48 protein-coding genes and 6 tRNA genes (2 of these 54 cut by a window edge) are annotated in these 55,413 nt (G+C 75.0%); 19 read left to right on the top strand and 35 right to left on the bottom strand.

Going from position 1 to position 55,413, the window contains the following annotated elements; all coding sequences use genetic code 11:
* Positions 1–1,842, bottom strand: partial view of a bifunctional copper resistance protein CopD/cytochrome c oxidase assembly protein gene (locus CSPHI_RS03090; RefSeq protein ID WP_075691452.1) — the 5' portion only. It extends 318 nt beyond the left edge of the window; the window shows 1,842 of its 2,160 coding nt (coding positions 1–1,842); the start codon lies at positions 1,840–1,842; its stop codon lies beyond the left edge, outside the window.
* Positions 1,843–1,940: 98 nt separating this feature from the next.
* Here CSPHI_RS03090 and CSPHI_RS03085 point away from each other — a divergent pair.
* Positions 1,941–2,013: transfer RNA gene (locus tag CSPHI_RS03085), tRNA-Arg, on the top strand.
* Positions 2,014–2,047: 34 nt separating this feature from the next.
* Here the strand turns inward: CSPHI_RS03085 and CSPHI_RS03080 are convergent.
* Positions 2,048–2,362, bottom strand: a complete 315-nt coding sequence (locus CSPHI_RS03080) for a DMT family transporter (RefSeq protein ID WP_075691451.1) — start codon at positions 2,360–2,362, stop codon at positions 2,048–2,050.
* A gap of 338 nt (positions 2,363–2,700) precedes the next feature.
* On the opposite strand from CSPHI_RS03080, the gene CSPHI_RS03075 reads away from it, so the two are divergent.
* From CSPHI_RS03075 to CSPHI_RS03060, 4 genes are all read left to right on the top strand, one after another.
* Positions 2,701–3,774 (top strand): poly(ethylene terephthalate) hydrolase family protein, encoded by a 1,074-nt coding sequence (locus CSPHI_RS03075; protein ID WP_075691450.1) that lies wholly within the window; start codon positions 2,701–2,703, stop codon positions 3,772–3,774.
* A 126-nt stretch (positions 3,775–3,900) separates the two neighbouring features.
* Positions 3,901–4,698: a mycolate reductase gene (gene cmrA / locus CSPHI_RS03070; protein ID WP_075691449.1), complete on the top strand. Its 798-nt coding sequence runs from the start codon at positions 3,901–3,903 to the stop codon at positions 4,696–4,698.
* Positions 4,695–5,321, top strand: a complete 627-nt coding sequence (orn, locus tag CSPHI_RS03065; RefSeq protein ID WP_075691448.1) for an oligoribonuclease — start codon at positions 4,695–4,697, stop codon at positions 5,319–5,321. The genes cmrA and orn overlap by 4 nt, the downstream gene beginning before the upstream one ends.
* A gap of 110 nt (positions 5,322–5,431) precedes the next feature.
* Positions 5,432–5,504, top strand: a tRNA-His gene (locus CSPHI_RS03060).
* Between the two features lie 330 nt (positions 5,505–5,834).
* Here CSPHI_RS03060 and CSPHI_RS03055 read toward each other — a convergent pair.
* Together CSPHI_RS03055 and CSPHI_RS03050 are read right to left on the bottom strand one after the other, a co-directional pair.
* Positions 5,835–6,605, bottom strand: coding sequence for an ABC transporter ATP-binding protein (locus CSPHI_RS03055; protein ID WP_075691447.1), 771 nt, complete (start codon positions 6,603–6,605; stop codon positions 5,835–5,837).
* Positions 6,606–6,657: 52 nt separating this feature from the next.
* Positions 6,658–7,635 carry an FtsX-like permease family protein gene (locus CSPHI_RS03050; RefSeq protein ID WP_075691446.1) on the bottom strand — a complete coding sequence of 326 codons (978 nt, stop codon included), beginning with the start codon at positions 7,633–7,635 and terminating at the stop codon, positions 6,658–6,660.
* Positions 7,636–7,745: 110 nt separating this feature from the next.
* Between CSPHI_RS03050 and CSPHI_RS03045 the strand changes: the two genes are divergently transcribed.
* Together CSPHI_RS03045 and CSPHI_RS03040 are read left to right on the top strand one after the other, a co-directional pair.
* Entirely contained in the window at positions 7,746–9,059 is a 1,314-nt protein-coding gene (locus tag CSPHI_RS03045; protein WP_084210205.1) for a sensor histidine kinase, read from the top strand.
* On the top strand, positions 9,056–9,700 hold the full coding sequence (locus tag CSPHI_RS03040) for a response regulator (RefSeq protein WP_075691445.1): 645 nt from the start codon (positions 9,056–9,058) through the stop codon (positions 9,698–9,700). Before CSPHI_RS03045 ends, CSPHI_RS03040 begins: the two co-directional genes overlap by 4 nt.
* Before the next feature lie 69 nt (positions 9,701–9,769).
* On the opposite strand, the gene CSPHI_RS03035 is transcribed toward CSPHI_RS03040, so the two are convergent.
* Positions 9,770–10,966 (bottom strand): L,D-transpeptidase, encoded by a 1,197-nt coding sequence (locus CSPHI_RS03035; RefSeq protein WP_084210204.1) that lies wholly within the window; start codon positions 10,964–10,966, stop codon positions 9,770–9,772.
* Positions 10,967–11,412: 446 nt separating this feature from the next.
* Between CSPHI_RS03035 and CSPHI_RS03030 the strand changes: the two genes are divergently transcribed.
* The 3 genes from CSPHI_RS03030 to CSPHI_RS03020 all read left to right on the top strand — a co-directional run bounded on the left by CSPHI_RS03030 (position 11,413) and on the right by CSPHI_RS03020 (position 13,490).
* A tRNA-Lys gene (locus tag CSPHI_RS03030) sits at positions 11,413–11,485 on the top strand.
* A 158-nt stretch (positions 11,486–11,643) separates the two neighbouring features.
* Positions 11,644–12,135, top strand: coding sequence for a PH domain-containing protein (locus CSPHI_RS03025; protein ID WP_075691444.1), 492 nt, complete (start codon positions 11,644–11,646; stop codon positions 12,133–12,135).
* Positions 12,132–13,490 carry a PH domain-containing protein gene (locus CSPHI_RS03020; protein WP_075691443.1) on the top strand — a complete coding sequence of 453 codons (1,359 nt, stop codon included), beginning with the start codon at positions 12,132–12,134 and terminating at the stop codon, positions 13,488–13,490. The genes CSPHI_RS03025 and CSPHI_RS03020 overlap by 4 nt, the downstream gene beginning before the upstream one ends.
* Positions 13,491–13,547: 57 nt before the next feature.
* On the opposite strand, the gene CSPHI_RS03015 is transcribed toward CSPHI_RS03020, so the two are convergent.
* The gene (locus tag CSPHI_RS03015) at positions 13,548–13,829 is read right to left on the bottom strand and encodes a DUF3618 domain-containing protein (protein WP_075691442.1); all 282 of its coding nucleotides are present in this window, start codon (positions 13,827–13,829) and stop codon (positions 13,548–13,550) included.
* A 108-nt stretch (positions 13,830–13,937) separates the two neighbouring features.
* On the opposite strand from CSPHI_RS03015, the gene CSPHI_RS03010 reads away from it, so the two are divergent.
* Both CSPHI_RS03010 and CSPHI_RS03005 read left to right on the top strand, forming a co-directional pair.
* Positions 13,938–14,435: a peroxiredoxin gene (locus tag CSPHI_RS03010; protein ID WP_075691441.1), complete on the top strand. Its 498-nt coding sequence runs from the start codon at positions 13,938–13,940 to the stop codon at positions 14,433–14,435.
* On the top strand, positions 14,419–15,108 hold the full coding sequence (locus CSPHI_RS03005; RefSeq protein WP_075691440.1) for a TetR/AcrR family transcriptional regulator: 690 nt from the start codon (positions 14,419–14,421) through the stop codon (positions 15,106–15,108). Before CSPHI_RS03010 ends, CSPHI_RS03005 begins: the two co-directional genes overlap by 17 nt.
* A gap of 92 nt (positions 15,109–15,200) precedes the next feature.
* Here the strand turns inward: CSPHI_RS03005 and acpS are convergent, their stop codons facing one another.
* The 3 genes from acpS to CSPHI_RS02990 all read right to left on the bottom strand — a co-directional run bounded on the left by acpS (position 15,201) and on the right by CSPHI_RS02990 (position 25,413).
* The gene (acpS, locus tag CSPHI_RS03000) at positions 15,201–15,674 is read right to left on the bottom strand and encodes a holo-ACP synthase AcpS (RefSeq protein ID WP_245803339.1); all 474 of its coding nucleotides are present in this window, start codon (positions 15,672–15,674) and stop codon (positions 15,201–15,203) included.
* Positions 15,671–24,961: a fatty acid synthase subunit beta domain-containing protein gene (locus tag CSPHI_RS02995; protein WP_425429732.1), complete on the bottom strand. Its 9,291-nt coding sequence runs from the start codon at positions 24,959–24,961 to the stop codon at positions 15,671–15,673. Before CSPHI_RS02995 ends, acpS begins: the two co-directional genes overlap by 4 nt.
* 236 nt (positions 24,962–25,197) lie before the next feature.
* Positions 25,198–25,413 (bottom strand): hypothetical protein, encoded by a 216-nt coding sequence (locus CSPHI_RS02990; protein WP_075691439.1) that lies wholly within the window; start codon positions 25,411–25,413, stop codon positions 25,198–25,200.
* Between the two features lie 142 nt (positions 25,414–25,555).
* Here CSPHI_RS02990 and CSPHI_RS02985 point away from each other — a divergent pair, with 142 nt between their 5' ends.
* Positions 25,556–26,752, top strand: coding sequence for a hypothetical protein (locus tag CSPHI_RS02985; RefSeq protein WP_075691438.1), 1,197 nt, complete (start codon positions 25,556–25,558; stop codon positions 26,750–26,752).
* Here the strand turns inward: CSPHI_RS02985 and CSPHI_RS02980 are convergent.
* Positions 26,734–26,815, bottom strand: a tRNA-Leu gene (locus CSPHI_RS02980). The two genes, CSPHI_RS02985 and CSPHI_RS02980, sit on opposite strands and share 19 nt — an antisense overlap.
* Before the next feature lie 55 nt (positions 26,816–26,870).
* Between CSPHI_RS02980 and CSPHI_RS02975 the strand changes: the two genes are divergently transcribed.
* A complete protein-coding gene (locus CSPHI_RS02975) occupies positions 26,871–27,254 on the top strand; it encodes a hypothetical protein (protein ID WP_075691437.1) in 384 nt (127 codons plus the stop codon).
* Entirely contained in the window at positions 27,251–27,646 is a 396-nt protein-coding gene (locus CSPHI_RS02970) for a DUF3817 domain-containing protein (protein WP_075691436.1), read from the top strand. Before CSPHI_RS02975 ends, CSPHI_RS02970 begins: the two co-directional genes overlap by 4 nt.
* Positions 27,647–27,734: 88 nt before the next feature.
* On the opposite strand, the gene CSPHI_RS02965 is transcribed toward CSPHI_RS02970, so the two are convergent.
* The 8 genes from CSPHI_RS02965 to clpS all read right to left on the bottom strand — a co-directional run bounded on the left by CSPHI_RS02965 (position 27,735) and on the right by clpS (position 33,593).
* Positions 27,735–28,400: a non-canonical purine NTP pyrophosphatase gene (locus tag CSPHI_RS02965; protein WP_075691435.1), complete on the bottom strand. Its 666-nt coding sequence runs from the start codon at positions 28,398–28,400 to the stop codon at positions 27,735–27,737.
* 16 nt (positions 28,401–28,416) lie between these two features.
* Positions 28,417–29,208 carry a ribonuclease PH gene (gene rph / locus CSPHI_RS02960; RefSeq protein WP_075691434.1) on the bottom strand — a complete coding sequence of 264 codons (792 nt, stop codon included), beginning with the start codon at positions 29,206–29,208 and terminating at the stop codon, positions 28,417–28,419.
* Between the two features lie 49 nt (positions 29,209–29,257).
* The gene (locus CSPHI_RS02955) at positions 29,258–30,019 is read right to left on the bottom strand and encodes an MBL fold metallo-hydrolase (RefSeq protein ID WP_075691433.1); all 762 of its coding nucleotides are present in this window, start codon (positions 30,017–30,019) and stop codon (positions 29,258–29,260) included.
* 62 nt (positions 30,020–30,081) lie between these two features.
* Positions 30,082–30,936 carry a glutamate racemase gene (murI, locus tag CSPHI_RS02950; protein WP_075691432.1) on the bottom strand — a complete coding sequence of 285 codons (855 nt, stop codon included), beginning with the start codon at positions 30,934–30,936 and terminating at the stop codon, positions 30,082–30,084.
* Positions 30,936–31,592, bottom strand: a complete 657-nt coding sequence (locus CSPHI_RS02945; RefSeq protein WP_075691431.1) for a rhomboid family intramembrane serine protease — start codon at positions 31,590–31,592, stop codon at positions 30,936–30,938. Before CSPHI_RS02945 ends, murI begins: the two co-directional genes overlap by 1 nt.
* A gap of 52 nt (positions 31,593–31,644) precedes the next feature.
* A complete protein-coding gene (locus tag CSPHI_RS02940) occupies positions 31,645–32,697 on the bottom strand; it encodes a P1 family peptidase (RefSeq protein ID WP_075693664.1) in 1,053 nt (350 codons plus the stop codon).
* A 5-nt stretch (positions 32,698–32,702) separates the two neighbouring features.
* Positions 32,703–33,257: a DUF2017 domain-containing protein gene (locus tag CSPHI_RS02935; protein ID WP_075691430.1), complete on the bottom strand. Its 555-nt coding sequence runs from the start codon at positions 33,255–33,257 to the stop codon at positions 32,703–32,705.
* Positions 33,258–33,299: 42 nt separating this feature from the next.
* Positions 33,300–33,593, bottom strand: coding sequence for an ATP-dependent Clp protease adapter ClpS (clpS, locus tag CSPHI_RS12225; RefSeq protein WP_084210202.1), 294 nt, complete (start codon positions 33,591–33,593; stop codon positions 33,300–33,302).
* Positions 33,594–33,647: 54 nt separating this feature from the next.
* Between clpS and CSPHI_RS02925 the strand changes: the two genes are divergently transcribed.
* Positions 33,648–34,949 carry a nicotinate phosphoribosyltransferase gene (locus CSPHI_RS02925; RefSeq protein ID WP_075691428.1) on the top strand — a complete coding sequence of 434 codons (1,302 nt, stop codon included), beginning with the start codon at positions 33,648–33,650 and terminating at the stop codon, positions 34,947–34,949.
* The gene (locus CSPHI_RS02920) at positions 34,912–36,936 is read left to right on the top strand and encodes an ATP-dependent DNA helicase (RefSeq protein ID WP_084210201.1); all 2,025 of its coding nucleotides are present in this window, start codon (positions 34,912–34,914) and stop codon (positions 36,934–36,936) included. Before CSPHI_RS02925 ends, CSPHI_RS02920 begins: the two co-directional genes overlap by 38 nt.
* A 22-nt stretch (positions 36,937–36,958) precedes the next feature.
* Here CSPHI_RS02920 and CSPHI_RS02915 read toward each other — a convergent pair whose 3' ends face one another.
* From CSPHI_RS02915 to CSPHI_RS02905, 3 genes are read right to left on the bottom strand one after another with little or no spacing between them, the layout of a single operon-like run.
* Positions 36,959–37,996 carry a phosphotransferase family protein gene (locus CSPHI_RS02915; RefSeq protein WP_075691426.1) on the bottom strand — a complete coding sequence of 346 codons (1,038 nt, stop codon included), beginning with the start codon at positions 37,994–37,996 and terminating at the stop codon, positions 36,959–36,961.
* Positions 37,993–39,219 (bottom strand): acyl-CoA dehydrogenase family protein, encoded by a 1,227-nt coding sequence (locus CSPHI_RS02910; RefSeq protein ID WP_075691425.1) that lies wholly within the window; start codon positions 39,217–39,219, stop codon positions 37,993–37,995. The genes CSPHI_RS02915 and CSPHI_RS02910 overlap by 4 nt, the downstream gene beginning before the upstream one ends.
* Before the next feature lie 10 nt (positions 39,220–39,229).
* Positions 39,230–40,039 carry an SDR family oxidoreductase gene (locus tag CSPHI_RS02905; protein WP_075691424.1) on the bottom strand — a complete coding sequence of 270 codons (810 nt, stop codon included), beginning with the start codon at positions 40,037–40,039 and terminating at the stop codon, positions 39,230–39,232.
* A gap of 190 nt (positions 40,040–40,229) precedes the next feature.
* Here CSPHI_RS02905 and CSPHI_RS02900 point away from each other — a divergent pair, with 190 nt between their 5' ends.
* Positions 40,230–41,807: an AMP-binding protein gene (locus CSPHI_RS02900; protein WP_075691423.1), complete on the top strand. Its 1,578-nt coding sequence runs from the start codon at positions 40,230–40,232 to the stop codon at positions 41,805–41,807.
* A gap of 73 nt (positions 41,808–41,880) precedes the next feature.
* On the opposite strand, the gene CSPHI_RS02895 is transcribed toward CSPHI_RS02900, so the two are convergent.
* The 9 genes from CSPHI_RS02895 to CSPHI_RS02855 all read right to left on the bottom strand — a co-directional run bounded on the left by CSPHI_RS02895 (position 41,881) and on the right by CSPHI_RS02855 (position 52,529).
* Positions 41,881–42,621, bottom strand: coding sequence for a hypothetical protein (locus CSPHI_RS02895; protein ID WP_075691422.1), 741 nt, complete (start codon positions 42,619–42,621; stop codon positions 41,881–41,883).
* Positions 42,621–43,934 carry a phosphoserine phosphatase SerB gene (gene serB, locus CSPHI_RS02890; RefSeq protein WP_425429737.1) on the bottom strand — a complete coding sequence of 438 codons (1,314 nt, stop codon included), beginning with the start codon at positions 43,932–43,934 and terminating at the stop codon, positions 42,621–42,623. The genes CSPHI_RS02895 and serB overlap by 1 nt, the downstream gene beginning before the upstream one ends.
* Positions 43,935–44,073: 139 nt before the next feature.
* A complete protein-coding gene (ctaD, locus tag CSPHI_RS02885) occupies positions 44,074–45,774 on the bottom strand; it encodes an aa3-type cytochrome oxidase subunit I (protein WP_075691421.1) in 1,701 nt (566 codons plus the stop codon).
* Between the two features lie 308 nt (positions 45,775–46,082).
* Positions 46,083–47,054, bottom strand: a complete 972-nt coding sequence (gene nrdF, locus CSPHI_RS02880) for a class 1b ribonucleoside-diphosphate reductase subunit beta (RefSeq protein WP_075693660.1) — start codon at positions 47,052–47,054, stop codon at positions 46,083–46,085.
* A gap of 186 nt (positions 47,055–47,240) precedes the next feature.
* The gene (gene nrdE / locus CSPHI_RS02875; protein WP_425429736.1) at positions 47,241–49,346 is read right to left on the bottom strand and encodes a class 1b ribonucleoside-diphosphate reductase subunit alpha; all 2,106 of its coding nucleotides are present in this window, start codon (positions 49,344–49,346) and stop codon (positions 47,241–47,243) included.
* Between the two features lie 260 nt (positions 49,347–49,606).
* Positions 49,607–50,047, bottom strand: a complete 441-nt coding sequence (gene nrdI / locus CSPHI_RS02870) for a class Ib ribonucleoside-diphosphate reductase assembly flavoprotein NrdI (RefSeq protein ID WP_075691419.1) — start codon at positions 50,045–50,047, stop codon at positions 49,607–49,609.
* 80 nt (positions 50,048–50,127) lie between these two features.
* Entirely contained in the window at positions 50,128–50,352 is a 225-nt protein-coding gene (gene nrdH / locus CSPHI_RS02865; RefSeq protein WP_075691418.1) for a glutaredoxin-like protein NrdH, read from the bottom strand.
* A gap of 504 nt (positions 50,353–50,856) precedes the next feature.
* Positions 50,857–50,979 carry a type B 50S ribosomal protein L36 gene (gene ykgO, locus CSPHI_RS02860; protein ID WP_005511141.1) on the bottom strand — a complete coding sequence of 41 codons (123 nt, stop codon included), beginning with the start codon at positions 50,977–50,979 and terminating at the stop codon, positions 50,857–50,859.
* A gap of 170 nt (positions 50,980–51,149) precedes the next feature.
* A complete protein-coding gene (locus CSPHI_RS02855) occupies positions 51,150–52,529 on the bottom strand; it encodes a sugar porter family MFS transporter (RefSeq protein WP_084210425.1) in 1,380 nt (459 codons plus the stop codon).
* Positions 52,530–52,557: 28 nt separating this feature from the next.
* Here CSPHI_RS02855 and nadE point away from each other — a divergent pair, with 28 nt between their 5' ends.
* Positions 52,558–53,385: an ammonia-dependent NAD(+) synthetase gene (gene nadE / locus CSPHI_RS02850; protein WP_075691417.1), complete on the top strand. Its 828-nt coding sequence runs from the start codon at positions 52,558–52,560 to the stop codon at positions 53,383–53,385.
* Positions 53,386–53,445: 60 nt separating this feature from the next.
* Here the strand turns inward: nadE and CSPHI_RS02845 are convergent, their stop codons facing one another.
* The 5 genes from CSPHI_RS02845 to CSPHI_RS02825 form a co-directional block, all read right to left on the bottom strand.
* Positions 53,446–54,072 (bottom strand): TetR/AcrR family transcriptional regulator, encoded by a 627-nt coding sequence (locus CSPHI_RS02845; RefSeq protein WP_245803337.1) that lies wholly within the window; start codon positions 54,070–54,072, stop codon positions 53,446–53,448.
* A gap of 154 nt (positions 54,073–54,226) precedes the next feature.
* On the bottom strand, positions 54,227–54,655 hold the full coding sequence (locus tag CSPHI_RS02840) for a pyridoxamine 5'-phosphate oxidase family protein (RefSeq protein WP_075691415.1): 429 nt from the start codon (positions 54,653–54,655) through the stop codon (positions 54,227–54,229).
* Between the two features lie 133 nt (positions 54,656–54,788).
* Positions 54,789–54,861 (bottom strand) — tRNA-Ala (locus tag CSPHI_RS02835).
* Positions 54,862–54,915: 54 nt separating this feature from the next.
* Positions 54,916–54,988 (bottom strand) — tRNA-Ala (locus tag CSPHI_RS02830).
* 124 nt (positions 54,989–55,112) lie between these two features.
* A protein-coding gene (locus CSPHI_RS02825) for a DsbA family protein (protein WP_075691414.1) crosses the window boundary here: on the bottom strand, positions 55,113–55,413 show its final stretch. The gene runs 458 nt beyond the window's last position; 301 of the gene's 759 nt are visible here — the last part of the coding sequence; its start codon lies beyond the right edge, outside the window; its stop codon occupies positions 55,113–55,115.

Below are 55,413 nucleotides of genomic sequence, written 5' to 3'. Positions count from 1 at the left end.
CTGCCAGGGCAGATCCAGGGCGGAGTAGTAGTCCACCGCCAGCACCGAGTTCAGCATGATCAGGGAGATGCCGAAGAAGGCGTGGAAGATCAGGGTGCCCATCAGGGTGACCAGCTTGATCGACTCCGGGATCCGCTGCGGGGCGGCGTCCACGCCGATGATCACCCAGTAGAAGATGTACCCGGAGATCAGGAAGTGGATGTTCATGAACAGGTGCCCGGCGTGCTCATCGGCCAGGTACGGGTACAGCGGGGTGAAGTAGAGCAGGTAGAACCCGGCGACGAACTGCACCGCGGCGACCAGGGGGTTGGTCAGGAAGCGGGACACCGGGTTGTTGATGAACACCACCAGCCACTCGCGCAGCCCGGGTACGCCCGTGCGGCCGGCCGGACGCAGCGCCCGCAGGCCCAGGGTCATCGGCCCGCCCAGGCAGAGCATCACCGGGATGCCCATGGAGTAGAGCATGTGCGCCAGCATGTGCGTGCTGAACAGCGCCGGCATGTACACGCCGAGGGCGGAGCAGGAGGTGAACAGCAGCAGGGCGCAGCCGGAGAGCCACCACACGGTGTTGACCACCGGCCATTCGCCGCCGCGCTTCTTCAGCAGCCGCACCCAGTAGAGGTAGATCCAGGCGGCGATGATCGCCGCGGAGCCGAAGAAGAGATCGAAGCGGAAGGTGGTGAACATCGCCTCCCAGCCGAAGGGGATGTCCAGCTGGTAGCCGAGCTTGACCTCCATCTGGGTGATCTCCGGCAGGTCCAGGGTGCCGCCGGCCTGCTCGGCGTACTGCGGCGGCGGCGGGGTGCGGCCCAGCGCCACGGCCACGCCGATGGTCAGCGCCATCACCACCACCTCGACGATGGCGACCCGGCGGAAGGCCCCGCCGTAGGGGTCCTTGGCGATGGCCGGGATGGTCAGCCGGCGGTGCAGGTAGCCGAAGAGGCCGAGCAGCACCACGGCGACCGCCTTGAGCATCACCAGGATCCCGTAGGTGGAGGTGAACAGATCATCCCAGCCGAGGTTGATCCAGGCGTTGACCACCCCGGAGACGCTCATCGCGACGAAGGCGACCAGGGCCACGAAGCTGTATCGGGCGACCACCACGTCGAGGTGCCGGCCGCGGCGCCGGGCGTGCCCGATGAGCGCCATCAGCCCGCCGATCCAGAACACGGTGAAGGTGAGGTGCCAGATGTAGGAGTTGGTGCCGTAGTCGTGGTTGCCGCCGGTGGCGTTGTGGCTGACCACGGCCAGCGGCATCATCGACACCAGGGACAGCGCGAAGAACACCGGCTGCCAGATCCACTTGCGGGTCAGGGAGGCGCCGAGCGCCCCGACCAGGGCGAAGATGCCCACCCAGAGCCAGGCCAGCGCCTCGGAGACCTGGTCCAGGGCCACCGACCAGTTCTCCGGGCGGATGGTCACCGACAGCGGCTGCCCGGAGACGTCGGAGAGCACCAGGGGGATCTGCAGCAGGCCGATCAGGCCCCAGCCGAGCAGCGCCCACATGCCGGTGCGGCTGGCGGCGTAGCCGTCCACGTCGAGGGTGCGGTCCTTGCGCCATTTGGTGCCGAAGGCGGCGAGCATGAAGGAGCCGACGGCCAGCGCGGCGAGCATCTCCCCGCCAGCCTTGGCCAGGGGGAACCCGACGGTGGTGATGATCCCGGGGTCGGGGATGCCCAGGGTGGTGCGCGATTCCATGTTGAAGGCCAGGGAGAGCGCGCCGGCGAGCGCGCCGGCGCAGAGCACGAACAGCAGGTACCACCCGGTGGTGCCCCGCACCCGGGGCCGGTTCCTCGGTGCGGCGGTCCCTCCGGTGGGCTGGTCCAGGGTCCTCGCAGTCATGCCCCCCAGGGTAGTCCGGCGGGGCGGGCGCGGCCGAGGCGGGCGCGGGGCGCTAGAATCGCCCCGTCCCGGCGGCGCGCCGCGCGCGGCGGGGACGGGCCTCCGTAGCTCAGCGGACAGAGCAGCCGGCTTCTACCCGGACGGTCGAGGGTTCGAATCCTTCCGGAGGCGCGCACCGGCCCCGCCGGGGGTCGCGGGGGCGCCCTCAGCCGACGGCCTTCAGCCCCACCACCCCGCCGATGATCATGGCGATGAAGGCCATCTTCAGCCAGGTGAAGGGCTCCTCCCCGGCGAGCAGGGAGTACACCAGGGCGACGATCACGCCCACGGCCACCCAGGCGGCGTAGGCGGTGCCCACCGGCAGCCCGCGCAGCGCCCAGGCCAGCCCGCCCATGCTCACCGCCAGGGCGGCGAAGAAGGCCACCGAGGGCCACAGCCGGGTGAAGCCCTCGGAACGGTCCAGCGCGATCGCCCACACCCCCTCGAAGAGTCCGGACAGGATCAGCACGGTCCAGTGCACTCGGGTTCCTCCACGCTCGGTCGGCGGACGCCGCCGCGGCCGGTGCCGCGGCGCGGGGCGCCCGGCGGGCGCCCCGGCATCCAGGCTACCGGAGTGAATTCCTTTCCCATCGCAGTGGAAATCATCACCCCGGTTCTGAACCGCATTCCCGCGATGCCGCCGGTCGCGCGGGGAATCCGGAACACCCCCCGGGTATCACCCCTGATCCCGTTGCGTATTTCATGAACCATTTACACGGTGCCATAATCCGCGTCGGATACCGGATACCCGTTCCGGTATCAGCGCCCGCGCCGCCGCGTCGGGCGGAGAACCGAAGAACCGAAGAGGACGATCCGACGATGTTCCGCACGACCTCCCGGCGCACCGGCGCCGTCGCCGCGCTGGCGGCCACCTCCCTGCTGCTCGCCCCCGTCGCCGCCGCGGCGCCCGCCCTGCCCGGGCTGCCCGTGGACACCGGCTCCGCCGGCTCCCTCACCGAGCGCCCGGGCAAGGTCGACCGCGGGGTGGCCCCGGCGAACTCCATCCGCGGCAACTTCTCCGCCCCCGGCCCCCGCCCGGTGGCCGCCACCGCCGAGGCCACCGACTGCGACACCCTGGTGATGCGGGTGTACACCAGGATCGCCCAGGAGTCCCAGGGCCTGAACAAGGTGCCCGGCTGCTACGGCTACGCCCCGGCCGGGCTCAACCCCGCCGGCGTGGAGTACCTCTACCCCGCCGATCTCGCCGCCGGCGAGACCGCGCCGCTGGTCATCCTCTCCCCCGGCATCGGCGCCGAGCCGGGCATCCTGGACCCGCTGAGCCGGCACCTGGCCTCGCACGGCTACATCGTGGCGGTGGGCTTCAACATGGTGAACTGGATGGGCACCCAGCTCAACGCCGCCGCGATCGCGGCCACCCTCGCCAACGGCGACGAGTCCAGCCCGCTGCACGGGCACGTCGACTTCTCCCGCACCGCGATGGTCGGCCACTCCGCCGGCGGCGGCGCGGTGATGTTCCAGGCCGGGATCATCGAGGAGCTGCTCGCCCCGGTGCAGCCGGACCTGGACATCCGCTCCGTGGTGGCGCTGAACCCCGGGCCCGCGGAGTTCGGGGTGGCCACCCGGCCCTCCGATGCGCCGACCCTGGTGGTGGTCGCGGACAACGAGACCATGGCCCCGGTGCCGCTGGCCCGGGCCCGCTACGACAAGCTCACCGCGCCCGCCTGGTGGGCGGGCACCACCCGCACCTGGCACGCCACCGCCCTGGACTGGCCGGAGAACAACCCCTACGCCGGGCTGACCCTGTCCTTCATCGACTTCTCGGTGCGCGATGACGCCGCCGCCCGGGCCTGGTACGCCGGCCCCGGCTACGGCCTGGCCGGCGACCCCGAGCTGTTCGACGTGGAGCGCAACGCCGCCGCGGACGCCCTGTAGCCCCGCCGGCCGCCCCCGCGGCCCCCTCCCGGCCCGGCCGGGCCCGCGTGACCGCGGGCCCGGCCGGGCCGCGGGCATTAGGCTGGGACGGGTAGCCGACCCCCACCCCGAAAGGACGGCCCCCGCATGGCCCTCCCCACCCCGCACCTCGAGTCCCGGGCGGTGGTCACCGGCGCATCCTCCGGGATCGGCCGGGCCATCGCCCGGGAGCTGGCCCGCCGCGGGCACAGCCTCACCCTGGTCGCCCGCTCCGAGGCCAAGCTCGCCGAGCTCGCCGCGGAGCTGGCCGGGCCGAGCCTGGCCGTGGACGTGCGCCCCTGCGATCTCGCCGACCCGGAGGCCCGGGCCGAGTTCATCGGGGAGATCGCCTGGGATCGGGTGACCATCCTGGTCAACTGCGCCGGGATCGCCACCTTCGGCCGCTTCCAGGATCTGGACCGGGCCCATGAGCGCGCCCAGTTCGAGCTCAACGCCACCGCCGTGTTCGAGCTCACCGACGCCGCCGTGCACCCGATGGTGGCCCGCGGCTCCGGGGCGATCCTCAACGTCGGCTCCGCCGCCGGCACCACGGTGATCCCGAACAACGCCACCTACGTGGGCACCAAGGCCTTCGTGAACACCTTCACCGAGGCGCTGCACTACGACCTGAAGGGCACCGGGGTGTCCTGCACCCTGCTCGCCCCCGGGCCGGTGCGCCCGGACGCCCGGGAGGACGGGGCCAACGAGGTCGACGAGGCGGTGCCGGACTTCCTGTGGACCTCCACCGAGGACTGCGCCCGGGACACCGTGGACGCCCTCGCCGCGAACCGGCTGCGGGTGGTGCCCGGGATCCTGTCCAAGGGCATGAACACCGCCGGCACCTACCTGCCCCGATGGCTGGTCGCCCCGGTCATCGGCCGCTTCTACGAGGGGATGGCGCAATGAGCGCGAACACCGCCAAGCACGACCGGATCGTGTGGATCGACTGCGAGATGACCGGCCTGGACCCGGACCGCCACGTCCTGGTGGAGATCGCCGCCCTGGTCACCGACGCCGAGCTGAACATCCTCGGCGAGGGCGTGGACGTGGTGATCCACGCCGGGGAGGCGGAATTGGCGGAGATGGACGAGGTGGTCACCGAGATGCACCGCTCCTCCGGGCTCACCGAGGAGATCCGGGCCTCCGGCACCGACGTCGCCGCGGCGGAGCGGCGGGTGCTGGAGTACCTGCGCGCCCATGTCGACGAGGCCGGGGCCGCGCCGCTGGCGGGCAACTCCATCGCCTCCGACCGGGGCTTCATCCGCCGGTACATGCCGGAGCTGGAGGAGTTCCTGCACTACCGGATGATCGACGTGTCCTCGATCAAGGAGCTCACCCGGCGGTGGATGCCGGAGGTGTACTCCCATCAGCCGGCGAAGGGCATGGCGCACCGGGCGCTGGCCGATATCCGGGAGTCGATCCGGGAGCTGGACTACTACCGGCGGGCGGCCTTCCGGCCCGGCGCCGGCCCGGATGAGGCCACCATCGCGGAGGCCACCCGGGCCGCCGAGGAGCGCTTCCCCATCTGAGGCCCCGCCGCCGCGGGGGCGAAACCCCCGCCGAACGGGGATTTTGCCCCCGGCCCGCGGCTGGGTTAGCATGATGGCGCTGCACGGGCGCCGACGCCCGGAAGGCGATGGTGACTGTAGTTCAGCTGGTAGAGCACCAGGTTGTGATCCTGGGTGTCGCGGGTTCGAGTCCCGTCAGTCACCCCGAATATGGCCCCCGACCTCGATAGACGAGGTCGGGGGCCATCTCCTTTTTCGGCGCGCGGGGGCCGATCCCGGCCCGGATCCCCGCTCCACCATCCTCACCGCCGGACCGTCGGCTGAGCCGTCCAGGCCCCGGCACCGCACGAGCGCCCGGCCCGGCCTCGGGCGCTCCGGCGTCGGGTCCTCCGCAGCCATCCCCGTCCGCCGTCGGGGTTGCGACGATGGTGGCGTCCTCGGCGACGCGGCCCCGCCCGGGGGCCGACCCCCGGGCGCCGTCCTCGGCGCACCCGGGGGGGGCGGTGCCGTGCGGGCCAGCGGCGCCCCGACCCCTCAGCCGGCGGCCGCCGGCTGCGCCGCGGTGACCCGGCCGTCGACGAGCCCCACGACGCGATCCGCGATATGCAGCTGGTCCAGGTCGTGGGTGACGTAGAGGGCCGCCGCCCCGGCCTCCCGGACCACCGCGCCGAGCAGTTCGGTGACCCGGGCCGCGGAGTCCCGGTCCAGGGCGGCGGTGGGCTCGTCGGCGAGGATCAGCTCCGGGCGGTTCATCAGCGCCCGGGCCAGGTTCACCCGGGCCCGCTGGCCGCCGGAGAGGGCACCCGCCCGGCGCTCCGCGAGATCGGCCAGGCCGACGGCGTCGAGCAGCTCCCCGGCGCGCTCCCGGGCGGCCCGGCGCGCCGCCCGCGAGGGCGGCAGCACCCGGTCCAGCCGGGTCATCAGCTCCAGCTGCTCGCGCACCCGCAGCGAGGGGATCAGGTTGTCCTGCTGGAACACCAGCCCGATATGGTCCCGCCGGATCCGGGCGGCGGCGGCCCCGCCGGCGGCCAGGTCGATCTCCCGGCCCCCGGCGTGCAGCACGGCCCGCCCGGAATCGGGGGCGGCGAGCGCCCCGGCGACGGCGAGCAGGGTGGATTTGCCGGAGCCGGAGGGCCCGGTGACGCCGAGGATCTCCCCGGAGCGCACGTCGAGATCGACGTGGTCGAGCAGCCGGCGGCGGCCGGCGCCGTCGGCGATGTCCAGCACGATGCCGGAAAGCTCCAGCGCGGGGCGGCCCGCCGCGGCGTCGTGGTCGGTGTCGTGGTCGGTGCGGTGGTCGGTCATGGCCTCTCCTGGGGGTCGGGGGTCGGGTGGGGTGCGGGTGGGTTGGGCGGGCTCAGCCGGCGGCGAGGGCGGTGCGCGGTTCGGCGCGCAGCACCGGCCGCAGCGACACCGCCGCCCCGGCCAGGCCGCAGGCCAGCAGCAGGCCGGCGGGCACCAGGGTGGTGCCGGCGTCGATGCGCACCGGCATCACCCCGGAGGCGGCCGCGCCGGCGACGAGGGTCACCGCCAGACCGGCGCCGATCCCGGCGAGCAGCACCAGCCCGGCCTGGCCGAGGGCGTCGGCGACGAGCACCCGGCGGGAGGCGCCGAGCGCCCCGGCGATGGCCACCGCGCGCAGCCGCTGCACCGTCCACACCATGAAGAAGGCGCCGACGACGAGGGCGGAGATGAGGTACAGCAGGGCGGTCATGGTGCCGAGGGAGGTCTGCTCGCCGCGGTAGGAGGCCACCGCGGAGAGCCGATCGTCGCCGGTGAGGGCGGTGACCCCCTCGACCTCCGGGACCTCCCCGGCGAGGATGACCCCCGCGGCGGGGCCGGCGGTGGCCGCCGAATCGGCGGCGCTGATGTGCACCACCGGCTGGTGCTCCAGCCACTGGCCGGGCGCGTCCGCGGGGTCCACCGAGTCGACGACGACGGTGACGCCCTCGCCGAGGGGCAGCTCCGCCCCGACGTCGACCTGGTCGCCCAGATCGGCGGCGACCCGGGCGCGCCCGGACGCCAGGTCCGGGTCCGGCAGGGTCACGGCGGGGGTCTCCCCCACCCGCAGCCGGCCGATCCGCAGCTCCCGGCCGCCGAGGGCGTCGAGCTGATCCCCGTCGAGGCGGGAGGCGTTGAGGGTGCCGGCGCCGGTGTCCGCGAGGACGAGGGTGTCCTCGCCGAGCTGATCCTCCAGCCCGGAGACGGATCGTTCCGCGAGTCCGGCGGTGAGCGCGGAGAGGAAGGTCACGAGGACGGCGATGAGGCCGATGGTCACGGTGATGAGGGTGGTGCGCCCCGGTGCGGCGCGCAGTTCCCGGATTGCCTGGTACATGGTCCCCATGCTCGCCGCGGGGCGCCGCCGCCGAATCGCCCGCGGGATGGGACTTCGGCTCCCACTTTCGGTTGATGCCGCCCCCGGGGCGCGCGCCTACCCTGGGGGTCATGGACCGTCCCGCCCCGGCCCCGACCACCCCCGACCGGCCCGCCCACCCGGGCGGCGGGCCCGCGGCCGCGGCGGAGACCGCCCCGGCCGCGGACCCGGGCGCGCTGGCCCGGGCCTGGTGGGGCCTGCGCACCGCCCTGGACCTGCTGGTCGCCGCGCTGCTCGTGCTGGCGGTGGTCGCCGACCACCGGCCGGTCGCGCTGGCCTGGGCGGCCGCGTTCGCGGCGGTGTACCTGCCCGGCACCCTGCTGGGCCGCCGCGCGGAGCGCCGCGCGGCCGCCCGGGCGGGCGCGCCGGCGCAGCCCGCCGGCGGCCACCCGGCGGGGCCGGTGCTGATCTGGCTGCTGGCCCTGCTGGCCGCCTGGGCGGGCCTGGCCTTCACCGTCCCGGAGGCCGCCTACCTGGCCTTCCCGCTGTTCTTCGTGGCCATGCACGTGGCCACCCCGGCACCGGGGCTGGTGGCGGTGGCGGGGCTGACCGCCCTGGCGGTGGCCGCGATCGCGCACCATGGCGGGCCCAGCCCGGGCGGGGTGATCGGCCCGGTGGTCGGCGGCCTGGTCGCCGCGGCCACCGGGCTGGGCTTCCGGCTGCTGCAGCGGGAGGTCGCCGCCCGGCAGGCGGCGCTGGCCCAGCTGCTCGCGGCCCGCGCCGACGTCGCCGCGATCTCCCGGCGGGCCGGGGAACTCGACGAGCGGGCCCGGCTGGCCGCCGAGATCCACGACACCGTGGCCCAGGGGCTGGCCTCCATCGGGCTGCTGCTGCACGCCGCGGAGGCGGAGCTGGCGGAGCTACCCGGGGCGGACCGCCCCCTGGGCCGGATCCGGCTGGCCCGGGGCACCGCCGCGGACAATCTCGCGGAGACCCGGGCGATCATCGCCCGGCTGCAGCCGGCCCCCCTGGCCGGGGCGGAGCTGCCCGCGGCCCTGGCCCGGGCGTGCGCCGGCACCGCCCTCGGCGCGGCGGTGTCCTTCCGGGTGGACGGGGCCGCCCGGCCGCTGCCCCAGGTCACCGAGGCCACGGTGCTGCGGGTGGCGCAGACCCTGCTCGGCAACGTCGTCGCCCATTCCGGGGCGCGCTCCTGCCGGGTCACCCTGACCTACGAACCGGAGGGGGTGGCCCTCGACGTGGTCGACGACGGGGTCGGCTTCGACCCGGCGGCGCCCGCCCCGGGGGGCTCCTTCGGCCTGGCCGGGGCGCGGCGGCGGGCCCGGGACGCCGGGGGGGACCTCACCGTGGAATCCGCCCCCGGGGCCGGCTGCGGGGTGCGGCTCACCCTGCCCGCCCCGGCGCCGGCGCGGGAGGGGGCCCGATGACCGCGATCCGGGTGCTCATCGCCGACGACCATCCGGTGGTCCGGGCCGGGCTGCGCGCGGTGCTCGACGCCGCCGCGGACATCGAGGTGATCGGGGAGGTCGGCGCCGCGGAGCAGGCGGTGGCGCGCTGCACCGCGCACCCGCGGCCGCACGTGGTGCTGATGGATCTCCGCTTCGGGGAGGCCCCCGGGGCGGCGACCACCTCGGCGGGGGCGGCGGCCACCGCCGAGATCCGGGCGCTGGCCGACCCGCCGCAGGTGCTGGTGGTGACGAACTACTCCTCGGACGCCGATGTGCTCGGCGCGATCTCCGCCGGGGCGGTGGGCTACCTGCTCAAGGACGCCGACCCCGCCGAACTGGTCGCCGGGGTGCGCGACGCCGCCGCCGGGCGCACCGTGCTCTCCGCGGACGTCGCCGGCCGGCTGCTGGCGCGCACCCGCAACCCGGGCACCGCGCTGACCCCGAGGGAGGCGGAGGTGCTCGCCCTGGTCGCCGAGGGCCTGGGCAACCGGGCGATCGCGCGCCGGCTGCACCTCACCGAGGCGACCGTGAAATCCCACCTGGTGCACGTGTTCACCAAACTCGGGGTGGGCTCGCGCACCGCGGCGGTGGCCGCCGCCGTGGAACGCGGCATCCTCTAGCCGCCCGGCCGGGATCGCCCGCGCCCCGGCCGGAGGGCCGGGGCGCGGGCGGGTGCCGGGGGCGCGGGGCTACTGGTCGGAGCGGTCGGCGTTGCCGGCCTTCCAGCGCTCCCAGGGGATGTTCCAGTCGCCGAGCCCGTCATAGCCGGAGAGCACCTCGCCCTTGGTGTTCCGCACGATCACCACGTCCCCGCGCTTGGTGTGCTCCTGGAACCACTTGGCGTTCGGGATGGACACGTTGATGCAGCCGTGCGAGGTGTTCTGGCTGCCCTGCGCCCACACCGACCAGGGCGCGCCGTGCACGTAGATGCCCGAGTAGGACATCTGGGTGGCGTACTTCACCGGGGTCTTGTACCCGCCGTCCTCCAGGGAGAGGCCGTAGGTGGTGGAGTCCATCACCATGTCCTCGTGCTGCTCGCCGATGATGTACACCCCGTTGGGGGTCAGCCACCGGTCGTTGCCCATGGAGATCGGCATGGACATCTCGGCCTCGCCGTTGCGCTCGATGGTCATGGTCTTGGTGGCGTCGTCGGCGGTGGCCACCACCCGGTCGCCGATGGTGAAGCTGGTGGCGGCGTCCGCGGCCCCGTAGTCGTTGCCGCCGAGCCCCCTGCCGTAGGCGTTGACCTTGACCTGCACCGCGGTGCCCGGATCCCAGAACTCCGCCGGCCGCCAGCGCACCTCGTAGTCGCTGAGCCAGAAGAAGGCCCCCTCCACCGGCGGCTCCGCGGTGACCTCGATCATGTCCTGGGCGGCGACCCGGTCGACGACCGGCACCCCGAAGCGCACCGCGATGGTCTGGCCCACGCCGACCACCGAGCCCTCGGCGGGGGCCACCGAGACGTTGGCCTGGATGTCGGGGACCACGGTGGTGAAGCTGCGCTGCACGGTGTCGCCGTCCACGGTGGCGGCCACGGTGTAGGTGCGGCCGTAGCCCAGCGGCTCGGTGGAGGCCCAGGCGGCGCCGCCCTCGGCGAGCTCCCCCTCGACCTCGCGGCCCTCCTCGTTGGTCATCACGACCTCCTCGAGGACCTCCCCGGCGGAGGCGTCCACGGACACCCGCACCGGGTCGAGCACGTCGACGCCCTCCTCGCCGTCCTCGACGCTGAACACCGGCTCGATGCGCTCCTCCTGCTCCGCCTGGTTCCGCTGCGGATCCCCGCCCTCGTCGACCGTGCAGGCGACGAGTCCCAGGGCGGCGACGCCGGCGGCGGCGATCGCCGCGGTGAACCGGCCACGTCGGTGGGTGCGAAGGAAAAGGGCCATCGTGGGTGTGCTCCAGGTGAGGGGTCGTGCATGGGGCGGGGCGGTCGGCCGGGGCCGGCCGCGGGCGCCGCCGGGGGCGGCCGGCGGCGTCGCCGTCCATTGCCGAATCTACTTCCCGACCGGGACGGACGCAGCATGCGACCGCCGGAAAGCAGTCAAGATTCGGCAACAATGTCATCGGCGCAGTTCACGGGACGTTACAGGATGGCGAACGTCGTTTGCAATCCGAACGAATGGGTCACCCGGACCCGGTTCCGCGCCGGGCCGTCCGCCGCGGCCGCCCGGGTGCGCCCCGGGGCCCGCACGCCGCCCCGGGCATACTGCGCACCCGCCGCCGCGCACCGGAGAAACCGGGCGCCGACCAGGGGATTTTACAAGTCGCCGACCGCGGCGCTATATTTCATCTCGTTGCCGCGCGGGCCGCACCGCCTGCCCGACGACGTCGAGCGCCATTAGCTCAATTGGTAGAGCAGCTGACTCTTAATCAGCGGGTTCGGGGTTCGAGTCCCTGATGGCGCACCGCGAAAGGCCAGGCCGGAGGTTTCCCAACCTCCGGCCTGGCCCTCTTTTCGGGGGTGCCCGGCCGCGGCCGGGGACATGCCAGGATGGGGTCATCGGCCCGCCGCGGACCCCGCGGGCCGGCCACCGCGCCCCGCCGCCGAGGGAGGTTGCCCGCCATGGACCCGGACACGTTCGCCGTCACCGGGATCGCCGAGCCGCTGACCCGGGTCTCCCCCGCCCTGGGCCGGCTGCGGCTGGCCCTCGCGCTGCCCCCGGTGCTGCTGGGGGCCGGGGCCGCGGCGGTGGCCGCGATCGCCCTCGATCCGCGCTGGTGGGCGGCCGCGGGCGCCGCGACGCTGCTCGCCGCGTGGCTGGCCTGGCTGCTGCCCGCCCAGGTGCGCCGGATGGGCTGGGCGGAGGCCCCCGAGGAGCTGCTGCTGGCCCGCGGCCGGCTGTGGCGCACCGTCACCGTGGTGCCCTATGGCCGGATCCAGTTCGTCGACGTCACCGCCGGGCCGCTGCAGCGGGCCCTGGGCATCGCGGAGCTCACCGTGCACACCGCCTCGGCGACCTCCGATTCCCGGCTGCGCGGGATCCCCGCCGCGCAGGCCCACCCGCTGCGGGAGCGGCTCACCGGCCGGGCCCGGGAGAGGCTGAGCGGGCTGTGAGCGGGCGGTGGCGCCGGGTGCACCCGGCCACCCCGCTGCTGCGCGCCTGGGCGGGGCTGCTCACCGGGGCCGCCGCCGCGGTGGCGCAGGCCGATCCCGCCGGGGTGGCCGCGCTGCGCCGGTGGCTGGCCGCCGGCCCCGGCTGGGCGGCGCCCGCCGCCGCGGTCGCCGCCGTGCTCGCGCTGCTCCTGCTCGGGGCGCTGGCCTGGGCGGCGAGCCTGCCCTGGTGGCGGGCGATGGGCTTCCGGGTGGCGGACGGCGAACTGCGCGTGGTGTCCGGGGTGCTGCGCCGGCGCAGCCGCTCCGCCCGGCTGGATCGGGTGCAGGCGGTGGATCTGGTCGAGCCGCCGCTGCCCCGGCTGCTGGGCCTGGCGGCGGTGCGCGTGGAGACCGCCGGGGGCGCCGATTCGGTGCTGGTGGTGCGCTATCTGCGGCGGGCGGAGGCCGTCGCGCTGCGCGCGGGGCTGCTCGACGCGGCCGGCCCCGCCGAGGCCGCGGAGCGGCCCGGCGGCGAGATCCCGGCCGCACCCGCCCTGGTCGCCCCGGTGCCGGTGGCGCGGATCCTCGCCGCCGCGGCGCTGCGCGGGACCGGGGTGGCCGGGATCCTCGCCGGGATCGCCGCGCTGGCCACCCCGGCGGGCCTGGCCGCGGCCCCGGTGGCCCTCGCCGCGGCGCCGGCGCTGTGGGCGACGGTGGATCGGGGCTGGCGGTTCACCGCGCGCATCGCCGGGGAGGAGGTGGTGCTCGGCTACGGCCTGGCCGAGCGACGCCGGCGCACCATCCGGCGCGGCCGGGTGCACGCCGTGGAGCTGGACCAGCCGCCGCTGTGGCGGCCGGCGGGCTGGTGGCGGGTGCGCGCCGATGTCGCCGGCTACGGCGACCGGGACGATGCCGCGGCGACCACCCTGCTGCCGGCGGGGCCCCCGGAGGCGGCGCTGGCGGTGCTCACCGCCCTCGGCGGGGCCCCGGCGGCCGCGGTGGCGGCCGGGCTGGACCCGGGGCGGCCGGCGCCCGGGGCACTGCGCAACCCGGCCCGGGCGGGCTGGGTCGCGCCGCTGCTGCACCGGCGCCGGGCGGTGGCCCTGGTGCCCGGGGCCGGGGAGCAGCCAGCGGCGATCGCGCTGCACCGGGGGCTGCTGCACCGCCGGGTGGCGGTGGTCGCCCCGGCGCGGGTGCAGGAGCTCACCCTGCGCCGCGGGCCGGCGGGGGCGGCGCTGGGGCTGGCGGAGCTGCGCCTGGATCTGGTCACCGGGCCGGTACGGATGCGCGCCCGGGGCCTGGCCGCCGCCGATGCGGCCGCCCTGCTGGCGCTGCTGCGGCGGCGCCGGCTGCCCCCGCCGGAGCCCGCGGGCTGAGCGGGCCCGGAGACGGCGAGGCCCCGCCGGCGGTGCGGCGGGGCGGGGTGCGCCGGGCTACTTGGAGACGTTCTCGATGAGCTCGCGGATCCGCTCGATCTCGGCGCCGCGCTTGCGGTTGCTGACCACCTTGGCCACGATGAGGCCCACCACCGCGGCGGCGCACACGCCCAGGATGGCCTGCACCTGCGGGTCCTTCAGCCGGTCGGCGGCCTGGGACTTGGCGTCGTCCGCGAGGCTCTTCGGGTTCGCGCGCTCGGCGAGCTCGTCCAGCGTCCGGGCGAGCTGGGTGCGGTTGCGTTCGATGTCACGCTGGATGGCGTCAATGTTGCGGGCCACGGGGACTCCCCTGCTGTTCGGTGATCGGCTTGTCTGCGCACGAGACTAACACCTTCCGCCGCGGTGAAGGCTCCCCCGCGGCCGGATCGGCTCGCTACGATGCGGAACATGACCGACACGCCCGCCGCCCCCACGCCGCCCGCCCGGCTCGCCCCCGGCGACGCCGCGCCCCCGCTGGAGCTCACCGCCGACGACGGCTCCGCCATCACGCTGGCGGACTACGCCGGCCGCCGGGTGCTGGTGTACTTCTACCCGAAGGCCAACACCCCCGGCTGCACCGGCGAATCCTGCGATTTCCGGGACAACCTGGCCCGGCTGAACACCCTCGGCATCGACGTGCTCGGGGTCTCCCCGGATTCCCCGGACGCGCTCGCCGCCTTCCGCGCCGAGCACGGGCTGAACTTCGCCCTGGCCTCCGACCCGGAGCGCACCACGATGGCCGCCTGGGGCGCCTTCGGGGAGAAGAAGAACTACGGCCGGGTGGTGCGCGGGGTGATCCGCTCCACGGTGCTGGTCGGCGCCGACGGCACCGTGGAGGCCGCCTGGTACAACGTCCGCGCGAAGGGCCACGTGGACCGGATCCTGCGCGATGTCGCCGACGCCTGAGCCCGCCGCCGAACCGGATGCCGCGGACGCCCCGGAGGCCCCGGAGATCCTGCGGCCGCGCCGCCGGCCCGCGCAGCGGCGCTCCCGGGAGCGCTACGCGCGGATCCTGGCCTCGGCGCGGGAGGTGCTCGTCGACGTCGGCTTCGAGTCCTTCACCTTCGACGAGGTGGCCCGCCGGGCCGGGGTGCCGATCGGCACCCTCTACCAGTTCTTCGCGAACAAGTACGTGCTGATCTGCGAGCTGGACCGGGTGGACTCGGCCGCCGTGGTCGAGGAGCTGGATCGCTTCGCCACGCACATCCCCGCCCTGGAGTGGCCGGAGTTCCTCTCCGAGTTCATCGACCACATCGCCGACCTGTGGGCCGCCGACGTCTCCCGGCGGGCGGTGTGGCTGGCGGTGCAGTCCACCCCGGCGACCCGGGCCACCGCCGCGGACACCGAGCGGCCCCTGATCGAGGCGATCTGCGGGGTGCTCGCCCCGCTCATCCCCAGCGCCGACGACCGGGTGCGCCGGTTCGTCGCCGGGCTGCTGGTGCACACCACCTTCTCCCTGCTGAACTTCAGCGTGCAGCAGGGCGCCCCGGCGATGGGCGAGGAGCATTACGAGCTCACCGTGCAGGAGGTCAAGCGGATGCTGATCTCCTACCTGATGACCGTCGCCGAGGCCCGCTGACCCGGGGCCCGCCCCGGCATCCCGGATCGCCGCCGGCCCCCGGTCCCGCGCTCGCGGGACCGGGGGCCGGCGCCCCCGCCGGGGGCGCCCCCTCAGCGGGCGGGGCCGTCCGGATCGGCGGCGGTGAGCGCGGCCACCGCCACCGCGTAGTCGCCGTCGTGGCTGATGCTCACCGAGAACCCCGCCCCCGGGTGCCCGGCGGCCACCGCGGCGGCCACCGCCCCGTGCAGGCGCACCCCGGGCCGGCCCTGGGCGTCGGCCGGGATCTCGATCTCGCGCCAGTCCAGGTCCTCCTCGGCCAGCGCCGGCGGCAGCCCGAAGCGGGTGGAGGACCAGGCCTTGAACACCGCCTCCTTCGCCGCCCAGCGCCCGGCCAGGTGCCGGGTGAGCCGGTCCCCGCCCAGGCCCCGGGCCCGGGCGGCGGCGAGTTCGCCGGGGGTGAACACCCGCTCCGCGAAGACGGTGCCGGGCCGGTCCAGCTGCTCGGCGAAGGCGGCGACGTCGACCAGGTCGACGCCCACCCCCCGCGGGGCCCGGGCCAGGGCCATCGGGTCCGCGGCGCTCATCGGGCCGCCCCCGGGGTGAGCAGCCCCCCGACCAGCCTCGCGTCCGGGTCGAGCAGCACCGCCTGCTCCACCGCGGCGGTGTCCGGGTAGCCCCCGAGCACCGCCAGCCGGCGCTCCCGGGGCCGCTCGTAGAGCGCGGGCCCGCCGTGCATGGCCTCCTCGATCCGGCGCAGCCCGGCGGCCTCCCGGGCCCGGGCCCGGCGCGCCCAGTCCGCGGCGGCGGCCGGCCCGTCGGCGCGGGCCACCGCGGCGGCGAAGCAGCCCGGGTGCGCGATCGCGACCAACGCGGAGACGTGCCCGAAGCCCAGGGAGGTGACCAGCCCCGCCTTCGGCGCGACCGCGCCGGTGAGCGCCAGCGCCTCGGTGGGCCAGACCAGCCGCGGATGCCGGGCCAGCACCGGGTCCACGCAGTCCAGGCTCCGGTTGCCGGGCACCACCCCGGTGCGCAGCACCTGGGTGAGCCCGATCATCTGGAAGGCGGCTGCCCCGCCCTTGGCGTGCCCGGTGAGGGACTTCTGGCTCACCACGAACAGCGGGTTCGCCGGGTCCCGGCCCAGGGCGTCGGCGAGGCGCTCGTGCAGCTCCGACTCGTTGGGGTCGTTGGCGGCGGTGGAGGTGTCGTGCTTGGACACCACCGCCACCTCCTCGGGGTCGATCCCGTGCGCGGCGAGATCCCGGGCCAGCGGGGAGCCGGCCCCGCCGCGGCCGGCGCCGAGCGCGCCGAGACCGGGCGCGGGGATGGACACGTGCGCCCCGTCGGCGTAGCTGGCGGCGTGCGCCACCACGCCGAGCACCGGCAGGCCCAGGTCCCGGGCCACGGAACCGCGGGCGAGCAGCAGGGTGCCGCCGCCCTGGGATTCCACGAACCCGCCGCGGCGGCGGTCGTTGGGCCGGGAGAACCGGGCGGGGTCGATGCCCTTGGCGGCCATGGCCGCGGAGTCGGCGGTGGCGGCCATGTCCCCGAACCCGGTGATCCCCTCCACGGAGAGGTCGTCGAAGCCGCCGGCGACGACGAAGTCGGCCTTGCCCAGGCGCAGCTTGTCCACCGCCTCCTCCACGCTCACCGCGGCGGTGGCGCAGGCCGCCACCGGGTGCGTCATCTGCCCGTAGCCGCCGACGTAGGACTGCATCACATGCGCGGCGATGACGTTGGGCAGCGCCTCCTGCAGCACGTCATTGGCCCGGGGCGCGCCGAGGATGCCGTCGATGTAGAGGCTGCGCAGCGACTCCATGGCGCCGATCCCGGTGCCCTGGGTGGAGGACACCCGGCCGGGGTGCACGTGGGCGAGCAGTTCGGCGGGGGTGAACCCGGAGGCGAGGAAGGCCTCCACGGTGGTCACCAGGTTCCACAGGCTCACCCGGTCCAGGTTGTCCCGCAGGTCGGCGGGGATGCCGTACACCGCGGGGTCGAAGCCCTCCGGGATCTGGCCGCCGACGAAGCGGCTCATCGCCATCCGCCGCGGCACCTGCACCGCGGTGCCCGCGGCCCGGGTGACCAGCCATTCCCCGTCGGCGCCGGGCCGGGCGGTGGTGTGCTCCGGGTCGGAGTCGACGAAGGTGCGCGCGGTGGCCCGGTCGCGCACCGGGAAGGACAGCTCCCGGTCCAGGTAGACGGTGGTCAGCTCGGTCCTGGTGTTGTCCACCAGGTCCCCGTCGTCGCCGTAGTGGCGCACCCCGACCCGGGCGAGCACCTCCTCGCGCAGCGCCTCGGCGGCGCTCGCCTCGTCGAGCTCCGCCCCGTCGGCGCCCACCCAGCCGTCCTCCCAGGTGATCAGGCCCATGCTCCAGGCCAGCTCCAGGATCCCGGCGGCGGAGACGTCGCCGATCTCGGCCTCGAAGCGGGTCCGCGAGGACCCCCAGGGGCCGAGTTCCCCGGCGCCGACGATGACGGTCATCTCCTCCGGGTCCAGCCGGACGCCGCCGAAGTCCACCTCGGTCCAGTCCAGGGGCCGGCGGGGGGCGGGCAGCGCGGCCAGCCGGCGCGGCCGCTCCCCCTCGTCCCTGCCGGCCGCCCCGGCGCCGGGGGCGTCCTCGGCGGCGCGGGCCGCGGCCTCGGCGGCCAGCTCCCCCAGGACCAGGTCGGCGTCGCCGAGCCCGCCGGTGAGGTCCACGGTCACCGGGGCCCGCCGGGCGCGCTCCCGGGTGCCGGCGTCGGCGTGGTCGAGCAGGGCGGCGGCCATCTCCGCGGTGTCGAAGGTGCGCACCCCGCGTTCCTCGACGAGGCCGACCAGGGGGTCGTTGCCGGCCATCAGCCCGGTGCCGCGCACCCAGCCGATGAGGGCGTGCACCAGGGTGACCCGGCGGCCCCAGGCTTCGGCGGACCAGCGGGCGACCAGGGCGTCCAGGGCGGCCTTGGCCTCCCCGTAGGCGCCGTCGCCGCCGAAGCGGCCCCGGTTCGGCGAGCCCGGCAGCACCACGTGCATCCGGTGGTCCACGCCGGCGTCGGCGTCGATCGCGGCGAGCCCGGTGAGCAGCCGCTCCACGCCCCACAGCAGCAGCCGCGCCTGGGTTTCCGCGGCGGGGCCGGCCTCGGCGGCGGTGCCGGCCACCGGCGGGGCGGCGAAGGGGAAGAGCAGGGTGGGCCGCAGCGCGGGTTTGCGCAGTTCGGTGCCGCCGCCGGCGGCGACCTCCCAGGGGGCGCCGATCCAGTCGATCAGGGCGTCCAGGTCGGCGTAGGAGCCGAGGTTGGCGGGCACCACCCACAGCGCGGCGCCGCCGGCGGCGTGCTCCCGGTAGAGCCGCTTGTAGAAGCCCAGCCGGCCGGGGGTGAGCCGGGAGGTGGTGGCCACCACGGTGGCCCCGCCGGCGAGCAGCCCGGCGAGCACCTCGGCGGCGATGGAGTCCGGGGAGGCCCCGGTGACCACCGCGACGTCCCCGGCGAAGCGGCCGCCGCCCTGCTCCGCGGCCCCGGCGAGGTCCCGGTAGGCGGCGGCGAGCCCCGCCCGCCCGGCGGCCTCGGCGCGATCGGCCCACCAGGCCGCCTGGGCGGCGGCGGCGCCGGGGACCGCCCGCGGGGCGGGCCCGCCGGCCCACATCCGGGCCAGGTCCTCCCGGGCGCTGGCCCAGCGGTCGTCGATGAGCACCGCGCGCTCGGCCTCGAAGGCGGGGGCGACCAGGCGCGGCCAGTCCGGGCCGAGTTCGGCGGCGACGAGATCCACCAGGCGCTCGTCGGCGTCCTCGGCGGCGAAGTCCACCGCCCCGGTGGGCTGGTGGCCGAGTTCGGCGAGGATGGTGCGCGCCGCGACGGCGAGCACCCCGGCCTCCCCGGTGACCCGCTCGGCGAAGTCGCCGAGCGCGGCGGCGTCGACCACCCCGGCGGCGGCCTCCGCCGCCGGCGGGGCGACCGCGATGCCGCGGGCGGCGGCGACCGCGGCCACCGCGGCGTCGATGAGCCGGTCCAGGTCGGCGGCGTCGGCCGGGGCGCCGGGGCTCAGGTGCCCCAGGGCGCCGCCGCGCACCGAATCGCCCTCCCGGCAGCCCAGCACCAGTTCGGCGACCACGGCCGCCGCCCAGCCCTCGCCGAGCGCCCAGTGCCCGCGCACCCGCTCGGCGACGTGGCCGGGCCGGGCCCCGGCGGGCCCGGTGAGCCGGCGCAGCCCATCGGCCAGGGCCTCGTCGAGCACCGGGCCCCAGGGCGACCAGCCGCGGGCCAGGCCCTCGAGTTTGCCGGCCAGCTCCGGCAGCGCCGCGTCGGCGGCGCCGTCGATGGCGCCGAGCCCGAACTCGGTGCCGAGGTCCAGCAGCAGCTGGTTGCGCCGGGAGCTCACCCCGTCGACCAGGGTCTCGATGGAGTCGGCGGCGCCCATCTGCTCCGGGCGCACCTTGGTCCACAGGGCGATGAGCACGGTCGTGGCGTCCGCGGGGGTGAGCCGCAGATCCGCGGGCCGCTCCCCCGATCCCGGCTCCGCCGCGGCGGGGGCCGGGGCGGGGCGGGCCCGGTCGACCGCCTCGGCGGCGGTGCCCGGCTCGGCCCGGCCGGCCGGCTCCGGCCCGGCGGCGGGCCCCGGCTCCGGCTCGCCCGCGGCGGCCCCCGGGTCGGCGTCGGCCGGGTCCTCGTCGCGGGCGAGGACCGCGGCGGCGTCGCGCTCGACGTTGAGCACCTCCGGGGTGGCCGGGTAGGCGCTCCCGCGCAGCGCCGCGGTGCGCGCGGCGAGGTTCGCCAGGGTCGGCGCGGAGCCCACCCCGACCTCGATGAACCGGCGCACCCCGAGCTCGCCGAAGAGCAGGTCCTGGGTCTCGATCCAGCGCACCGGGGAGCAGAACTGCCAGGCCAGCAGCTCCACCAGCAGGGTGCGCGCCAGCGCCGCCGGACGCTTCGCGTGGGCCTCGAAATCGTCGAGGATGCCCCGGGCGACCGCGGAGTCGACGGTGTCCGCGATCGCGGCGACGAAGTCCCGGTCCAGGGCGAAGGGCCGGGCCACCAGGTTGGGGATGTACCGGCCGACCAGGGCGGCCGGGTCCACCTCCGCGGGCAGCAGCCGCTCCAGGTGCTCCCGGAAGCCGGCCACCCCGGGGCGCAGCACGGAGGAGTGGAAGGGCACGTCGATGCCGGGGATGCGCAGCAGCGCATCCTCGCCGACGGCCGCGGCCAGGGCGGCCAGGCCGGCCACGGTGCCGGCGACGGCGTACTGCCGCCCGGCCAGGTTGTGGTTGACCACCTCGAGGAACTCGCCGGATTCCGCGGCGACCCGGGCCACGGCGTCGATGACCCCGTCCTCGGCGATCCCGGCGCGGTCCGGGCGCAGCGCGGCGAGCCCGTAGTCGGAGCGGCCGGCGGCGTCCCGGGGCACCAGGGAGTGCATGGTCAGGCCCCGGTGGTAGACCACCTCGAGCACCTCCCCGGCGCCGAGCACCCCGGCGAGGGCGGCCAGCGCGTTGTATTCGCCGACGGAGTGCCCGGCGTAGACGGCGGTCTCGTCGAGCACCCCGGCCTCGCGCAGCTGCGCGGCCTGGGCCAGGCCCAGGGTGGCCATCGCCACCTGGGTGAACTGGGTGAGGTTGAGCACCCCCTCGGGGTGGTGGAAGCGGCGGCCGCGGACCAGCACCTCGGCGGGGTTGTCCCGGACGATGGCGAGCACGGAGAAGCCCAGCTTCTCCCGGGTGTGCCGGTCCGCGGCGGCCCACACCTCGCGGGCGGCGGCGGAGTCGGCGCGGGCGGCCAGGCCCATGCCGGTGGCCTGGATGCCCTGCCCGGGGAAGGCGTAGCAGGTTGGCGGGGCGGCCAGCAGCGCCTCCGCGGTGAGCACCGGCTCCCCGTCCACGGTGGCGGTGACCTGGCGGATCTCGCCCTCCCCGGCGCCGGCGCCGACGCCGCGGCGCACCGCGGTGAGCCGCACCTCGGCGCCGGGGGCGACCGGGGCGAGCATGGTGGCGGTGAAGTCCAGCAGGGCGCCGGTGCCGTCCGCGCCGGCGGCGACGCGCTGGGCGACGGCGGAGAGCCACATGCCGTGCGCGATGGGCCCGGCCAGCCCGGCCAGGCGGGCGGCGTGCGGGTCGACGTGGATGGGGTTGCGGTCCCCGGTGACCGCGGCGAAGGCGGCCATGGACGCCGGGGCGGCGACGGTGGCGGTACCGCGGCCGGCGCGGGGGGTGTCCACCCGCTCCGCGGGGACCCCGCCGCCGGTGCGGGCCACCCCGGCGCCGACCCGGCCGCGGATCGCGAAGCGCTCGGTGAGCGTGGCCAGCGGGGTCTCCGCGCCGGCGCCGTCGACGGCGGCGAGTTCGGCGACGACCTCCACGACCCGGCCGATGTCGGTGTCCTCGATCCCGGTGGCCCGGGCGCGGCTGCGCAGCCGGGCCCCGGTGGCCGCGGCGGCGGCGAGCCGCCCGGCGGCGTCCGGGCCGGCCGGGCGCACCCGGTGCCCCAGGTGCACCAGGGAGAGCATCCCCTCCACCACCGGCTCCCCGGCCGCGGTGCGGGCGGCGGCGAGGACCGCGAACACCGCGGGCCAGGCCGGGCCGACCAGGGCGTCCGGGGCGGGTGCGGCGGACCCGGCCTCGTGCGGGTCCGCCGCGGTCACCGCGGCGTGGTCGGCGAGGTAGGTCCCGTCCAGCGGCGCGGTCCATTCGGCGACGCCCCCGGCGGTGACCTCGGGCAGCTCCCCGCCGGCGGCGATCCGGGTGAGCCCGGTCATCGCGGCGACCGCGTCGGCGGTCTCGACCACCGGCTGCGCCCCGGGGCCGGCCGGGGCGGTGATCCGCACGCTCAGCGCTGCCCCCGGGTCGCCGACGCCGGCCAGCGGCAGCCGCAGCTCCGCGGCGCGGGCCCCGGCCGGGCGCAGGCTCGCCCCGCTGGCGCGGTGCACGGCGCCGTCGTGGTCGGGCTCCCACCGCCCGGGCGCGGCCACCCGGTGCACCGGGTTGGGCTGCTGCCGGCCGGCCCAGGTCACCACCGGGGCGGCGAGCACCGCCGCCACCGGGTCCTCCTCCCCGGGGTGCTCGGCGGCCCCGGCGTCGGCCAGGGCCGCGGCGGCGGCGTCCTCGAAGCGGCCCAGGATCTCCGCGACCGGTTCATCGGCGCGGGTGATCCCGGCCACCGCGGTGGTGCCGGGGATGATGCACACCCCCTCGGCGGGGTAGCGCCCGTCATGGGCCTGCCACAGCGAATCGGAGCGCCACCAGCGGCGCACCTCCTCGTCGATCACGGGCACGAAGGGCACCGGTTTGCCGGGCAGCCGGCACAGGCGCAGGAAGAAGCCCACATCCGCCGGGTGCAGCCGCTGGTCCAGGTCGTAGGCCCCGGCCAGGGCCCCTATCCCGGCGGCCTCGGCGGTGGCGTCCGGCTCGGCGGCCGGGTCGGCGTCGGACGCGGGGCGCACCGAGTCGAATTCCCCGGAGTCGACCGCCGCGAGCCGGGACTCGGTGCGGTCGAGCAGCATCCCGAAGCGCTCCCGCAGGCCCCGGTCCAGCCAGCGGCCGCCCGGGGCGGCGAGCTCCAGGAACCGGCGCAGCACCTCGGCGTAGCTCATCTCGGCGAGGTCGCCGAAGAAGGGTTTGGCGGTGGCGTCGATGGCGGCGATGATCTCCGCCCGGCGGGCCGCGACCGCGGCGGCGTCCCCGGCGACCTCGTCGAGCAGCCGCCCGGCGCGGGCGGCGGCGTTGTCGATTTCGTGGATGTCCGCGCCGAGCTGGCTGCGCCCGGAGGCCATCCCGCCGGCGGCGCCCCCGGCGGGCACCCAGCCGTCCACCCCGGCGGTCTCCACCAGCATCCGCTTCACCCCGGGGGAGGCGGTGGACTCCCGGGCGGCCATCGCCGCGGTGCCGATGATCACCGCGTCCACCGGCATCGCCGGCCGGCCGTGCGCCCGGGCCCAGGCGCCGGTGAGGTACTCCGCGCCGCGTTCCGGGGTCCCGATTCCGCCGCCGACGGCGAGCACCACGTTGTCCCGCTCCCGGATCCGCGGGTAGCGGGCGAGCAGCAGGTCGTCGAGCTCCTCCCAGGAGTGGTGGCCGCCGGCGCGGCCGCCCTCGACCTGCATGATGATGGTCGCCGCCGTCCCCGCCGCGATGTCCAGCACGGCGTCGATCTGGGCGAGGGTGCCGGGTTTGAAGCTGATGTGCGGGATGCCGGCGGCGTGCAGCTGCGCCACCAGGGCGATGGCCTCCTCCCGCTCCGGGATCCCGGCGGAGACGGTGACCCCGTCCAGGGGCGCCCCGGCGGCGACGGCGCGCTGCACCAGGCGGTGGCCGCCGATGTGCAGCCCCCACAGGTAGGGGTCGAGGAACATGGTGTTGAACTGGGCGGCCCGGCCCGGGTGGAGCAGCTCGCCGAGCCGGGTGACGTTGGCGTCGAAGATCTCGGGGGTGACCTGGCCGCCGCCGGCGAGCTCCGCCCAGTAGCCGGCGTTCGCGGCGGCGGCGACGATGCCCGGGTCCACGGTGGTGGGGGTCATCCCGCCGAGCAGCACCGGGGGCCGGCCGGTGACCCGGGTGAAGGCGGTCTCCACCCGCACCCGGCCGCCGCGGCGCACCAGCCGGGGGGCGTGCGCCGACCAGGGCCCGGGGCGCTCCGGGGCGGAGCCGGGCTCGAAGAGGGCGGCCTGGCCGGCGGGGGTGGCCGCGGCGATCACGCCGATGCCGCGGCCGGCGACCAGCTCCCGGGTGAGCGCCGCCACCCCGGCCCCGGGGCCGAGCTCGAGGATCCAGCCGGCCTCGACCGCGTCGACCTCGGCGGGCCAGTCCACCGGGTCGACGAGCACCCGCCGGGCCAGCTCCCCGGCGAGCCCGGCGTCGATCCCGGCGACGGCGGCGCGTTCGACGGTGCGGGCCACCGCCCCGGCCATCCCCGGGTGGTGGTAGCCGGCCTGCACCGGCAGCCATTCCAGGACCGGGGCGAGGCCCCGGCCGCCGCGGCGCTTGGCCTCGATCTCGGCGGCGTCGCGGGCGGCGGCCTCCTCCAGGCCGGCCCGGGTGGCCGCGAGGTCGGCCGGGGGCCCGACGACCACCACCCGCTCATGGGAGTTCACCAGGCCGAGCACCGCGGCGCCGGCCAGATGCGGGCGGACCTGGTCGGGGCGGGCGCCGCGCACGGCGAGCATGGGGGTGCGCCCGCCGGCGGCGCCGAGATCGGCGAGCCGGGCCCGGCGGGCGACCTCGACGCCGAGGATCTGGGCCAGGGCGAGGATCTCGGCGAGGCGCTCGGGCGACTCCGCGGCGGCGACGCCGAGGACGCCCTGGGAGTGCCCGATCCGGGCCTCGGCGGCGGCGGGGTCGACGCCCTGGGCGGCGAGCAGATCGAGCATCGCCACCTGGGCGGCGAGGATGCCGGGGGTGCTCACCGCCGGATCCGCCAGCCGGTCGGGGGCGGGCACCCCGGGGATGGCCGCCGGTCCGGCGGCCGCGGCCTCCCCGCCGGCGGCCCCGGCGAGATCGGCGACGGAGTCGTCGACCCCGGCGGTGCGCGCGGCGGCGAGCGCCCGGGCCCAGCCCAGGGGGTCGAAACCGGCCGGGCGCTGCCCGGCGAGGTCCTCGGCCAGCGGCGCGAGCATCGCCTCGGCCTCGGCGAGGGCGGCGGCGAGCCGGCCGTCCACGCCGGCGGCGGCGCAGGTGGCCAGGGTGTCCAGCCAGGGCCCGCCCTGGCCGGAGAAGGACAGGGCGAAGCCCTCGCCGGCGGCGAGCCGGCTGCCCAGGGTGGCCCGCACCGCACCGGCGGCGGGTCCGGCCGCGGCGGCGGCCGCCCATTCCATGGCGGCGCCGGCGGGGGCGGCGGCCCCGGCGGCGGGGGCGGCGTGGGTGATGGGCGGCGCCGCGGCGGGGGTGCGGCTGTCCCGGGTGGGGGTGACGGTCACGGGGTGGCTCCTTGGTCGGCGGCATGGCCGGCGCCCCGCCCGGGTGACCCCGGGGCGGATAACGCCGTTATTTCAGGGGCCAAATATGCCACAGGATCATGAGGATTCCATCATGTTTCGCCGGCGATGGCGGGCCTTCACGTGACCCGGGCCACATCAACGCGACCGACGGCCGCCGAAGGCGCAGGTCGCGTTTTGGTTACGAATGTTTCTATCCCGAAGAAGTGTGAGGAAGCTCACGTGCGCGGGGGGCGCCCCCGGCCCGCGACCGGCTCGTCCAGCAGCCGCCGGGCCGTCTCCGCCGCCGCGGCCAGCCGCCGCGCGGCCTCCGCGGCCTCGGCGGGGGCGACCCGGCCGGTGAACTGCGCGCAGGGGTGCTCGGGCACCACGGTGTCGTCGGCGACGATGCCGCGCTCGGCGAGCCAGGCGTCGAACTGCCGGGAGATGCTCATCGGGATCCTCCTCCACCGGGCCGGGCGGCCCCGGTCCCGAGGATAGGCGGCGGGGGCGGCGGCGGGATCGGCGGCGGCGCGCGCCCGCGGGCAATGGTTAGACTTCCCTCAAGTCGCCGCAGTAGGGGAAAGGACGCCCGTGATGGACGTGGAGGACCTCCTCGCCGGAATCCGGGGCCGCCGCATGCTGCTGGGCTACGCCCGGCGGCTGGCCGAACGCGGCGCCGGCACCGCCGCCGCCGATCTCACCGCCGCGCTCTTCCACGCGGAACTGCAGCTGCTGCGCCCCGCCCCCGCCCCGGCGGAGCCGGAGGAGGGCGACCCCGCCCCGCTGGGCCCCGGGGAATGGACCCGCGCCCCCGGCCCGGCCGGCGCCGGCGACGACCCGGGCGGGGTGCACGGCGGCCCGTCCGGGGAGCCGGTGGACGCCGCCGCCGCGGAGGTGGCGCTGCACCTGGACCGGGTGGACCTGGGCGTGCCCCATGACCCCGAGGGCACCGATCTGCTGCTCGCCCTGGCCGACTCCGTCGCCGCCGCCCGGTACTGGCAGGCCCCCGACGAGGTGGACCGGCTGTGCGCCCAGCCGGCGGTGCGCGCCGCACTGTCCCGGATCGCCGCCCATGCGCTGGCGGTGGAGCCGATCGGCTGGTGGGACGCCCCCGTCCACCCGGACGCCCAGGCGCGGGTGATCTTCGAGGGCGCCCCGGAGCCGGACCGGGAGCCCGCGGAGGTCCTCGCCGCCTGGCGCGGGGAGGTGCTCGCCGATGAGCGGCGCAACGCCCGGATGCGCCGGCGCCGCCCGGAGCGCGGCTTCAGCGGGGTGTGGTGGTCCCGGCCGCCGGCGGCGCTGCCCGCCTCCACCCGGCGGCTGGCCGGGGGCCGCCCGGCCGGGCTGGACCTGGTGGAGGACGCCCTGGACTTCCGCCGCGCCGAGGTGCGGGATCTGCACGTGCCCGCCGGGGCGCGGGTGCTGGAGATCCACGGCCCCGCGGACTGGGCGCGGCTGTGCCGGGAGCACCCCCTGGAGGTCACCGCCTCCCGCCGGGACGACTGGCGGGCCGCCACCGGCCGCACCGGGACCTGGGTGCTGCCGGACTGGTCCGCGCTGGCCCGCGGGCATGACGGGGTGCACCTCAGCGTCGCCGGCTACCTGCGCTGCGCCGGGGAGCCGATCGAGGTCGGCGACGGGGCGGCCTCGGTGGTCGCCGGCTGGGGCCCGGACGAGACCTGGTGGTTCGGCCGGCCCTGGACCGGGGCCGCGGAGCACTGGGGCCTCGACGTCGCCGGGGTGGACCCGGTGTGGCTGCGCCGGGGCGAGGGTGCGCCCGGGGAGACTTGAACTCCCACGTCCGAGGACACTGGAACCTAAATCCAGCGCGTCTGCCAGTTCCGCCACGGGCGCGCCGGTCGGGCGGGGGCCTCGACCGGGAATCAGCTTAACGGGATAGGCTGGGCCCGTGGCAACCGACAACGCAACCGACGCACCCGGCCCCGGCGCCCAGCCGATCCGCCGCCGGGTGCGCATCGTGCAGCTCATCTTCCTGGTCGCCGCCGTGATCGCGACTCTGCTGCTGGCCTACTGGCAGTTCAGCCGCTGGAACACCACCAACTCCTTCCAGAATCTCGGCTACGCCCTGCAGTGGCCCGCCTTCGGCGTGTTCTTCATCTGGGCCTACCGGAAGTACATGCAGTACGAGGCCGAGCGCGCCGCCGGCGACCCGGAGGCCGCCGCCCGACCCCGCGAGGGCGAGATGACCGAGATCCCGGAGGGCTTCCTGCCCCCGCGCCCCACCGGGGACGCCACCGCCGACGACCCCGACGAAGGAGAGGACCGACCGTGACCGAGACCCGCCAGGACCCCGACCGGCCCGCCGCCCCGGTGAGCCCCGCCCGCGCGAAGCGGGTGAAGGTGGCGCTCACCCTGTTCTCGATCACCGCCTACGTCACCGGCATCATGCTGCTCACCCTGGTCGCCGCGATGGTGACCGTGTACGGCTTCATGGACTACGGCTTCGCCGACGGCCAAACCAAACCGGGCTGGTTCACCCCGATCGCGGTGGTGCACGGCTACTGCTACATGGCCTTCCTGATCGCGGTGGTGAACCTGGGCACCAAGGCCCGCTGGGCGCCCTCGAAGTGGATCGTCACCGCCCTGGGCGGGGTGGTGCCGCTGCTGTCCTTCTTCGTGGAGAAGCGCCGCCGCGAGGAGGTCGTCGCCAAGTTCGCGCTCTAGGCGCGGACCCGGCCCCTCCCCCGGGGACGCCGACGGGCCGCGGGATCCGCACCGGATCCCGCGGCCCGTCGGCGCATCCGCCGGCCGCTCAGGCCCCGGCGAGCCGGGCCAGCTCCGGCAGCAGCAGCCTCAGCGCCCGGCCCCGGTGGCTCAGCGCGTCCTTCTCCCCCGGGGCGAGCTCCGCGGCGCTGCGCGGGGCCGCCCCCAGCCGATCCAGATCCTCCCCCGCGGCGACCCGGGCGTCCTCCTCGGCGGGGATGAACACCGGGTCGTAGCCGAAGCCGCCCGCCCCCCGCGGGGACCCGGCGATCCGGCCCCGCCACTCCCCGCGCACCACGCGCTCGCCCGCACCCGCGGCCGCCCCGGGGGCGACCAGCGCCACGGTGCACACGAAGGCGGCGCCGCGGCGCTCCGCGGGGGTGTCCCGCAGCTGGGCGAGCAGCAGCGCGTTATTCGCCCCGTCCTCGCCGTGGCCGCCCGACCAGCGCGCGGAGAGCACCCCGGGCATGCCGTTGAGCTCGTCCACGGCGAGCCCGGAGTCGTCGGCGACGCAGACCAGGCCGGTGGCCCGGGCCGCGTCCCGGGCCTTCGCCAGGGCGTTGTCCTCGAAGGTGCGCCCGGTCTCCGGGGCCTCCGGGAACCCGGGCACCTCGTCCAGGCCGAGCAGCTCGACCCCGGCGATCCCGGCGCCGTCGAGCATCCGGCGCAGTTCGCCGAGCTTCCCCGCGTTGCGGGTGGCCACCAGCAGCCGCATCACGCGCCCCCGCCCCTCAGGCGCCCGCCCCGGGCAGGGTGCCCGGGTAGGGCGCGCGCAGCACCTCCTGCTGGGCGGCGATGAGCTCGCGCAGCCCCTTCTCCGCGTGGTCCAGCATGGCGTCCAGCTCCGCCCGGCCGAAGGTGCCCTGCTCCCCGGTGCCCTGGATCTCCACGAAGCGGCCCGCGGCGTCCATCACCACGTTGAGGTCCACCTCCGCCCGGGAGTCCTCCGCGTAGGGCAGGTCCAGGCGCACCTCCCCGTCGATGATGCCCACGGACACCGCCGCCACCGGGGGCTTCAGCGGCGTCCCGGGCACTGCCCCGGCGGCGTGCAGGTAGGTCAGCGCATCGGCCAGCGCCACGTAGGCGCCGGTGATCGCGGCGGTGCGGGTGCCGCCGTCGGCCTGCAGCACATCGCAGTCGATGTGGATGGTGTTCTCGCCGAGCTCGCCGAGATCCACCGCCGCGCGCAGCGCCCGGCCCACCAGCCGGGAGATCTCCTGGGTGCGGCCCTTGACCTTGCCGCGGACCGCCTCCCGGGGCATCCGGTCGTGGGTGGCCGCCGGCAGCATCGCGTACTCGGCGGTGAGCCAGCCCTCCCCGGAGTCCCGCTTGAACCGGGGCACCGACTGCTCCACCGAGGCGGTGCACATCACCCGGGTGTTGCCGAAGCAGACCAGCACGCTGCCGGCCGGGTTGTCGGTGAAGCCGCGGGTGATGGACACCGGGCGCATCTCGTCATTGGCGCGGCCGTCGGGGCGGTTCGAGGCGGGGGCGGGATCGGGGGTCTGGTTGGTCTCGGTCATGGGCCCACCGTACCGGGCGGTCCCCGCCGGCGGCGCGGGTCCGGCCCGCTCAGCCGAGGTCGATGACCATCCCGCGGCGGGCCAGGCTGATCTCCCCGGCGAACTCCGCCCGGGCGGCGGCCAGGGCGCCCGCGCGGTCCCCGTAGGGCGGGATGTGCGTGAGCACCAGATGGGCCACCCCGGCCTCCCGGGCCACCCGGCCGGCCTCCGCCCCGGACATGTGCATCGCCTCGGCCACCGCGGCGGAGCCGTCGCCCCAGGTGGCCTCGCAGAGCAGCACGTCGGCGCCCTCGGCCAGCTCCACCACCTCCGGGGCGTAGGCGGTGTCCCCCGTGTAGGCGAGCACCCGGCGGCCGTCGTCCACCCGGAACCCGTGGGTCTCGATGGGGTGCGTCATCGGGTAGGCGGTGACGCGCACCCCGGCGACGGTGAAGGGCTCGCGCACCGGGGTGTGCCGCAGCTCGAAGCTGTCGCCCAGGTCGTCGACCTCCGCCCCGGCCTCCGCCACGGCGTGGCCCACCCGCAGCGCGGTGTCCGCCGGGCCGTAGAGGAGGTTGCGCCGCCGCGCCGGGGCGGTGGGGTGGTAGCGCCGCCACACCATCAACCCCGGGATGTCCATGCAGTGGTCGGCGTGCAGGTGGCTGAGCAGCAGGTCCACCGTGGAGGGGTCGCCGCGGCGCTGCAGTTCGCCGAGCGCGCCGGGGCCCAGGTCCATGACGAAGGAGCCGCCCGGCGCGTCCACCAGGTACCCGGAGGCGGGCTCGTCGGGGGCGCACATGCTCCCGGAGCACCCCAGAACGGTGACTCTCATGATTCCACTGTGCCACGAAAACGGCCCGCCGGACCCCGGCGGGCGGCCCGGCGGAAGCGATCTCACATCCCCCCGGGGCCGGTGACCTCCGTCACAACGGGGCCGAGGAAACGGCGCGCCAGCCGCTCGAAGGGCTCCGGATCCCCGGTGGCCTCGAAACGCAGCGTCGGCTCCGGATCCACCCCCGGCTCGGCGAGCAGATCCGCCTCGCTGAGCACCCGCAGCACGTCCTTGGCGGTCTCCTCCGCCGAGGACACCAGGGCCACGTCCGGGCCCATCGCCAGCTGGATCACCCCGGACAGCAGCGGGTAGTGGGTGCAGCCGAGCACCAGGGTGTCCACGCCGAGCTCCTGCAGCGGGGCGAGGTAGCCCTCCGCCAGGCCCAGGATCTGCCGCCCGGAGGTGATCCCGCGCTCCACGAAGTCCACGAAGCGGGGGCAGTCCACGGCGCCGACCTCCACGCCCGGCACCGCGTCGAAGAGGTCCTGGTAGGCCCGGGAGCGGATCGTCGCCGCGGTGCCGATGACCCCCACCTTGCCGTTGCGGGTGGTCGCCACCGCCCGGCGCACCGCCGGCAGGATCACCTCCACCACCGGCACCGGGTAGCGTTCCCGGGCGTCGCGCAGGAAGGCGGCGGTGGCGGTGTTGCAGGCGATCACGATCATCTTGCAGCCGCGGGCGACCAGATCATCGGCGATCGCCTCCGCGTAGCGGCGCACGTCGGCGATCCGGCGCGGCCCGTAGGGGCCGTGGGCGGTGTCCCCGACGTAGATGATCGACTCATGGGGCAGCTTCTCCACGATCGCCCGGGCCACGGTGAGCCCGCCCACCCCGGAGTCGAAGATGCCGATCGGGGCGGCGCGATCCGGCTGCGGCGCGTCCGGGGCGGGGTCGGGGGCGGGGGCGGGGTCGGTCATCATCGGATCTCCAGGGTGCGTCGGGGGCCGGGGCGGCGCCGGGGCCGCAGCAGCGCGGCGGCGAGGATCCCGCCGAGGGCGCCGAAGAGGTGCATCTGCCAGCTCACCCCCATGGTGGTGGGGAACACGCCCCAGACCATCCCGGAGTAGCCGGCGGCCAGCGCCGCGCCGAGCAGGATCTGCCCCGGCGCCCGATTGTAGAGGCCCCGGACCAGCAGGAAGGCCAGCCACCCGTAGATGAGCCCGGAGGCGCCGATGTGCACGTCCCCGGCGGCGCCGAAGAGCCAGGCGCCCAGGCCGGAGGTGAGCGCCACGATGAGGGTGACCCGGCGCCACAGCCGCCGCGAGGAGAAGGCGATGAGCCCGGCGAACACCGCCGCCGGGCCGGTGTTGGCGCTCAAGTGCCCGTAGTCGGCGTGCAGCAGGGGCGCGGCGAGGATCCCCCACAGGCCCTCCGGGTCGCGGGGGCGCACCCCGAACCAGTCCAGGGCGCCGCCGAAGACCACCGCGTTGATCAGGAACACCGCCCAGATGGCGATGGTGAAGCCCACCGCCACCCGCACCGCGGAACGGAGGCCGCCGTCGGCGGCGCGCACCGGCGCGGGCCGCCGGGCCGGGGTGCGGCGGGCGGCCGGCGGGGCCGGCGGGCGGGTCATCGGGGGTCCTCCTCCCGGCGCCCCGGGCCACCCGGGCGCGCCGCCGGCCATGCTACGTGGCCCCGGCGCCGCGGAACGCCGGGGCATCGGCCAGGGGGTCGGCGGCGAGCACCGCGTCGGCGATGGCCGCCTGCACCGCATCGGCCGCGGCGGCGGCCAGCGCCGCCAGCAGGTCCACGGCCACCCCCGGCGCCGGCCCGGCGCGCCCGGAGCCGAGGTCGCCGAGGCAGAACAGGGTGTCGCCGTCCATCGGCAGATGCGCCGGGCGCACCGCCCGGGCCAGCCCGTCCTGGCCGCAGATCGCCAGCCGCCGGGCCTGCGCCGGGGTGAGCGGGGCATCGGTGAGGATCGCCCCGATGGTGGTGTTGGACCGCGGCGCCGCCCCAACCGCCCCGCGCGGGATCTTGGTGAGCCCCAGGAAGCGCTCCCCCAGCGCGGCCATCGTCGCCGGATCCAGCGCCCCGGCGTCCGGGTCGGCGAAGAGCCGGCCATCGGCGCCGGCGACGGCGCCGAGCGGGTTGGCGACCACCACCGCGGCCACCGTCGCCCCGCCGAGGGAGGCCGGCAGCCGCACCGCGGCCCGGCCCAGCCCGCCCTTGAGCGCCCCGGCGCGGGCGCCGATCCCGGCGCCCACGCAGCCGGAGCCGGCGTCGGCGCCGTCCGCGGCCAGCGCCGCGGCCAGGGCGGCCCGGCCGGTGGCCGCGTCCGGGACGTCCGGGGCGCCGAGCAGCAGATCGAAGATCACCGCCGCGGGCACCACCGGGATCCGGATCCCGGGGTGGTCCTCGTCGACGAGCACCCCCACCCCGCGCTCGCGCAGGCCGGCGAGCACCCCGTCGGCGGCGGCCAGGCCCGGGGCGGAGCCCCCGGCGAGCACCACCGCGTGCACCCGCTCCACGGTGGCCGCCGGATCCAGCGCATCGGTCTCCCGGGTGCCGGGCCCGCCGCCGCGGACGTCCACCGCGCCCACCGCCCCGCCCTCGGCGAGCAGCACGGTGACCCCGCTGTCCCCGGCGGCGGCGTGGCCCAGGCGCAGCCCCGGCAGCGCCTCCACGCCCGCGGCGGCGCCGCGGGCGCATTCCGCCCCGAAGGCGGCGGCGGCCAGGTCCCTCACCGGCGCATCATCTCCTCCAGCAGGGACTCCTGGTTGTAGCCCAGCCACTGGTAGAGCGCGTCGGTCTGCTCGGAGCGCTCCAGGGGCCCGGCCATGTTCTCCAGGGTGACGTGCAGGAACAGCCGCAGATCGTTGATCCCGGCGACCCAGGCGGCGGCCTGCTCCTCGGTGAGGCTCACCGTCCCGGAGCCGCCGGCCTCGGCGAGGGCGTCGATGATGGCGCGCAGCTGCTCCAGCTTCGCCCGGGTGATGTCCGACTCGTGGATGGTGCGCAGCATCGCGTTCTCCCCCTCCAGCTGCTCATCGTCGGCGCGCTCGAAATCCGGCAGCAGCCGGGCCAGCCGCGGATCCTCCGGGGCCCGGGAATGCCCCGAGGGCATCCCGGTGAGTTCGCTGAGCTCATCGCGCGGGGCGGAGCGGGCGCGCGCCATCAGCGCATCCGACACCGTCGCCGCCAGCTCCCCGAGCAGCTGGTGCTCCTGGGGCTCCAGCACCGTCTGGTACCTGGGCGCCCCGCCGAGCAGCCCCCGCCTACGCCTCCATGGCCGCATCCGGCCCGCTCCCTTCCGCCGCCGGCCTCCGCCGGCCCGGCACTAGTCGGCCTGCTGCATCGTCGCCCACAGGCCGGCCTTGTGCAGCTTCTTCACGTCCGCCTCCACCTTGTCCCGCTCACCGGAGCTGACCACCGCGCGGCCCTCGTTGTGCACCTTGAGCATCAGCTCATGGGCCTCCGCCCGGCCCAGGCCGAGCAGCGTCTGGAAGACGTAGGTGACGTAGCTCATCAGGTTCACCGGGTCATCCCACACGATGCACAGCCACGGCTTGTCGGCCTTCGGGTCCGCGGCGACGGCGACGTCCTCGACGGGGGTGGCGGCGGGAGTGGTCATGGGCCCCAGGATAACGGGGCCCGCACGCCGGTGCACCGGGCTAGAGTCGGTGGGGTGCGAGAATCCACCGCCCTGCTCACCGACAAGTACGAGCTCACCATGCTGCAGGCCTCCCTGCGCGACGGCACCGCGCACCGGCGCTGCGCCTTCGAGGTCTTCGGCCGCCGGCTGCCCAATGAGCGCCGCTACGGGGTGGTCGCCGGCACCGCCCGGGTGATCGACGCCCTGGCCCGGTTCCGGTTCACCGAGGAGCAGCTGTCCACCCTGGACTTCCTCGACGGGGCCACCCTGGACTACCTGCGCGACTACCGCTTCGGCGGGGACGTGGACGGCTACCGGGAGGGCGAGCTGTACTTCCCGGCCTCGCCGATCCTCACCGTGCGCGGCACCTTCGCCGAATGCGTGATCCTGGAGACGCTCATCCTGTCCATCCTCAACGCCGATTCCGCGGTGGCCTCCGCGGCGGCCCGGATGGTCACCGCCGCCGACGGCCGGCCGATCATCGAGATGGGCTCCCGGCGCACCCAGGAGCAGGCCGCGGTCACCGCCGCCCGCGCCGCCTACCTCGCCGGCTTCGACGCCACCAGCAACCTGGAGGCGGCGAAGGCCTACGGGATCCCGGCCTCGGGCACCGCCGCGCACTCCTGGACGCTGCTGCACACCGGCGCCGACGGCACCCCGGACGAGGCCGCCGCGTTCCGCGCCCAGGTCGAGGCGCTCGGCGTGGACACCACCCTGCTGGTGGACACCTACGACATCACCGCCGGGGTGGCCACCGCGATCGAGGTCGCCGGCCCGGAGCTCGGCGCGGTGCGCATCGACAGCGGGGATCTGGGCGTGCTGGCCCGGCAGGTGCGCCGGCAGCTCGACGGGCTCGGCGCGCACAACACCCGGATCGTGGTGTCCTCGGATCTGGACGAGTTCGCGATCGCGGCGCTGCGCGCCGAACCGGTGGACGCCTACGGGGTGGGCACCACCGTGGTCACCGGCTCCGGGGCGCCGACCGCGGGCCTGGTGTACAAGCTGGTGGAGGTCGACGGGGTGCCGGTGGCCAAGCGCAGCCGGGACAAGCGCTCCCATGGCGGGGCGAAGGCGGCGGTGCGCGCCTGCCGGCGCTCCGGCACCGCGGTGGAGGAGGTCGCCTACCCGCTGGGCGCGGAGCCCCCGGAGGTGGGCACCCTGGAGGCGACCCCGCTGACGGTGCCGATGATCCGCGGCGGGGAGCCGGTGGCCGGGCTGCCGGACCTGGAGGCCTCCCGGGAGCACCTGGCCGCCGCCCTGGTCACCCTGCCCTGGGAGGGCCTGGCGCTGTCCCGCGATGAGCCGGTGCTCTCGGTGCGCTTCGACCGTGTCTGATCCCGGCGCCGCCGGCGCGGGCGCCGACGACGCCGCCGCGGACCGGGTGGAGGAGCTGCTCGGCCATGCCGTGGCCGCCCTCGGCGGGGCCCGCCGGGAGGGGCAGGTGCGGATGGCCCGGGCGGTGCACGACGCCTTCGCCCGCGGCGGGCACCTGGCCGTGCAGGCCGGCACCGGCACCGGCAAATCCCTGGCCTACCTGGTGCCCGCGGTGGCCGCCGCAATCGACGAGGGCTCCCCCACCGTGGTGTCCACCGCCACCATCGCCCTGCAGCGCCAGCTGGTGGAGCGGGATCTGCCCCGGCTGGCCGAGGCGCTCGGCCCGCATCTGCCGCGCCGGCCGAGCTTCGCCATCCTCAAGGGCCGCAACAACTACCTGTGCCGGAAGAAGCTCGCCGACGTCGCCGACGCCCCCGGGGAGGTCGACGGCCAGGGCGATCTGATCGACCCGGCGACGCTGTCGCGCACCGCCCGGGAGGTGCTGCGGCTGCGCGAATGGGCCGAGGAGACCGAGGACGGGGACCGGGACTCCCTGGAGCGCGGAGTGCGGGATCTGGCGTGGCGGCAGGTCAGCGTCGGCGCCCGGGAATGCGTGGGCGCGGCCCGCTGCCCGATGGGCGCGGACTGCTTCGCCGAACGCGCCCGGCGCGCCGCCGATGACGTCGACGTGGTGGTCACCAACCACGCCCTGCTGGCCATCGACGCCCTCGCGGAGGCGGCGGTGCTGCCGGAGCACCATCGGGTGGTGGTCGACGAGGCCCATGAGCTGGTCGCGCGGGTCACCTCCGCGGCGGCCGCGGAACTGGGCCCGGCCGCCCTGGCGCTCACCGCCACCCGGGCGAGGAAGGCCGGGGCGGAGGAGCAGGCGGCGGATCTGGTGGACGCCGCGGATCTGCTCGCCGAGGCGCTGGGGGCCTCCGGCACCGCCGGGGCGGGGCGCTGGCGCGCCCTGCCGGAGGGGGTGGGCGAGGCGCTCACCGCGCTGCGCCAGGCGCTGTGGGCCACCCAGACCGCCCTGGCGGGCAGCCGGGAGGGCGATCTCGCGGAACGGCAGACGGTCCGGGCGACCTGCGAGAACCTGCACGACACCTGCGTGCGGGCGCTCACCGAGCTCGGCGGGGCGGCCCCGGTCGGCGAGGACGTGGTGTGGCTCGATGAGCGGCGCACCCTGCACGTGGCCCCGCTGGACGTCTCCGGGCTGCTCCGGGACCGGCTCCTCGCGGAGAACACGGTGGTGCTCACCTCCGCCACCCTCGCCCTGGGCGGGGATTTCCGGGCGATGGCCGCCGCCTGGGGGCTGCCGAAATCGGGCTGGCGGGGCATCGACGTGGGCAGCCCCTTCGACCCGGCCCGGGCCGGGATCCTCTACGTCGCCCGGCATCTGCCCAAACCGGGCCGGGACGGCACCGCCCCGGCGGTGCTCGATGAGCTGGAGGGGCTGATCCGCGCCGCGGGCGGGCGCACCCTGGGCCTGTTCAGCTCCCGGCGCGGCGCGGAGGCCGCCGCCGCGGAGATGCGCCGCCGGCTGCCCTTCGACATCCTCTGCCAGGGCGATGACGCCACCGGGGCGCTGGTGGCGCGGTTCGCGGCGGAGGAGAACACCTGCCTCTTCGGCACCCTGTCGCTGTGGCAGGGCGTGGACGTGCCCGGGCCGGCGCTGTCCCTGGTGGTGATCGACCGGATTCCCTTCCCCCGCCCCGATGAGCCGCTCAGCTCGGCCCGGGCGGAGGCCGCCGACGCCGCCGGGCGCAGCGGGTTCATGGAGGTCTCCGCCGCGCATGCCGCGCTGCTGCTGGCCCAGGGCGCCGGCCGGCTGCTCCGGGACGTCGCGGACCGGGGCATGGTGGCCGTGCTCGACCCCCGCCTGGCCACCGCCCGCTACGGCCCCTGGCTGGCGGCGTCCCTGCCGCCGCTGTGGCGCACCACGGATCCGGCGGTGGCCCGCGCCGCCCTGGAGCGCCTGGTCGCCGCCCGGCACCGGCGCTGAGCCGCCCGCCCCGCGGGGCCGGCTAGAGCCCGGCGCGGTCCGCGGCGGCGCGGGCGTGCTCGATCAGGGCGTCGACCAGCTCCACCGTGGGCGCCCCGGCGGGGGCGGCGTTGGCGGGCATGTCCCGCACCCGGCGCAGCACCCCCTCGGCGATGATCGCCACCTTCCACAGGCCCAGGGCGTGCCAGTAGGCCAGCGCCGCCGGGTCCTCCCCGGTGGCCTCCAGGTAGCGGGCCGCAAGATGGGCCCCGTCCGGGAAGCCCTCCTCCAGGGCGGCGGCGAACCCGGGCAGCACCAGCCCGTCGCGCTCCGGCCAGTAGGACAGCAGGGTGCCCACGTCGGCCAGCGGATCGCCGAGGGTGGCCAGCTCCCAGTCCAGCACCGCCAGCACCCGCCCGTCGGCGCCGCCGACGACCAGGTTGCCCAGGTGCAGGTCCCCGTGCACGAGCACGGTGCGCCGCCGGGTCGGCGCCGCCGCGGCGAGCCGGGCGGTGAGCTCCTCGACCACCGGCTGCTCCCGGGTGCGGGTGCGCTCCCACTGCGCCGACCAGCGGCGCAGCTGCCGCGGCGCGTAGGGCTCATGGGAGGCCAGGCCGGCCAGGCCGGTGGCCCCCAGATCCACCCGGTGGATCGCGACCATCGCGTCGACCAGGCCGTCCGCGGCGGCGGCGCGGGCCGCCGGGGTCATCGCCTGGGCCTGCCAGGGCGAGGTCAGCGCCACCCCGTGCACCTCCGCCATCGCCACCACGGGGGCGTCCGCGACGGCGCCGGCCTCGGCGATGCCGAGGATGGCCGGCACCGGCACCGCGGTACCCGCCAGGGCGGCCATCACCCGGCCCTCCCGGGTGACGTCGTGCGCGGAGGCGGCGAGCCGGCCCAGCGGGGGCCGGCGCACCACCACCGAGGCCCCGGCGGCGTCGACGGCCCGGTAGGTGAGGTTGGACTGGCCGGCGCCGAGCCGGGTGAGCTCGACCGGCCCGCGGGTGGCCCCGGCCAGGCCGGAGAGCCAGTCGGCCAGCCGCGCCCCATCGAAGGCGGCGGCCCCCGTCGCCCCGCTCACCGGACCTCCCCCCGCCCGGCGCGCAGTTCGGCCCGGGCGATGGTGCGCAGGTGCACCTCATCGGGGCCGTCGGCCAAGCGCAGCGCGCGCAACCCGGCCCAGAAGGACGCCAGCGGGGTCTCGTCGGTGACCCCGGCGCCGCCGTGCACCTGGATCGCCCGGTCCACCACCCGCAGCGCCGCCCGGGGCGCGGCGACCTTGATCGCGGCGATCTCCTGGGCCGCGGCCCGGTTGCCGGCGGTGTCCATCAGCCAGGCCGCCTTGAGGGTGAGCAGCCGGGCCATCTCGATGTCCACCCGGGATTCGGCGATCCAGTCCCGGATATTGTCCCGGTCCGCCAGGCGCCGGCCGAAGGTCTCCCGTTCGCCGGCCCGCCGGCAGAGCAGCGCCAGGGCCCGCTCGGCCATCCCGATGCAGCGCATCGCATGGTGGATCCGGCCCGGGCCGAGCCGGGCCTGGGCGATGGCGAAGCCCTCCCCCGCCCCGGCGAGCACATCGGCGTCGGGGACGAAGACCCCGTCGAACTCCACCACCGCATGACCCTCCCGGTCGTGGTAGCCGAACACCGGGAGATTGCGCAGCACCCGCACCCCGGGGGCGTCGGCGGGCACCACCAGCATGGACTGCCGGCGGTGCGGGTCGGCGTCCGGGTCGGTGACGCCCATGACGATGAGCACCGCGAGATGCGGGTGCATCGCATTGGAGGCGAACCATTTGCGCCCGGTGAGCCGCCAGCCGCCGTCGACCCTGCGGAAGGCCATGGCGATGTTGGTGGCGTCGGAGGAGGCCACCCCGGGTTCGGTCATGCAGAACGCGGAGCGGATCTCCCCGGCCAGCAGCGGCTCCAGCCAGCGCCGCCGGTGCTCCCCGGTGCCGAAGAGCTCCAGGATCTCCATGTTCCCGGTGTCCGGGGCGTTGCAGTTGCACGCCTCCGGCGCCAGGTGCGGGCTGCGCCCCATCAGCTCCGCCAGGGGCGCGTACTCCACGTTGCTGAGCCCCGGCCGGCCGGGGCCGGCGCCCGGGTGCGGGTGGAAGAGGTTCCACAGCCCGCGCTCGCGGGCCTCGGCCTTGAGCTCCTCCAGCACCGGCGGATGGTGGTGCGGGTTCCCGGAGCCGGCGATCTGGGCGGCGGCGATCGCCTCCGCGGGCAGCACCCGGGTGTCGATGAACTCGGCGAGCTCGGTGTGCAGGGCCCGGGCCCGCGCGCTGTGCGCGAAATCCACGGCGGCCCCCTTACGCCCCGGCCCCGGGGGCCCCGGCGACCTCGGGGGCGCCGACCCCGATCAGCTGCCCGCCGTCGATGACCAGGTTCGCCCCGGTGATCCAGGCGGCGGCCTCGCCGGCGAGGAAGGCGATGGCGGCGGCGACGTCGGCGGGTTCACCGAGCCGGCCCAGCGGGGTGGTCGCCGCCACCGCGGCCTCCCGGCCGGACCACAGAGCCTCGGACAGCCGGGTGCGCACGATGCCCGGGGAGACCGCGTTGACCCGCACCGCCGGCGCCAGCTCCCGGGCCAGCTGCCGGGTGATGTGCAGCAGCGCCGCCTTCGCCGCGTCATAGGCGCCGAGCCCGTCCTCCACCGTCAGCGCCCCGATGGAGGAGACGTTGACGATCGCCGCCCCCGGGTGCGCGCCCAGGCCGTGATCCACCGCGGCGCGGGCCCAGGACACCGGGGCCAGGGCGTTGACCGCCATGGTCTTGTCCAGGGCGGCCTGCGGCTGGCGGGTGAGCGGCCCGTAGGCGGGGTTGGTGCCGGCGTTGTTCACCAGGATGTCCAGCCGGCCGTGCGCCGCGGCCGCCGCGGCGGCGGCGGCATCGGCGGCGTCCGGGTCCGCGGCGTGCGCGCCATGCCCGGTGACCATCGCCGGGTCCACCCCGGCGGCGGCGGCGATCTCCTCCGCGGCGGCCGCCGCGGCCCCGGCGGAGCGGGAGGTCAGCGCCACCCGGGCGCCGGCGGCGGCGAGCAGTTCGGCGGTGGCGCGGCCGATGCCGCGGGTGCCGCCGGTGATGAGCGCGACGCGCCCGGTGAAGTCGTGGGAGATCATGTGCGGTCCTCGGGGTTCGCGGAAGGTGGGTCGGCCCTCACCCTAGTGAGGATTCGTGATCCCGGTCACTGTTTTGTTTTCCCATGCGTCGATTCCACCCCCGTGACCCCGGTTCCGGGGTAGGGTGATGCGCATCACTTTGCCGGCGGAACATCCCGCCCGCCGGCGCCGCCGACCCCCGAGGAGCACCATGCCGATCAGCGCCCAGATCATGAACCACCCGATGCCGGAGTGCAGCGTCTTCGACCTGATCTTCGGCGAAATCGACGAGCGGCACCGGGACAAGGTGGCCATCGCCGACTCCGGCGCCGAGGTCACCTTCGCCGAGCTGAAGGCCGATGTGGAGGCCTTCGCCGGGGCGCTCGCCGCCCGCGGGGTGCGCCCGGGCGACGTGGTCGCCCTGCACTGCCCGAACTCCACCACCTTCGCCGTGGCCTTCCACGGGGTGCTCCGCGCCGGCGCGATCTGCACCACGGTGGCCTCCATGGCCACCACCGAGGACGTGGAGAAGCAGCTGCGCGTCGCCGGGGCCACCACCATGCTCACCACCTCCGCGATCGGCTGGGCGGGCACCATCGGCGCGGAGAACGCCGGCCTGCCCGCCGAGCGGATCATCGGCCTGACCGGCGTGCACGGCATGGGCGAGATCCTCGCCGAGGGCCACCCCGCCCCCGAGGTGGACATCGACCCCGACGCGGTGGCGGTGATCCCCTTCTCCTCCGGCACCACCGGGGTGCCCAAGGGCGTGCAGCTCACCCACCGCAACCTGACCAGCAACATCGTGCAGGCCTCGATGGCCGCCGGGGACGCCCTCACCGAGGAGACCCCCACGGTGACCGTGCTGCCCTTCTTCCACATCTACGGGCTCACCGCGCTGCTCAACATGTGCCTGTACAAGCGGGCCACCCAGTACACCATGGGCCAGTTCGACTTCGGCTCCTTCCTCGGCATCATCGCCGACTACAAGGTGCGCTTCGCCTTCGTCGCCCCGCCGATCGCGGTGGCCCTGGCCAAGCACCCGGCGGTGGACCAGTTCGACCTGTCCAGCCTGGAGGTGGTGCTCTCCGGGGCGGCGCCGCTGCAGAACGACCTGGCCAAGGCCGTGGAGGAGCGGGTCGGCTGCACCATGGCGCAGGGCTTCGGGATGACCGAGTCCTCCCCGGTGACCCATCTGCGGATCGGCCATGACGCGCCCCTGGACTCCATCGGCCGGGCGGTGGCGAACACCGAGTACAAGATCGTCGACGTCGCCGATGAGGCGCTGCCCGAGATCGGGGTGCCCGACTCCGGCCACTCCGCCCCGGGCGAGCTGTGGATCCGCGGGCCCCAGGTGATGGCCGGCTACCTCAACAACGAGGAGGCCAACCGGGCCACCCTGCCCGGCGACGGCTGGCTGCGCACCGGGGACATGGCCGAGCTCGACGCCGAGGGCAACGTCTACATCGTGGACCGCTTCAAGGAGCTCATCAAGTACAAGGGCTACCAGGTGCCGCCGGCGGAGCTGGAGGACGTGCTGCTGCGGCATCCGGCGGTGGCCGACGCCGGCTGCGTCGGGGTCATCCGGGAGCATGACGGGGAGGAGATCCCCAAGGCCTACGTGGCGCTGAAGGAGGGCCACGAGCCCTCGGATCGGCTCGCCGAGGAGATCATGGACTTCGTCGAGGACCGGGTCGCCCCCTACAAGAAGGTCCGCGCGGTGGGCTTCCTGGAGGAGATCCCCAAGTCCGCCACCGGCAAGATCCTGCGCCGGGAGCTGAAGAACCTCTAGCGCCCTCCCCCGCCCCGGGCCGCGCCCGCGCCACCCGGCGCCGGGCGCGGCCGGCGCCGATCCGGCGCCCCGCTCAGGGCGCCCGGTCCGCGCAGACGGTGACCGCCCCGGGACGCACCTCGGTGAACCCGGCGTCGGCGACGGTGACCGCCGCCCGGGCGGCCCGGCGGCGGAACTCCCCGGCGGGCAGCTCGCGCACGCTCAACGGGAACCCGGCCGCCGCCCACCCCCAGGCCTCGGCCACGTCCATCGCCGCGGCCAGCAGCATCGCGGCATGGCCCACCTGGGCGGCGTCCTTGCCCACGGTCATGCCCAGCCCGGCGTCGATGTACACCACCGGCGCCGACGCCCGGGGCGGGCCGGGATCGTCGGCGGGCACCTCGGTGCCCCCGATCTGCAGCCGGGCGATGTCCGGGTGCACCTGGCCGACCGGGGTGGGCGGGAAAGCCCGGGCCGCGGCCCCGTCGACCTCCGCGGTCACCCCGGGCAGCGCCGCGAGCCGGTCCCAGCGGCCCGCCCGGGCGCGGCGCGCGATTTTCCGGATCCGGGCGCCGTACCAGCCGTCCAGGGCGTCGGCGAAATCGCCGCCGGCCCCGGCGCGCTCGTCCAGGCAGAGCGCCACCACCGCGGTGGCCGCGGCCTCCAGCAGGGCGGTGCGCCCCGGGGGCGGGTCCTTGGGGATGCGCAGCGCGATCTGCATCGCGCGCACCGTCTCCGGGTTCGCCGGGTCCTCCCGGCCGCCGCGGGCGTGCACCGCGGTGAGCCGGGCGTGCGCCGTCCGGAACCAGTCGGGGATCGCCGCCTGCGCTTCCATCAGCCCAGCGGCACCCGCCGCGCGGTGCCGTCCTCCCGGTCGGCCTGGTCGATCTCCTCCCGGGCGATGCCCAGGAAGAAGAGCACCTCGTCCAGGAAGGGGTTGTTCACCGAGGTGTCCGCCACCTCCTTCAGCGCCGGTTTCGCGTTGAAGGCGATGCCCAGGCCGGCCACGGAGAGCATGTCGATGTCGTTGGCGCCGTCGCCGACGGCCACCGTCTGGTGCATGCCGAGCCCGGACTCCTCGGCGAAGCGGCGCAGGCTGCGCGCCTTCTCCTCCCGGTCGATGATGTCGCCGACGACCCGCCCGGTGAGCCGGCCGTCGACCACCTCCAGGGTGTTCGCCCGGTAGAAGTCCAGGCCGAGGTCCTTCGCCAGGGGCTCCAGGATCTGGATGAACCCGCCGGAGACCGCCCCGGCCTTGTAGCCCAGGCGCTTGAGGGTGCGGATGGTGGTGCGCGCCCCGGGGGTGAGCCGGATGGACTCGGCGACCTCGTCGAGCACCGACTCGGGCAGTCCGGCCAGGGCGGCGACCCGCTCGTGCAGGGATTCGGCGAAGTCGAGTTCGCCGCGCATGGCCCGCTCGGTGACCGCGGCGACCTCGGCCTCCCGGCCGGCGTGCGCGGCGAGCATCTCGATGACCTCCCCGGTGATGAGCGTGGAGTCCACGTCGAAGCAGATCAGGCGCTTGGAGCGGCGGGCCAGGCCCTCGCGCTCGATGGCGATGTCCACCGCGGATTCCCCGGCCAGCTCGGCGAGGGCCTTGCGCAGCGGCACGCCCCCGCCGGGGCGCGGGTTGGCGATGGTGACCTTCAGCTCCAGGCCGGTGACCGGGTAGTCGGCGATGCCCCGGATGGTGTCGATGTTCGCCCCGTAGTCGGCGAGCACCTGGCCGATCCGGGAGATGTCGGAGGCCTCCAGGGGGTTGCCGAGCACCACCACCGCGTGGGTGGAGGCCTGCCGGATGGCGTCCACGCCCTCGGTGGTGACCTCCACGGCCATGCCCCGGTCGCGCAGGGTCTCGGTGAGGCCCTCGGCGAGGACGCCCAGCCGCCCCGGGTCCACCCCGATGAGCGCGCCCAGGGAGAGCCGCCGGCGGAACACGGACTGCTCCACGTCGAGCAGCTGCACCTGGTGCGCGGCGAGCACCCGGAAGAAGGCGGCGGAGACGCCGGGGCGGTCGGGGCCGTCGGCGGTGACCACGGCGGTGACGTGGCCCTCGGGCACGGCGACGGTGTCGGCGGGGCGGGCGGGCGCGCTCGCCCCGGCGGCGTCGGGGGCGGCGGTGGCGTCGGGGGTGTTCACGCACCGGATTATCCCATGTCGCGACCGGCGCCCGGCACCGGGGGCACCGCCGCCGGCGGGCCGGATCCGCCCGGGCGGGCTCCCCCGGGCACGCGAACGCCCCCGCCGGGGTCCGGCGGGGGCGGTCTTCGCGTAGTCAGTGCGCCGTCTAGAGCTGACGGCCGATATGCGCCTCGGCGCGCATGCGCTCAACCATGTGCGGATAGTGCAGCTCGAACGCGGGGCGCTCGGAGCGGATCCGCGGCATGGAGGTGAAGTTGTGGCGCGGCGGCGGGCAGGTGGTGGCCCACTCCAGGGAGTTGCCGTAGCCCCACGGGTCGTCCACGGTGACGACCTCGCCGTAGCGGACCGACTTGAACACGTTCCAGATAAAGGGCAGCACGGACAGGCCCAGCACCAGGGAGCCGACGGTGGAGAACATGTTCAGGGTGGTGAACCCGTCGGTCTCCAGGTAGTCGGCGTAGCGGCGCGGCATGCCCTCGTTGCCCAGCCAGTGCTGGACCAGGAAGGTGGCGTGGAAGCCGACGAAGGTCAGCCAGAAGTGGATCTTGCCCAGCTTCTCGTCGAGCATCCGGCCGGTCATCTTCGGGAACCAGAAGTACAGGCCCGAGTAGGAGGCGAAGACCAGGGTGCCGAAGAGGGTGTAGTGGAAGTGCGCGACGATGAAGTAGGTGTCCGAGATGTGGAAGTCCAGCGGCGGGGAGGCCAGCATGATGCCGGTCAGGCCGCCGAAGAGGAAGGTGACCACGAAGCCGAGGGCGAAGATCATCGGCGTCTCGAAGGTCAGGTGCGCCTTCCACATGGTGCCCAGCCAGTTGAAGAACTTCACGCCGGTGGGCACCGAGATGAGGAAGGTCATGAAGGAGAAGAAGGGCAGCAGCACCGCGCCGGTGACGAACATGTGGTGCGCCCAGACGGCCATGGACAGGCCGGCGATGGACAGGGTCGCGAAGACCATGCCCGCGTAGCCGAACAGCGGCTTGCGGGAGAACACCGGCACGACCTCGGTGACGATGCCCACGAAGGGCAGCAGCAGCACGTAGACCTCGGGGTGGCCGAAGAACCAGAACAGGTGCTGCCACAGGATGGCGCCGCCGTTGGCCGGGTCGTAGATGTGCCCGCCCAGCTTGCGGTCGTAGAGGATGCCCAGCGCCGCGGCGGTGAGGATCGGGAAGATCAGCAGCACCACGATCGAGGTGACCATGATGTTCCAGGTGAAGATGGGCATCCGGAACATGGTCATGCCCGGGGCGCGCAGGCACAGCACGGTGGTGATCATGTTGATGGCGGAGGCGATGGTGCCCACGCCGCCGACGCCGACGCCGACGATCCACAGGTCCGAGCCGACGCCCGGGGAGTGGATGGAGTCCGAGAGCGGCGAGTACATGGTCCAGCCGAAGTCGGCGGCGCCGCCCGGGGTGAGGAAGCCGGACAGCATGAGCACGCCGCCGGCGGTGGTGAGCCAGAAGCCGAAGGCGTTCAGACGCGGGAAGGCCACGTCCGGGGCGCCGATCTGCAGCGGCAGGATGTAGTTCGAGAAGCCCCACACGATGGGCGTCCCGAAGAGCAGCAGCATCACGGTGCCGTGCATCGTGAACAGCTGGTTGAACTGCTCATTGGACAGGAACTGGAGTCCCGGCTGGAACAGCTCCGCGCGGATCAGCAGGGCCATGAGGCCGCCCACGAAGAAGAACGTGAAGCTCATGGTGATGTACATCACGCCGAGCTTCTTGTGGTCCGTCGTCGTGAGCATGTCCCATGCCCAGTTGCCCTTGCGAGAGTGCCCGAAAGGCGCAGGACGCTCGGCCACGGTCACGTCGTGACCGGGACGTGGCGCTACTGCAGTCATTCTTCCTCCTGACTACGCGACGATCCTCGTCATTAAGGGTCGTCCAAGTTCTTTGCTGCCTGGATGGTACTGGAAGCGGGCCTCCCGAAGGAAGTCCGCCCCTGGCGTGCGCTGCCGAGTCTAGCGGCAACCTGAGTAAATGTTAAGGGCCCACCATACCCCACGGGGTTCCCGGGGCACCCGCGGCACCTGCGCGCCACCTGAGAATTCCCTTAAGCTGCGGTGATGTCCCCATGATGGCGCGGTGCGGGCGGAGAGCCCCGGCGCGCCGCCACCCCCGGCGGGGGTGGCCCCGGCGCCGGCGGCGCCTAGAAGTCCCAGTCCTCGTCCTCGGTGGACTCCGCCTTGCCCATGACGTAGGAGGAGCCCGCCCCGGAGAAGAAGTCGTGGTTCTCGTCGGCGTTGGGGCTCAGCGCGGAGAGGATCGCCGGGGAGACCCGGCACTCGTCCTGCGGGAAGACCCCCTCGTAGCCGAGGTTGTTCAGGGCCTTGTTCGCGTTGTAGCGCAGGAAGCGCTTGACGTCCTCGGTCCAGCCCAGCTCGTCGTAGAGGTCCTCGGTGTACTGGATCTCGTTGTCGTAGAGCTCCAGCAGCAGGTCGTAGGTCCAGTCCTTGAGCTCCTCGCGCTCCGCGGCCGGCTTGAGCTCCAGGTTCTTCTGGTACTTGTAGCCGATGTAGTAGCCGTGCACCGCCTCGTCCCGGATGATCAGCCGGATGATGTCGGCGGTGTTGGTCAGCTTGGCGTGGCTGGACCAGTACATCGGCAGGTAGAAACCGGAGTAGAAGAGGAAGGACTCCAGGATGACGGAGGCCACCTTCTTCTTCAGCGGATCCCCGCCCTCGTAGTAGCCGAGGATGATCTGCGCCTTGTTCTGCAGGTGCTCGTTCTCCTCGCCCCAGCGGAAGGCGTCGTTGATCTCCGGGGTCGAGGCCAGGGTCTGGAAGATCGAGGAGTAGCTCTTCGCGTGCACCGACTCCATGAAGGCGATGTTGGTGTACACCGCCTCCTCATGCGGGGTGATCGCGTCCGGCAGCAGGTTCACCGCGCCGACCGTGCCCTGGATGGTGTCCAGCATGGTCAGGCCGGTGAACACGCGCATGGTGGTGCGCTGCTCCAGCTCGTTGAGGGTGTTCCAGCTCTTGATGTCGTTGGACAGCGGCACCTTCTCCGGCAGCCAGAAGTTGCCGGTGAGCCGGTCCCAGACCTCCAGGTCCTTCTCGTCGGGGATGGTGTTCCAGTCGATGGCGGCCACCGGGCAGGCCTTGGCCTCCGGGTTCATCTCCCGGTGGGCGGGCGTCGAAGGGGGGCAGTCGTCGCGGTTGACGGTCATGGCGAACCTCCAGGGGTCGATTCTCGGGTGTCAGTCTATCCCCGGCGCCGGGCGCCGGGCCGGGGGCCGGGGCGGCCCCGCTCCGACGGAACCCCGGTGCCGTGGGCACCGGGGTCCGCGGGGTCGGGCGGGGGCCTAGAGCATGCAGCTGACGCAGCCGGAGAGCTCGGTGCCCTCCAGCGCGACCTGCCGCAGCCGGATGTAGTAGATGGTCTTGATGCCCTTGCGCCAGGCGTAGATCTGCGCCCGGTTGATGTCGCGGGTGGTGGCGGTGTCCTTGAAGAACAGGGTCAGCGACAGGCCCTGGTCCACGTGCTGGGTGGCCGCGGCGTAGGTGTCGATGATCTTCTCGTAGCCCACCTCGTAGGCGTCCGCGAAGTACTCCAGGTTGTCGTTGTCCATATGCGGCGCCGGGTAGTAGACGCGGCCGATCTTGCCCTCCTTGCGGATCTCGATCTTGGAGGCGATCGGGTGGATCGACGAGGTGGAGTTGTTGATGTACGAGATGGAGCCCGTCGGCGGCACCGCCTGCAGGTTCCGGTTGTACAGGCCGTGCTCCTGGATCCGCGCCTTCAGCTCCCGCCAGTCGTCCTGGGTGGGCACGTGCACGCTGGAGTTGTCGAAGAGCTCCTGCACCCGGGCGGTGGCCGGCTTCCACTCCCGGTCGATGTACTTGTCGAAGAACTCGCCGGTGGCGTACTTCGACTCCTCGAAGCCGCCGAAGCGCACCCCGCGCTCCTCGGCCAGCGCATTGGAGGCCTTCAGCGCCTCGTAGAGCACGCAGTAGAAGTAGATGTTGGTGAAGTCGATGCCCTCCTCGGAGCCGTAGTGGATCCGCTCCCGGCCGAGGTAGCCGTGCAGGTTCATCTGGCCCAGGCCGATCGCGTGGGATTTGTCGTTGCCCTTGCGGATGGAGGGCACCGAGTCGATGGAGGTCTGGTCGCTCACCGCGGTCAGGCCCCGGATCGCGGTCTCGATGGTGGCGGAGAAGTCCGGGGAGTCCATGGCCATGGCGATGTTCATCGAGCCCAGGTTGCAGGAGATGTCCTCGCCGACGTGGGCGTAGGACAGGTCCTCGTTGTACTCCGAGGGCGTGGAGACCTGCAGGATCTCCGAGCACAGGTTGGAGTGGGTGATGTGGCCCTTGATGGGGTTCGCCCGGTTCACGGTGTCCTCGAACATGATGTACGGGTAACCGGACTCGAACTGGATCTCGGCGATGGTCTGGAAGAAGGCCCGGGCGTTGATCTTCTGCTTCTTGATCCGCGGGTCCTCCACCATGTCCGCGTAGTTCTCGGACACGTTGACGTCGGCGAAGGGCTTGCCGTAGATCCGCTCCACGTCATAGGGGCTGAACAGGTACATGTCGTCGTTGCGCTTGGCCAGCTCGAAGGTTATGTCCGGGATGACCACGCCCAGCGACAGGCTCTTGATCCGGATCTTCTCGTCGGCGTTCTCCCGCTTGGTGTCCAGGAAGCGCATGATGTCCGGGTGGTGCGCGTGCAGGTACACCGCGCCGGCGCCCTGCCGGGCGCCGAGCTGGTTGGCGTAGGAGAAGGAGTCCTCGAGCAGCTTCATCACCGGGATCACCCCGGAGGACTGGTTCTCGATGTGCTTGATCGGCGCGCCCTGCTCGCGCAGGTTGGACAGCAGCAGCGCCACCCCGCCGCCGCGCTTGGACAGCTGCAGCGAGGAGTTGATGGCCCGGCCGATGGACTCCATGTTGTCCTCGATGCGCAGCAGGAAGCAGCTCACCGGCTCCCCGCGCTGGGCCTTGCCGGAGTTGAGGAAGGTCGGCGTGGCCGGCTGGAAGCGCCCGGAGATGATCTCGTCGACCAGGTGCCGGGCCAGGGCCAGGTCGCCGTCGGCGAGGGTGAGCGCGACCATGCACACCCGGTCCTCGTAGCGCTCCAGGTAGCGCTTCCCGTCGAAGGTCTTCAGCGTGTACGAGGTGTAGTACTTGTACGCGCCGAGGAAGCTGGCGAAGCGGAACTTGTGCGCGTAGGCCTGCTTGAACAGGGCCTTGACGTCGGCGAACTCGTACTTGTCGAGCACCACCGGGTCGTAGTACTTGTTCTCGACCAGGTAGTCCAGCTTCTCCTTGAGGTTGTGGAAGAAGACCGTGTTCTGGTTGACGTGCTGCAGGAAGTACTGCCGCGCCGCCTCCCGGTCCTTGTCGAACTGGATCTTGCCGTCATCGTCGTAGAGGTTCAGCAGCGCGTTGAGCGCGTGGTAGTCCATCTGCTCCTCGCCCTGCGGCTCCGGCACGGACCTGCCCTTGTCAGTCAAACCGTCACTCCCTGTCTTCCCTCGCCCGCCCGCGTCCCGCGGGGGCGTCGTTTTCCGTGTGTTCTCGTCCTCGTGGCCGGGGCGGGTGCGCCCGCCCCGGCGTCCTTCCGTGGAATGGGGAGGTGGTCGCCGCGGCTGCGGCCGCGGCCCCGGGGGAGTCGCCTCCCCCGCCCGGGCGCCCACCTCGGCGCCCGGGGTCGTCGATGCTCGGCTCAGGCGCTCAGCGCCCCCTCGGCGGCGGCCAGCCGGCGCTCGAACTCGGCGATCCCGGCCTGCACCGTGGCCACGTCCTCCTCATTGCCCATCAGCTCGAAGCGGTACAGGTAGGGCACCTTGCATTTGGCGGAGATGACGTCGCCGGCCAGGCCGAAGTCGGTGCCGAAGTTGGAGTTGCCGCCGGCGATCACGCCGCGGATCAGCGCCCGGTTGTCCTCGTCGTTGAGGAAGCGGATGACCTGGGGCGGCACCGGCCGGGTGTTGCCTCCGGAGATCGACGCCCCGCCGCCGTAGGTGGGGCAGATCAGGACGTAGGGCTCGGTCACCCGCAGCGGCGGCTCGCTTTTGCGCTGGGGGATCGCCGCCGACGGCAGCCCCAGCTTCTCCACGAACCGGCGGGTGTTGCCGGTGGCGGAGGAGTAGTAGACGATCAGCATGACTTTCTCGCCTCCTCGACGAAGGGCCGCGACCCCGCGGTCGGGGTCGCGGCCCGGTGATGGTGTCCCGCGACGCGGGCTCAGGCGGCCTGCAGGGCCCTGATCCGGTCCGGCCGGAAGCCGGACCAGGTCTCGCTGCCCGTGTCCACCACGGGCGCCTGGAGGTGCCCCATGGCCATGACGTAGTCGCGGGCCTCGTCATCGAGGGTGATGTCCACGACGTCGTACTCGATGCCGGCCTTGTCCAGGGCCCGGGTGGTGGCGCGGCACTGCACGCAGGCGGGCTTGCTGTAGACGGTGACCATGGTGGCACTTCCTCACGTAAAATCCGGGTTCCCCGCGGGCCGGAAAACCTCTTCCGGTGCCGCTCGCGCCTCCTCGGCGCGACACCTCGAAACACTACACATAGGGCCCGAAAAAGGCCAGTGGCACTACATGTAGTAGTTACACCTCTGATATTCCCAGCTCGCCCGGAGCGGCGGCACTAGATGTGGCGCATGTGATCATCACACGGCTGTGATTCGTCCTCGGAATCGCGTTGTCGATTGGCCCACATCGATGTGATTCGCCGCCCCGGGCCACGCCGCCGCAGGTCGCGGCCACCCCCTTTCGGGGCCGTTCGCCGCCGCCGCGCGACCGCCGGCGGGCCGGGGCGCCGCGGTGCACGCCGGCCACCCCGGACCCCGGGCGCCGCCGCACCGCCCCTCCCCCGCCGGCGCCCCCGGGGCGCCGGGCCCCGGGCATGGGAAAGGGGCCGCGCACCGGTTCCCCGGTGCGCGGCCCCCGGCGCCGTTCGCGGCGCCGCCGGCTCAGCCCTGGCGGGCCTTGAAGCGCGGCTCCTTCTTGTTGATCACGTAGACCTTGCCGCGGCGACGCACGACCTGGGCGCCCGGCTTGTTCTTCAGCGACCGAAGGGACTTGCGAACCTTCATTCGGGCGCTCCTTTCCTGTCGACCTGGGACCTCGGGGCTGCCGCGCCGCCTGCGGGAGGGCGGCGGGCACCCGCGGTGACGCCAGCGGAGGCGTCACGGCACGAATGGGCATGCTACCGCACGAGCCGACCGGGGGCCAAAAGCCCCCCGGCCGGCGGCGCCCCGGCGGGCTACCCCGCGGCGGCGCGCATCCGGCGGCGCACCTCCGCCAGGCTCACCCCGGCGGTCTCCGGCACCACCCGGGCGGTGAACACCGCCGCGGCGGCGCCGAAGCAGGCGAAGAGCAGGAAGGAGGCGGCGCCGCCCACCGCCTCGACCAGGGGCAGGAAGGACTGCGCCACCGCCCAGTTGGCCACCCACAGGGCCAGCCCGGCCAGGCCCATGCCCACCCCGCGCACCTCGGCGGGCACCACCTCGGAGATGAGCAGCCAGGTGGCCACCGACACCGAGGCCTGCTGGAAGGCGATGAACAGGGCCATCAGGCCCAGGGCGAGCATCGCCGCGGCCGTCGAGCCGGCGGCCGCCCGGTAGGCGGGGGCCAGCGCGACCAGCGAGGCCGAGCAGCCGGCCAGGCCGATGAGCAGCATCCGGCGCCGGCCGACCCGGTCGATGACGGCCATGCCCACGGCGCACATCACCACCGACACGGTGCCGATCACGATGGAGGTGTACACCGCGTTCTGCGCGGACAGGCCCACCTTGGCCATCATCGTGGGCGCGAAGTAGACGATCGCGTTGACCCCGGTGATCTGCTGGATCACGCCGATGGTCATCGCCACCGCCACCGAGCGCCGGATCCAGGGCACCCGCAGCAGGGAGCGCTCCCGGCGGCGGGTGGCCGCATCCGCCGATCCCTCGGCGACCTCGATATCGGCCGCGGCGGCGCCGGGGCCGCGCATGGCGCGCAGCACCCGCAGCGCCTCCTCGGCGCGGCCGCGGCGGGCCAGGTGCGCCGGGGTCTCCGGCAGCGCCGCCATCCCGGCGAGCAGCACCACCGCGGGCACCGCGCCCAGGCCCAGCATCCACCGCCAGGCCCCGGAGCCGGCGAGGGCGGAGTTGGTGAGGAAGGCGACCAGCTGGCCGATCACGATCATCAGGGAGTTCAGGCTGACCAGCCGGCCGCGGATGTCCGGGGCGGCCATCTCCGCGATGTACATGGGCACCACGATGGAGACCGCGCCGATGCACAGGCCGAGCAGGGTGCGGGCGGCGCCGAGGGACACCGCCGAGCCCGCCGCCGCCGACCACAGGGAGCCGGCGACGAAGCCGACCGCGCCGGCGGCGATGGTGGCCCGCCGGCCGATCGCGTCGGCGACCCGGCCGCCGGCGACGGCGCCGAGTGCGGCGCCGACCAGCAGCATGGCGGTGACGGTGGATTCCTGGGCCGGGGTGAGCTCGAAGGAGCGCTGGATGAACAGCAGCGCACCGGAGATCACCCCGGTGTCGTAGCCGAAGAGCAGCCCGCCCAGGGCGGCGACGGCGGCGACGGCGATGGACTTGCGGCGGCCGCGGGCGGCGGCCGCGGGGGAGGCGGCGATCACGGCCGTCATCATGCCATCCGGGCGCTACCCTGGTCACATGGCATCGACCCAGGACCGCATCATCGCCGAACTGCACGTCGCCCCCGAAATCGACCCGGCCCGGGAGGTGGCTCGCCGGGTGACCTTCCTGCGCGAGTACCTCGCCGCCACCGGGGCCGCCGGGTTCGTGCTGGGCATCTCCGGGGGCCAGGACTCCACCCTGGCCGGCCGGCTGTGCCAGCTGGCGGTGGAGCGGGTGCGCGCCGAGGGCGGCGAGGCCGCCTTCGTCGCGGTGCGGCTGCCCTACCGGGTGCAGGCCGACGAGGCCGATGCGCAGGCCGCGCTGGCCTTCATCGACCCCGATGAGACGGTCACCGTGGACGTCGCCGGCGGGGTCGACGCGATCGCCGCGGACGTCGCCGCCGCGCTCGGCGCGCCCGCGCTGGGCGACTTCAACAAGGGCAACGTCAAGGCCCGGATGCGGATGGTGGCGCAGTACGCCATCGCCGGGGAGCGGGGCCTGCTGGTGGTGGGCACCGATCACGCCGCGGAGGCGGTGACCGGCTTCTACACCAAGTTCGGCGACGGGGCCGCGGATCTGGTGCCCCTGGAGGGCCTGGACAAGCGGCAGGGTGCGGCGCTGCTGCGGCACCTGGGCGCCCCGGAGGCGACCTGGCGGAAGGTGCCGACCGCGGATCTGGAGGAGGATCGCCCGGCGCTGCCCGATGAGGAGGCCCTGGGCGTGGGCTACGCCGAGATCGACGACTACCTGGAGGGCCGGGAGGTCCCCGCGGCCGCGCGGGAGCGGATCGAGGCGCTGCACCGGGGCAGCCGGCATAAGCGGGCGCTGCCGCCGGGCCCGGCGGCGACCTGGTGGCGGGACTAGCGCGGCCCCGCGCACCGGGCGCGGGGCGGGTCGGCGGCGATCCCGGCGGGCCGGGGGCGCTCAGCGCACCGGGCCCTCGTCGGGCTCCTCGTCGTAGGCGGCGGCCCAGTCCACCGCGGGCGGCTCCGCCCCGGCGGGCATGGAGTACTGGAAGGCCGCCGCCCCGGCGGCCCACACCCCGTCCAGGTCCACCCCGGAGTCCTGCACCAGCTCGGCGGTGACCAGCCCGTGCGCGAAGGCCCACAGCGCCAGGCCGCGGTGCTCATCGCCGGTGACCGCGACGAAGGGGGCGCGGATCCGCCGGTCCAGGGCGTCGGGCTCGGTGACGTCGACGATCTTGGTGCGCGCGATGAGCCGGTAGCCGTGCGGGTCGGCGACGGCCTGCTCCCGGTAGGCGGCGAGCACGCTGGCGGCGGTGGGCTCGGCCTCGCAGGCCTCCTGCAGCCGATCCGCCAGGGCCACCAGCATCTCCTCCAGGAGCAGCCGGAACAGCTCCTCCTTGCCGGAGATGTGCTTGTACAGGGAGGGCGCCTTGACGCCGATCCGGGTGGCCAGGCGCCGCATGGACACCCCGCCCCAGCCGGATTCGCGGAGCATCTCGCGCGCCTCGTCGAGGATGCGGCGCACCCGCGGGGACGGCTCACCTGCGCCGTGCCCGGGCTCTCCGGAATCTATGGTCTGCGTCACAGCGCACACCTTAACGGCGGCCGGCGCCGGGGGAAAGGATTGTCCGCCGCCCCACCCCCATCCCGGGTGGGGCCGCCCCCGCGGCCACCCCGGCCCCGGGCCCCGCGCGCACCCGCCGCGGCCGGGGCCGGGGGGACGGTCGGTGGAGTGCGGATCAGTAGCGCTCCGGCTCCTCGCCGAGGTGGAAGCGGCGGCCGGAGACGGTCTTCGGGGTGACCACCACGTAGTTGTACTTCAGGGTGGGCAGCCAGGGTTTCAGCGGCAGCTCATCGGCCTCGGCGATCTCCGCGGTGGAGCTGAGCACCCGGGCGGTGCCCTTGACCACGACGCTCCATGCGGAGTCCTCGTCGCGGTCGACGGTGTCGGCCTCGAAGAGCACGTCGTGGTTGAGGGAGAGGGTGAACAGCTTCGAGCCCTCGGCGGTGCGGAAGTAGATCTCGCCCTCGTGCACGAGGTAGTTCAGGGGGAACAGATCCATGTCGTCCTCGCGGCGGACCACGAGGCGGCCGAAGTGGCGGGTGGCGAGGAGCTCCAGCGACTCCTCCTCGGACAGCTGGACGATGACGTCATTGGATTCGCTCATACCGTCCATTGTGGCACCCTTCCCCACCCCGTGCAGCTAACGGCGGTAGCCGCAGGTTCGCGGGGGTGCCCCGGAAACGGCAAAGGGGCGGTGGACGCCGTCCTGCGGCGTCCACCGCCCACTCCACTCACCGTGGAGCTAACGGGACTCGAACCCGTGACCCCCACACTGCCAGTGTGGTGCGCTACCAGCTGCGCCATAGCCCCGTGCAAAAAGCGGTATTCGGTTATCCGGGCATCCGACCGCCTGGGCGGATGCAGTGGAGCTAACGGGACTCGAACCCGTGACCCCCACACTGCCAGTGTGGTGCGCTACCAGCTGCGCCATAGCCCCATCGACCCGGGCCACCCCGCAGGGGGCGCCCCGTGACCACAATCAAGCTACACGCAGGCCCTGCTTTCCCCAAATCAGCAGGTGGGCGACGGCCCGCGCCGGGGCCGCCGCTCCCCGCGCCGGCCTACTCGCCGTCCGCGGCCGCGCCTTCCCCGGCGCCGGCCTTGATGGCCTCGGCCACCCACTGGCCCAGGGTGTCCGCGCCGAGCCCCGCGGTGACGTCGACGCCGTCGACGACCACATGCGGCGAGGAGGGGCCCTCCAGATCCAGATCCGCGACCAGCTTCTCCGCATTGGCCTTCGCGCTGGCCGCCGCGGCCCCCAGGTCCAGGCCGTCGCGGATCTCGGCGACCACGTCACCGTCCGCGCCCATGGACTTCGCCCGATCCGCGAGATCGGCCCAGTCCCAGGTCGCCGAGGTCTGC

The organism is Corynebacterium sphenisci DSM 44792 (genome assembly GCF_001941505.1).
In the GTDB taxonomy this organism is placed as follows: domain Bacteria; phylum Actinomycetota; class Actinomycetes; order Mycobacteriales; family Mycobacteriaceae; genus Corynebacterium; species Corynebacterium sphenisci.
This window is presented reverse-complemented; position numbering and strand designations above follow the sequence as displayed.

Excerpts from the sequence above, each read along its gene's own strand:
- CSPHI_RS03075 (WP_075691450.1), top strand. The coding sequence starts at position 2,701 with ATGTTCCGCACGACCTCCCGGCGCACCGGCGCCGTCGCCGCGCTGGCG.
- cmrA (WP_075691449.1), top strand. The coding sequence starts at position 3,901 with ATGGCCCTCCCCACCCCGCACCTCGAGTCCCGGGCGGTGGTCACCGGC.
- orn (WP_075691448.1), top strand. The coding sequence starts at position 4,695 with ATGAGCGCGAACACCGCCAAGCACGACCGGATCGTGTGGATCGACTGC.
- CSPHI_RS03055 (WP_075691447.1), bottom strand. The coding sequence starts at position 6,605 with ATGACCGACCACCGCACCGACCACGACACCGACCACGACGCCGCGGCG.
- CSPHI_RS03050 (WP_075691446.1), bottom strand. The coding sequence starts at position 7,635 with ATGTACCAGGCAATCCGGGAACTGCGCGCCGCACCGGGGCGCACCACC.
- CSPHI_RS03045 (WP_084210205.1), top strand. The coding sequence starts at position 7,746 with ATGGACCGTCCCGCCCCGGCCCCGACCACCCCCGACCGGCCCGCCCAC.
- CSPHI_RS03040 (WP_075691445.1), top strand. The coding sequence starts at position 9,056 with ATGACCGCGATCCGGGTGCTCATCGCCGACGACCATCCGGTGGTCCGG.
- CSPHI_RS03035 (WP_084210204.1), bottom strand. The coding sequence starts at position 10,966 with ATGGCCCTTTTCCTTCGCACCCACCGACGTGGCCGGTTCACCGCGGCG.
- CSPHI_RS03025 (WP_075691444.1), top strand. The coding sequence starts at position 11,644 with ATGGACCCGGACACGTTCGCCGTCACCGGGATCGCCGAGCCGCTGACC.
- CSPHI_RS03010 (WP_075691441.1), top strand. The coding sequence starts at position 13,938 with ATGACCGACACGCCCGCCGCCCCCACGCCGCCCGCCCGGCTCGCCCCC.
- CSPHI_RS03005 (WP_075691440.1), top strand. The coding sequence starts at position 14,419 with ATGTCGCCGACGCCTGAGCCCGCCGCCGAACCGGATGCCGCGGACGCC.
- acpS (WP_245803339.1), bottom strand. The coding sequence starts at position 15,674 with ATGAGCGCCGCGGACCCGATGGCCCTGGCCCGGGCCCCGCGGGGGGTG.
- CSPHI_RS02990 (WP_075691439.1), bottom strand. The coding sequence starts at position 25,413 with ATGAGCATCTCCCGGCAGTTCGACGCCTGGCTCGCCGAGCGCGGCATC.
- CSPHI_RS02985 (WP_075691438.1), top strand. The coding sequence starts at position 25,556 with ATGGACGTGGAGGACCTCCTCGCCGGAATCCGGGGCCGCCGCATGCTG.
- CSPHI_RS02965 (WP_075691435.1), bottom strand. The coding sequence starts at position 28,400 with ATGCGGCTGCTGGTGGCCACCCGCAACGCGGGGAAGCTCGGCGAACTG.
- rph (WP_075691434.1), bottom strand. The coding sequence starts at position 29,208 with ATGACCGAGACCAACCAGACCCCCGATCCCGCCCCCGCCTCGAACCGC.
- CSPHI_RS02955 (WP_075691433.1), bottom strand. The coding sequence starts at position 30,019 with ATGAGAGTCACCGTTCTGGGGTGCTCCGGGAGCATGTGCGCCCCCGAC.
- murI (WP_075691432.1), bottom strand. The coding sequence starts at position 30,936 with ATGACCGACCCCGCCCCCGCCCCCGACCCCGCCCCGGACGCGCCGCAG.
- CSPHI_RS02945 (WP_075691431.1), bottom strand. The coding sequence starts at position 31,592 with ATGACCCGCCCGCCGGCCCCGCCGGCCGCCCGCCGCACCCCGGCCCGG.
- CSPHI_RS02935 (WP_075691430.1), bottom strand. The coding sequence starts at position 33,257 with ATGCGGCCATGGAGGCGTAGGCGGGGGCTGCTCGGCGGGGCGCCCAGG.
- clpS (WP_084210202.1), bottom strand. The coding sequence starts at position 33,593 with ATGACCACTCCCGCCGCCACCCCCGTCGAGGACGTCGCCGTCGCCGCG.
- CSPHI_RS02920 (WP_084210201.1), top strand. The coding sequence starts at position 34,912 with ATGAGCCGGTGCTCTCGGTGCGCTTCGACCGTGTCTGATCCCGGCGCC.
- CSPHI_RS02905 (WP_075691424.1), bottom strand. The coding sequence starts at position 40,039 with ATGATCTCCCACGACTTCACCGGGCGCGTCGCGCTCATCACCGGCGGC.
- CSPHI_RS02900 (WP_075691423.1), top strand. The coding sequence starts at position 40,230 with ATGCCGATCAGCGCCCAGATCATGAACCACCCGATGCCGGAGTGCAGC.
- CSPHI_RS02895 (WP_075691422.1), bottom strand. The coding sequence starts at position 42,621 with ATGGAAGCGCAGGCGGCGATCCCCGACTGGTTCCGGACGGCGCACGCC.
- ctaD (WP_075691421.1), bottom strand. The coding sequence starts at position 45,774 with ATGACTGCAGTAGCGCCACGTCCCGGTCACGACGTGACCGTGGCCGAG.
- nrdF (WP_075693660.1), bottom strand. The coding sequence starts at position 47,054 with ATGAACCCGGAGGCCAAGGCCTGCCCGGTGGCCGCCATCGACTGGAAC.
- nrdE (WP_425429736.1), bottom strand. The coding sequence starts at position 49,346 with ATGGACTACCACGCGCTCAACGCGCTGCTGAACCTCTACGACGATGAC.
- nrdI (WP_075691419.1), bottom strand. The coding sequence starts at position 50,047 with ATGCTGATCGTCTACTACTCCTCCGCCACCGGCAACACCCGCCGGTTC.
- nrdH (WP_075691418.1), bottom strand. The coding sequence starts at position 50,352 with ATGGTCACCGTCTACAGCAAGCCCGCCTGCGTGCAGTGCCGCGCCACC.
- ykgO (WP_005511141.1), bottom strand. The coding sequence starts at position 50,979 with ATGAAGGTTCGCAAGTCCCTTCGGTCGCTGAAGAACAAGCCGGGCGCC.
- CSPHI_RS02855 (WP_084210425.1), bottom strand. The coding sequence starts at position 52,529 with ATGACGGCCGTGATCGCCGCCTCCCCCGCGGCCGCCGCCCGCGGCCGC.
- nadE (WP_075691417.1), top strand. The coding sequence starts at position 52,558 with ATGGCATCGACCCAGGACCGCATCATCGCCGAACTGCACGTCGCCCCC.
- CSPHI_RS02840 (WP_075691415.1), bottom strand. The coding sequence starts at position 54,655 with ATGAGCGAATCCAATGACGTCATCGTCCAGCTGTCCGAGGAGGAGTCG.